This is a genomic window from Pseudomonas putida, from assembly GCF_002741075.1.
GTDB classification, from domain to species: Bacteria; Pseudomonadota; Gammaproteobacteria; order Pseudomonadales; family Pseudomonadaceae; genus Aquipseudomonas; species Aquipseudomonas putida_T.
Window position 1 is genome coordinate 3087129 of record NZ_CP016634.1, and the last position, 40372, is coordinate 3127500.

40 protein-coding genes, 6 tRNA genes and 2 rRNA genes (1 of these 48 running past the window's edge) are annotated in these 40372 nt (G+C 59.5%); 11 read left to right on the forward strand and 37 right to left on the reverse strand.

Annotated features, from left to right (window positions below; translation table 11 throughout):
• The 9 genes from tnpC to IEC33019_RS14540 form a co-directional block, all read right to left on the reverse strand.
• Positions 1-427, reverse strand: partial view of an IS66 family transposase gene (gene tnpC / locus IEC33019_RS14495; RefSeq protein WP_250169573.1) — the beginning only. Its footprint begins 1121 nt before the window's first position; 427 of the gene's 1548 nt are visible here — the first part of the coding sequence; the start codon lies at positions 425-427; its stop codon lies beyond the left edge, outside the window.
• Between the two features lie 49 nt (positions 428-476).
• On the reverse strand, positions 477-812 hold the full coding sequence (gene tnpB, locus IEC33019_RS27850; protein WP_009405710.1) for an IS66 family insertion sequence element accessory protein TnpB: 336 nt from the start codon (positions 810-812) through the stop codon (positions 477-479).
• Positions 809-1126, reverse strand: a complete 318-nt coding sequence (gene tnpA, locus IEC33019_RS14505; protein WP_009405708.1) for an IS66-like element accessory protein TnpA — start codon at positions 1124-1126, stop codon at positions 809-811. The genes tnpB and tnpA overlap by 4 nt, the downstream gene beginning before the upstream one ends.
• Before the next feature lie 820 nt (positions 1127-1946).
• The gene (gene trfA / locus IEC33019_RS14515; protein WP_099593717.1) at positions 1947-2858 is read right to left on the reverse strand and encodes a plasmid replication initiator TrfA; all 912 of its coding nucleotides are present in this window, start codon (positions 2856-2858) and stop codon (positions 1947-1949) included.
• A gap of 2 nt (positions 2859-2860) precedes the next feature.
• Positions 2861-3064, reverse strand: coding sequence for a helix-turn-helix transcriptional regulator (locus tag IEC33019_RS14520; protein ID WP_099593719.1), 204 nt, complete (start codon positions 3062-3064; stop codon positions 2861-2863).
• A 115-nt stretch (positions 3065-3179) separates the two neighbouring features.
• On the reverse strand, positions 3180-3929 hold the full coding sequence (locus tag IEC33019_RS14525) for a hypothetical protein (RefSeq protein WP_157765891.1): 750 nt from the start codon (positions 3927-3929) through the stop codon (positions 3180-3182).
• 29 nt (positions 3930-3958) lie between these two features.
• Positions 3959-5143, reverse strand: coding sequence for a tyrosine-type recombinase/integrase (locus IEC33019_RS14530; protein WP_099593723.1), 1185 nt, complete (start codon positions 5141-5143; stop codon positions 3959-3961).
• Positions 5144-5308: 165 nt separating this feature from the next.
• Positions 5309-5384: transfer RNA gene (locus IEC33019_RS14535), tRNA-Thr, on the reverse strand.
• Positions 5385-5466: 82 nt separating this feature from the next.
• Complete coding sequence (locus tag IEC33019_RS14540) at positions 5467-5877, reverse strand: pilin (RefSeq protein ID WP_070093353.1); 411 nt, start codon at positions 5875-5877, stop codon at positions 5467-5469.
• A 218-nt stretch (positions 5878-6095) separates the two neighbouring features.
• Between IEC33019_RS14540 and IEC33019_RS14545 the strand changes: the two genes are divergently transcribed.
• Genes IEC33019_RS14545 through yacG form a run of 4 tightly spaced genes read left to right on the forward strand, consistent with a single transcriptional unit; the run spans position 6096 to position 8992 of the window.
• Positions 6096-7304, forward strand: coding sequence for a type II secretion system F family protein (locus tag IEC33019_RS14545; RefSeq protein WP_070093354.1), 1209 nt, complete (start codon positions 6096-6098; stop codon positions 7302-7304).
• 1 nt (position 7305) lies between these two features.
• Positions 7306-8172: a prepilin peptidase gene (locus tag IEC33019_RS14550; RefSeq protein ID WP_070093355.1), complete on the forward strand. Its 867-nt coding sequence runs from the start codon at positions 7306-7308 to the stop codon at positions 8170-8172.
• The gene (coaE, locus tag IEC33019_RS14555) at positions 8172-8795 is read left to right on the forward strand and encodes a dephospho-CoA kinase (RefSeq protein WP_070093356.1); all 624 of its coding nucleotides are present in this window, start codon (positions 8172-8174) and stop codon (positions 8793-8795) included. The genes IEC33019_RS14550 and coaE overlap by 1 nt, the downstream gene beginning before the upstream one ends.
• Positions 8792-8992 (forward strand): DNA gyrase inhibitor YacG, encoded by a 201-nt coding sequence (gene yacG / locus IEC33019_RS14560; RefSeq protein ID WP_070093357.1) that lies wholly within the window; start codon positions 8792-8794, stop codon positions 8990-8992. Before coaE ends, yacG begins: the two co-directional genes overlap by 4 nt.
• Before the next feature lie 89 nt (positions 8993-9081).
• Here yacG and IEC33019_RS14565 read toward each other — a convergent pair whose 3' ends face one another.
• The 4 genes from IEC33019_RS14565 to IEC33019_RS14580 all read right to left on the reverse strand — a co-directional run bounded on the left by IEC33019_RS14565 (position 9082) and on the right by IEC33019_RS14580 (position 11934).
• Positions 9082-9453 carry a hypothetical protein gene (locus IEC33019_RS14565; protein WP_157765892.1) on the reverse strand — a complete coding sequence of 124 codons (372 nt, stop codon included), beginning with the start codon at positions 9451-9453 and terminating at the stop codon, positions 9082-9084.
• Positions 9454-9458: 5 nt separating this feature from the next.
• Positions 9459-10436: a hypothetical protein gene (locus tag IEC33019_RS14570; protein WP_070093358.1), complete on the reverse strand. Its 978-nt coding sequence runs from the start codon at positions 10434-10436 to the stop codon at positions 9459-9461.
• A gap of 9 nt (positions 10437-10445) precedes the next feature.
• On the reverse strand, positions 10446-10934 hold the full coding sequence (locus IEC33019_RS14575; RefSeq protein ID WP_070093359.1) for an Hcp family type VI secretion system effector: 489 nt from the start codon (positions 10932-10934) through the stop codon (positions 10446-10448).
• A gap of 256 nt (positions 10935-11190) precedes the next feature.
• Positions 11191-11934 (reverse strand): energy-coupling factor ABC transporter permease, encoded by a 744-nt coding sequence (locus IEC33019_RS14580; RefSeq protein ID WP_070093360.1) that lies wholly within the window; start codon positions 11932-11934, stop codon positions 11191-11193.
• 70 nt (positions 11935-12004) lie between these two features.
• On the opposite strand from IEC33019_RS14580, the gene IEC33019_RS14585 reads away from it, so the two are divergent.
• The 3 genes from IEC33019_RS14585 (at position 12005) to IEC33019_RS14595 (ending at position 14321) form a co-directional block, all read left to right on the forward strand.
• Positions 12005-12634: a DUF1780 domain-containing protein gene (locus tag IEC33019_RS14585; protein ID WP_043209644.1), complete on the forward strand. Its 630-nt coding sequence runs from the start codon at positions 12005-12007 to the stop codon at positions 12632-12634.
• A 133-nt stretch (positions 12635-12767) separates the two neighbouring features.
• Positions 12768-12941, forward strand: coding sequence for a DUF3094 family protein (locus IEC33019_RS14590; protein ID WP_043209647.1), 174 nt, complete (start codon positions 12768-12770; stop codon positions 12939-12941).
• Between the two features lie 84 nt (positions 12942-13025).
• Positions 13026-14321, forward strand: a complete 1296-nt coding sequence (locus tag IEC33019_RS14595; RefSeq protein ID WP_070093361.1) for an NAD(P)/FAD-dependent oxidoreductase — start codon at positions 13026-13028, stop codon at positions 14319-14321.
• A 327-nt stretch (positions 14322-14648) separates the two neighbouring features.
• On the opposite strand, the gene IEC33019_RS14600 is transcribed toward IEC33019_RS14595, so the two are convergent.
• From IEC33019_RS14600 to rluD, 6 genes are all read right to left on the reverse strand, one after another.
• Positions 14649-14724, reverse strand: a tRNA-Lys gene (locus tag IEC33019_RS14600).
• Between the two features lie 6 nt (positions 14725-14730).
• Positions 14731-14807 (reverse strand) — tRNA-Pro (locus tag IEC33019_RS14605).
• 4 nt (positions 14808-14811) lie between these two features.
• A tRNA-Asn gene (locus tag IEC33019_RS14610) sits at positions 14812-14887 on the reverse strand.
• Between the two features lie 369 nt (positions 14888-15256).
• Complete coding sequence (clpB, locus tag IEC33019_RS14615; RefSeq protein ID WP_070093362.1) at positions 15257-17821, reverse strand: ATP-dependent chaperone ClpB; 2565 nt, start codon at positions 17819-17821, stop codon at positions 15257-15259.
• Positions 17822-18118: 297 nt separating this feature from the next.
• Positions 18119-18856, reverse strand: a complete 738-nt coding sequence (gene pgeF / locus IEC33019_RS14620) for a peptidoglycan editing factor PgeF (RefSeq protein WP_070093363.1) — start codon at positions 18854-18856, stop codon at positions 18119-18121.
• Positions 18853-19815: a 23S rRNA pseudouridine(1911/1915/1917) synthase RluD gene (gene rluD / locus IEC33019_RS14625; protein ID WP_099593725.1), complete on the reverse strand. Its 963-nt coding sequence runs from the start codon at positions 19813-19815 to the stop codon at positions 18853-18855. The genes pgeF and rluD overlap by 4 nt, the downstream gene beginning before the upstream one ends.
• 148 nt (positions 19816-19963) lie before the next feature.
• On the opposite strand from rluD, the gene IEC33019_RS14630 reads away from it, so the two are divergent.
• A complete protein-coding gene (locus tag IEC33019_RS14630; protein WP_043209657.1) occupies positions 19964-20983 on the forward strand; it encodes an outer membrane protein assembly factor BamD in 1020 nt (339 codons plus the stop codon).
• Between the two features lie 93 nt (positions 20984-21076).
• A complete protein-coding gene (locus IEC33019_RS14635; RefSeq protein ID WP_043209659.1) occupies positions 21077-21307 on the forward strand; it encodes a PP0621 family protein in 231 nt (76 codons plus the stop codon).
• A gap of 115 nt (positions 21308-21422) precedes the next feature.
• Here IEC33019_RS14635 and thiO read toward each other — a convergent pair whose 3' ends face one another.
• Genes thiO through IEC33019_RS28210 form a run of 5 tightly spaced genes read right to left on the reverse strand, consistent with a single transcriptional unit; the run spans position 21423 to position 24449 of the window.
• The gene (gene thiO, locus IEC33019_RS14640; protein ID WP_070093365.1) at positions 21423-22520 is read right to left on the reverse strand and encodes a glycine oxidase ThiO; all 1098 of its coding nucleotides are present in this window, start codon (positions 22518-22520) and stop codon (positions 21423-21425) included.
• 34 nt (positions 22521-22554) lie between these two features.
• A complete protein-coding gene (locus IEC33019_RS14645) occupies positions 22555-22953 on the reverse strand; it encodes a type IV pilin protein (protein WP_070093366.1) in 399 nt (132 codons plus the stop codon).
• 1 nt (position 22954) lies between these two features.
• Positions 22955-23440 carry a hypothetical protein gene (locus tag IEC33019_RS14650; RefSeq protein WP_070093367.1) on the reverse strand — a complete coding sequence of 162 codons (486 nt, stop codon included), beginning with the start codon at positions 23438-23440 and terminating at the stop codon, positions 22955-22957.
• Positions 23437-24105 carry a PilW family protein gene (locus IEC33019_RS14655; RefSeq protein ID WP_070093368.1) on the reverse strand — a complete coding sequence of 223 codons (669 nt, stop codon included), beginning with the start codon at positions 24103-24105 and terminating at the stop codon, positions 23437-23439. Before IEC33019_RS14655 ends, IEC33019_RS14650 begins: the two co-directional genes overlap by 4 nt.
• Positions 24102-24449: a type IV pilus modification PilV family protein gene (locus IEC33019_RS28210; protein WP_070093369.1), complete on the reverse strand. Its 348-nt coding sequence runs from the start codon at positions 24447-24449 to the stop codon at positions 24102-24104. The genes IEC33019_RS14655 and IEC33019_RS28210 overlap by 4 nt, the downstream gene beginning before the upstream one ends.
• A 108-nt stretch (positions 24450-24557) precedes the next feature.
• Here IEC33019_RS28210 and IEC33019_RS14665 point away from each other — a divergent pair, with 108 nt between their 5' ends.
• Positions 24558-25049: a GspH/FimT family pseudopilin gene (locus IEC33019_RS14665; RefSeq protein ID WP_070093370.1), complete on the forward strand. Its 492-nt coding sequence runs from the start codon at positions 24558-24560 to the stop codon at positions 25047-25049.
• Here IEC33019_RS14665 and ispH read toward each other — a convergent pair whose 3' ends face one another.
• The 6 genes from ispH to murJ all read right to left on the reverse strand — a co-directional run bounded on the left by ispH (position 25050) and on the right by murJ (position 32385).
• Positions 25050-25997: a 4-hydroxy-3-methylbut-2-enyl diphosphate reductase gene (gene ispH, locus IEC33019_RS14670; RefSeq protein ID WP_070093371.1), complete on the reverse strand. Its 948-nt coding sequence runs from the start codon at positions 25995-25997 to the stop codon at positions 25050-25052.
• Between the two features lie 14 nt (positions 25998-26011).
• Positions 26012-26449: an FKBP-type peptidyl-prolyl cis-trans isomerase gene (gene fkpB, locus IEC33019_RS14675; RefSeq protein WP_070093372.1), complete on the reverse strand. Its 438-nt coding sequence runs from the start codon at positions 26447-26449 to the stop codon at positions 26012-26014.
• The gene (gene lspA / locus IEC33019_RS14680) at positions 26442-26957 is read right to left on the reverse strand and encodes a signal peptidase II (RefSeq protein WP_070093373.1); all 516 of its coding nucleotides are present in this window, start codon (positions 26955-26957) and stop codon (positions 26442-26444) included. The genes fkpB and lspA overlap by 8 nt, the downstream gene beginning before the upstream one ends.
• A complete protein-coding gene (gene ileS / locus IEC33019_RS14685; protein WP_070093374.1) occupies positions 26950-29781 on the reverse strand; it encodes an isoleucine--tRNA ligase in 2832 nt (943 codons plus the stop codon). Before ileS ends, lspA begins: the two co-directional genes overlap by 8 nt.
• Positions 29778-30728 (reverse strand): bifunctional riboflavin kinase/FAD synthetase, encoded by a 951-nt coding sequence (gene ribF / locus IEC33019_RS14690; protein WP_070093375.1) that lies wholly within the window; start codon positions 30726-30728, stop codon positions 29778-29780. The genes ileS and ribF overlap by 4 nt, the downstream gene beginning before the upstream one ends.
• Positions 30729-30846: 118 nt before the next feature.
• Complete coding sequence (murJ, locus tag IEC33019_RS14695; protein ID WP_070093376.1) at positions 30847-32385, reverse strand: murein biosynthesis integral membrane protein MurJ; 1539 nt, start codon at positions 32383-32385, stop codon at positions 30847-30849.
• Between the two features lie 250 nt (positions 32386-32635).
• Between murJ and rpsT the strand changes: the two genes are divergently transcribed.
• Entirely contained in the window at positions 32636-32914 is a 279-nt protein-coding gene (gene rpsT, locus IEC33019_RS14700) for a 30S ribosomal protein S20 (protein ID WP_010220592.1), read from the forward strand.
• A 151-nt stretch (positions 32915-33065) separates the two neighbouring features.
• Here rpsT and IEC33019_RS14705 read toward each other — a convergent pair whose 3' ends face one another.
• The 7 genes from IEC33019_RS14705 to IEC33019_RS14735 all read right to left on the reverse strand — a co-directional run bounded on the left by IEC33019_RS14705 (position 33066) and on the right by IEC33019_RS14735 (position 40353).
• Positions 33066-35369 (reverse strand): PqiB family protein, encoded by a 2304-nt coding sequence (locus IEC33019_RS14705; RefSeq protein ID WP_070093377.1) that lies wholly within the window; start codon positions 35367-35369, stop codon positions 33066-33068.
• Positions 35362-35985 carry a paraquat-inducible protein A gene (locus IEC33019_RS14710; protein WP_070093381.1) on the reverse strand — a complete coding sequence of 208 codons (624 nt, stop codon included), beginning with the start codon at positions 35983-35985 and terminating at the stop codon, positions 35362-35364. The genes IEC33019_RS14705 and IEC33019_RS14710 overlap by 8 nt, the downstream gene beginning before the upstream one ends.
• Complete coding sequence (locus IEC33019_RS14715) at positions 35972-36631, reverse strand: paraquat-inducible protein A (RefSeq protein WP_070093378.1); 660 nt, start codon at positions 36629-36631, stop codon at positions 35972-35974. Before IEC33019_RS14715 ends, IEC33019_RS14710 begins: the two co-directional genes overlap by 14 nt.
• Positions 36632-36809: 178 nt before the next feature.
• A 5S ribosomal RNA gene (gene rrf / locus IEC33019_RS14720) occupies positions 36810-36925 on the reverse strand.
• A gap of 128 nt (positions 36926-37053) precedes the next feature.
• A 23S ribosomal RNA gene (locus tag IEC33019_RS14725) occupies positions 37054-39944 on the reverse strand.
• 234 nt (positions 39945-40178) lie between these two features.
• Positions 40179-40254: transfer RNA gene (locus IEC33019_RS14730), tRNA-Ala, on the reverse strand.
• Between the two features lie 22 nt (positions 40255-40276).
• Positions 40277-40353, reverse strand: a tRNA-Ile gene (locus IEC33019_RS14735).
• Positions 40354-40372: the final 19 nt, after the last annotated feature.

Below are 40372 nucleotides of genomic sequence, written 5' to 3' on the forward strand. Positions count from 1 at the left end.
AATCCAGCTTCTCGCTAACGTCTTCGCCGATGCGCTGAAGCTGGCACCCGCAGACACACTGGGTGTTCTCTGGCTCGTGACGAATGACGGTACGTGGGAACTGCGGCGGTAGCGGCGCGCGCTTGGGCTTTTGGCGGGGTTCGTCCGACGTTGGGGCGGGACGAAGCGCGTTCAGTTCTGCCTCGATAGCCTCAAGGTCGGTGTTGAGCAAGTCATCCAGCAAGCTGCCTTGCGCTGGGCTGATCTGCTCGCTGCGCTTGGCGAACTTGTGGCGCTTGAGGATGGCAATCTCGTGAGAGAGCTGCTCGATGATCGTCTCGTCACGATGGATTTTTCGCGCCATGGTGTCGACCTTCGACAGCAACTGCGCAGCGAGTGCGCGCAGTTGTTCGGGTGTCATTTGGGCGAGATTGGGCGAGGAAGTCATGCCGTGGATTTTACCAAAGCGATCCACCTGCCACAGCTGAAAAGCAAGGCTAAATCACTGTGATTGCGCCGTTAGCGCCAACTCGCTGCCATGGCAAACCGAGCACCAGCGCTTGAAGTTGTTCAGCGTCGAGCCCAACTTCCAAGCCGCGATGAGTGCCAGGCCAGTGAAACTTGCCTTGGTTCAAACGCCTCGCGGCAAGCCAGATGCCCACGCCATCGTGCACCAGCACCTTCATCCGGTTGGCCCGGCGGTTGGCGAACAGATAAGCGCAGTGCGGCTTCGCCGCACCGAACACAGCGACCACGCGGGCCAACGCAGTTTCGGTGCCGGCGCGCATGTCCATGGGCTCGGTGGCTAGCCAGATGGCGTCGATGCGCATCATTGCGAGAGGCTGCGGATAAAACGTGCGCAGCCGTCCGGGTCGGAGATGGGCCATTTTACCGTGATGGATTTGTCGCCCAGCGACAGTGCGATGACCACGGCTTCATCAGCTTGCCGTTTAGGAATCGGTTGCAGCGGTACAAACGCGGGAAGTGGCGCGACGGGTTTATCACGGTAAATCGGCAGCCACTTGCGAATCACGTTGGCATTGATGCCGTGGCTGATGGCGACGCTGGAAACTGAGGCACCGGGTTTCAGGCATTCCTGCACGACCTGGGCCTTAAAGGGTTTGGGATAGGAGCTTCGTTGGCGCATGGAAATCCTAGCGATAAGGGTGATCGCGTCCGCTTAAAATAGGCGGACACCATCGCCCTTGTTTCCGGATTTCTGAAGGTGTGTTCTCTGGCCGCTTACTTAGCTGCAACTGCAACGCATCATCGACATGAGGTAGCTAGCCTCATGCAGATTCTCGGTATCGCTGACCAAGAACGAGACGCCGCGATCAAGGCCGCCTCTGACGATCAGAGACAGGTCAAGTTGATGCACGACCGCATCGCTTACCTAAACGTGCTCATGGAGACATGGGCTACTGGCGACGATGCGACGGCAGCAGTCGTGAAACAAGCCCTCCAGAGGGATCGTAATCTCTTCTCATAGTCAGTTATTAGCACCCAACTGCAAGCAGCGATTAGATTTGATTAGTAAGAGATTAGCAGCCTCCCGTGCTACGGCCGACACCCTATTCCTACTGGGCTGGAGCGCGATTTTTCAAATCGTCCAAGGGGTGCTGGAACGGTAATGATGGGGGTATCAGAACGGCATTCTAAGGGTGCTAGAACGGTATTCAGGGGTGCTAGAACGGCATCGGTAGGAGTGCTGGAACGGTATCGACAGGGGTGCGGGAACGGCATCGGTAGGAGTGCTGGAACGGTATCGACAGGGGTGCTGGAACGGTATCGACAGGGGTCGGGAACGGTATCGGTAGGGGTGCTGGAACGGTATCGACAGGGGGGCTGGAACGGCATCGGTAGGAGTACTGGAGCGGTATCGACAGGGGTGCTGGAACGGTATAAGTTGAAGGCTGGTACGTTACGAGCAGGAATGCTGAAACGGTACCAGCGGGACTGAGACGCTATCAACGCTTCTTATCTAAGTGCCGCTTTTGAGAGGCGCTAGGAGTCGTCTTAACTTGGATCAAATGAGCGTCAACAAGATAGCTAAACGGTCTACCAACATTTGCACTTGCTTGCTTTACTGCTTCAAGAGACTTCAGCAAGTCCTTTTTAAAATCAATCAAGGAGCTTGCTTGACTTCTGCACAGCCTATGCAAAGTTTCGATCTTAAGATCATATGGCCGTGCGTGACTGGAATAGAATCCATGTATCCACTTTGCAAGCGGCTTACCGCGCAGAGCATACCTTATTGACAAATCTACATCGGTGAATTGGTCTTCACGAAAAAACGCCCCGAGCTTCGGATTCAATCGTATGACATAAATTCGTTCACTTCGCTCATGATGATCACGATAAACCTCATGAATCAAGCTGCCTTCATATGCGTACCGACCAACCTTTACCTGCAAAGCCGTGGCTTTCAAGCGGCTGATGCTCAGGTCCAAGACACGACGATTTTTACCCGTGTCGGTTTTCCCCAAAACCTTCAAAAGGCGGTAGGCAGTAATTCTGCACTCCTCTCCCAACTCTTGCATTCGCGCCAAATGTAGAACTGCTGCCCAAACGTCCAAATCACCTTGATCAAGGAGAGCGCCTGTATAGAGGATACTGACACCACCTAGCGCGCTGACCTCCATTTGTTCAACATAAGGATGCGCCCCCTTCCTCATGGTTCCAAACAACGCCGATCTAAGAGCTACATTAGGTATACGCCTAACTGAGTCGGACCAGCTTGGTAGTGATTCACGCTTGGCTTCAACCTCGACCTCAACGTGCTTATCTTTCTCTTTTTCCTTACGCCTAGCAATAGAGCTCTTTCTAAGCTCCTCTATCTTGATATTGACGCGTGGTGGAAATGGCGGATTTGTAGCCATCGTCAACGAACAGCCGAACTGATTTTATCCGCTACCCAAGCTTGTACCTGCTCCGCCGGCCATGCCACAGAATTCGCTCCGAGAGAGATTCCGGGAGGAAAATCCCCAGCTCGAATCAAGCGGTAGATCTGAGACTTACTCAGCCCTACAAGGGCGCAGACTCCCGGCAGACGAAGCAACAAAGGTGATACAGACTGATTAGCCATCTATGGGACCTCCTGGGGCCGGTTTGGATGGCTATGAATTCAATGGCACCGCGATAGAGGAGTCATGGGGAACCCCAAACTCTCAGAGGGTTCCCCAAGATTTTCTACGGATAGCTCACACCTTTTTGCCGTTTTTAGGCCCAATCCCCATGTACTTCCGAAAAGTCTTATGACATGAGAGCATATCAACTTCCGCCTCCTGCGCAAGAAGTATCAAGTGAGAGCAAACATCAAATCCATCACGCGGCGGATTATTAAACAGATTGGCCAAGTTCTTAATCTTCTGAGCACGCTTTTCACCATGATAGTCCTTAGGTGGTTCACGATGAGCCTTGTCAACTGCCTTTATTACCTCAAGCAAACCCTTCATAACCTTAACGATGCTCCCTAACTCCTGCCGGCTAAACTCATCACCGCCCCCGACTTTATTTCCCTTCCCAGCCAATTTGTCACTTATCATAAAATCAGGAGACTCGAAACCTGCATTCAAAATCCACTCAGACAGGGCGGATTTTGAGAAATATACTACGCTAGCAGGGACACTTATTGACTGCTGGGCATCCTCACAATAACAATCCAAGTTATCTTTATCACTTTGTTGTGACGAGCAAAAAATATCGTAAAAGTACCTGCTCAACCCCTGAAAATAAATCACATGAGTTCTAGCTGAACGTTTATAGCCTCCAACAGACCCAACCCAGAAAATATCATTAACCGAGTCCGGACTAAATCGGTTCACACCGTACTCAATATATAATCTTTCAATCAATTCATACAATGCATATGCAGCTTCTTGAGGGCTAACCTTGTAGAATCGGGCGTACATCGGCGCCAGATCAGACAGGCGCATAGCGTCATCACTCACTGGGAACTCCATATTTATTCAATTGAAATCTAGGCAGCACCGCACGACAAAGCGTCTAAACGGTTGGCATACCACTGAAGCATTTCACGACGCCCTTCAAGGTATTGAGCGTGATTATAGGTACCGCGAATGCTGTTCTTATCCACATGCGCCAGCTGGGTCTCGACCCACTCACTACGATATCCCTGCTCATGCAGAGTGGTGGACATCGTGTGGCGGAATCCATGACCTGTCGCCTTACCGTCGTAACCAGAGCGTTTAAGCAACTGATTTATCGCAGCCTCGCTCATCGGCTTCGCGGGGTCATTACGACCAGGAAACGCAAGCGTATAACCACCTGTGATGCCTTCTAGTTCACGCAACGCAGTCACCGCTTGCGTCGACAAAGGGACTAGATGGGCTCGGCGCATTTTCATCCGCTGGGCTGGAATCGTCCAAAGTCCATTGTCGAGGTCAAACTCGGACCACGGCGCCCCTCTGAGCTCGGCAGTCCGTACACCCGTGAGAATTAGCAAACGGGTAGCAATTTTCACCACGTCATGCCCTGGGCACGCCTGGAAGCCTCGAATCAGATCTGGGATTTCCGCGATAGGAAGGAAGGGGTAGTGCCGGGAGGTAGGCGTTTGAAGTGCCCCTCCGATATCTGCAATGGGGTTGTACTCGACCCTGCCGGTGGCAATCGCAAAGCGGTACACCTCTTGGCAGCGCTGTCGAACCTTGCGTAGCTTTTCCAAAGCCCCACGCGACTCTATGCGGCGGAAGACCTGTAACCACTGCATAGGCTTGATCTCAGACAGAGGCAAGCTTCCAACCTGCGGAAAGATGTCCAGCTCAAAAGCCTCGATGACGTCAGTCGCATACCCTTCTGACCAGCGTGCAGACTTATGCTGATGCCACTCCAATGCGAGACTTTTGAAGGTATTGGCACGAGAAATTGCCGCCTGAGCCCGAGCGACCTTTCTCTCAAGGCCTGGATGCCGTCCCTGTGAAACCAGCTGGCGTGCATCAAACGCAAGCTGGCGAGCCTGCGCCAACGTAACGTTGTCGATAGTGCCCAAAGAAATGTGTGATTGCTTACCGTCCAGCCTGAAACGGAAGCGCCAAGACTTGCCGCCGGCGGCTCGAATCCAGAGGAATAAGCCACCTCCGTCAGCAAGGCCAAAGTCCTTTTCGCGGGGTGCGGCGTTCTTCACTTGCAGCACTGTCAAAGGCATGCGAGTACCTATAGATTATTGAACAGCACAAAGGTACTCGCAGGGGTACTCAGATAGCAAGCGCTGGGATGGGATCGGATGGCACCGCATGAAACAGAAAGCCCGCACTAGGCGGGCTTCTGAGGGGTTTCATGCGACTGCTTGGCACTGCATGAATCTATTGACTGGTGCCGGAGACAGGAATCGAACCTGCGACCTTCGCGTTACGAGTGCGCTGCTCTACCGACTGAGCTACACCGGCGTGAGCGCAACGCTACCACTGCCGTGGCGGTTACGCAAACGCCTGTTTCGCCTCGCTTATTCCCACTCCCCCGGCACCTGGCTCAGGAGGTCTTGCACCCGGTTGGGGCGAGGTCTTCTTCCACGTTGGTGGTGCACGTCCAGCCGGTGCTGGAGCGGGTGAGCGTGAGGGTTTTGCCGAGCACGTTGGCGGGGGCGTCGGCGAGGGTGCAGGTGATGCTGGCTGTGCCATCGGCGGCGGTGCCGCGGGCGGAGATGGCGCAGTGGGTGGTGGTGGGCTGGCCGCCAAGGGCGGCGACGTCGGTGACGTCCTTGCCTTCGTTCAGGCGCAGCTCCATTGCGGTCTTGAGTGCGGAGATTTCCGCAAGGCCGGCGCCGGCTTTGGCGCGGGCTTGCTGGTTGGTGTACATGGGTATGGCGATGGTCGCCACGATGCCGATGATCGCCACGACAATCATCAGCTCGATCAGGGTGATGCCCCGTTGCCCTTTCATGAACGTTTTTCCTTGTTGATACGGCTATGCCTGGGTTGCAGTCTCGGCCCCCGGGCAGACAGGCGCGCAGTAGAGCCGAACCGACACCTTTTGTCACCCCTGCCCGTCAGGTGGCCGGGCTCGCTGGACTACTCTAGTGAGCAACAGGGAAACCCGCCCGGTCAGGGACGCGACAAGCTGTTACGGGGCTTGTCGGGACGGCAATTAAGGACGTTTGCATGAGCCATTCGACACGCATGTACGCCTGGGAAGGCACTACCACCAACGGCAACAAAATCAACGGCCGCACCGAGGGGCGCAGCCAGGCGTTCGTGCGGGCCGAGTTGCTGCGCCAGGGCATCCGCGCTGCCCGCGTGCGGCCGGCGAGCCGGGTGCAATGGCGCTGGCCCGCTGGGCGCGGCAAGGCGGATGCGGCGGGCTTCAGCCGGCAACTGGCGACCTTGCTCAAGGCCGGGGTGCCGCTGCTGCAGGCATTCGAGGTGATGGGGCGCAGTGGTGGGGATGAACACCTGGGGCGGCTGCTGACGCAATTGCAACAGGATGTGGGCGCGGGGCTGGGGCTGGCCGATGCGCTGCAGCGCCACCCGGGCTGGTTCGACCGGTTGTACTGCAACCTGGTGCGGGTGGGTGAGCAGTCCGGCACGCTGGATCGGCAGCTGGAGCAGCTCGCCAACCTGCTGGAGCGGCGTCGGGCGGTGCAGCGGCGGGTGCGCAAGGCGATGCTGTATCCGCTGCTGCTGTTGCTGACGGGCTTGGGGGTGTCGGCGTTGTTGCTGTTGGAGGTGGTGCCGCGGTTTCAGGGGTTGTTCGCCAGTTTCGATTCGGCGCTGCCGCCGTTCACACAGTGGGTGATCGACTTATCCACAGCGCTGGGGCGGCATGCGCCGTGGTTGCTGGGCGTGCTCGCAATCTTGGGTGTATCGCTGCGCCAGCTGTATCAGCGCCATGCCCCTGCCCGCCTGTGGATATCTCGGCAGGTGTTGCGTTTACCGGTACTGGGCACGCTCCTGGCCGAGGCGGCGTTGGCGCGATTTTCCCGCAGCCTGGGCACGGCCTACGGGGCTGGGGTGCCGCTGCTCGATGCGCTGGGCACGGTGGCGGCGGTGAGCGGTGGGCCGGTGCATGAGCAGGCGATTGGGCGGTTGCGCCAGGGCATGGGCAATGGCCAGGGGCTGCATCAGGCGATGGGAGCGGATGCGTTGTTTCCGCCGATGCTGGTGCAGTTGGTGGCGATCGGTGAGTCCAGTGGCACGCTGGACCAGATGCTCAACAAGGCCGCGACCCACTACGAGGAACAAGTCAACCAGGCACTCGACCAGTTGACCGGCCTGTTGGAGCCGGCCATCGTGCTGGTTCTTGGTGTCGTGGTAGGTGGCCTGGTGGTGGCCATGTATTTGCCGATCTTCCAGTTGGGTAACTTGGTCTGACATGAATCTTTGGACTGTTTTCGCCGATCAGCCGGTGCTGTTTCTGGCCTTTGCCGGGTTGCTGGGGCTGTTGGTCGGCAGCTTCATCAATGTGCTGGCGTACCGCCTGCCGATCATGCTCGAGCGCCAGTGGCAGCGTGAGGCGCAGGAGGTGCTGGGGCTGCCGGTGGTGGCGCATGAGCGCTTCGACCTGTGCCTGCCGGCCTCGCGCTGCTCCCATTGCGGCCATCGCATTCGCGCTTGGGAGAACATCCCGGTACTGAGCTATCTATGGCTGCGCGGGCGCTGCTCGGCGTGCAAGGCTGCCATTGGTGTGCGGTATCCGTTGGTGGAGCTGGGCTGCGCAGTGCTTTCGGTGGTGCTGGCCTGGCAGCTTGGGCCGTCGCTGCAAGCGTTGTTCGCGCTGTTGTTGACCTGGTGCCTGCTGGGCCTGAGCTTGATCGATGCAGACCACCAACTGCTGCCCGATGTGCTGGTGATGCCCACGCTCTGGCTGGGCCTGTTGTGCAATGCCTTTGGCCTGTTCACGCCCTTGCCCGATGCGCTCTGGGGCGCAGCCATCGGCTATTTGAGCCTTTGGGCGGTGTATTGGGTGTTCAAGCTGCTCACCGGCAAGGAAGGGCTCGGCTATGGCGACTTCAAGCTGCTGGCCTTGATCGGCGCCTGGGGCGGCTGGCAGGTGCTGCCGTTAACGCTGGTGTTGTCGTCGGTAGTGGGGGCGGTAATGGGCCTGTGCCTGCTGGGTTTGCGCAGGGCGTCCATAGGCTCGGCCATGCCGTTTGGGCCGTATCTGGCCATTGCGGGCTGGATCGCAGTGCTCTGGGGTGATGAAATATACCTCTCCTACATGCAACTGTTTGGACACTGATGACCACTGCGGCATTTACCCCCTGGATTCTCGGGCTCACCGGCGGCATCGGCAGCGGCAAGAGCGCTGCAGCCGAGCGATTCGTCGAGCTGGGTGTACATCTGGTCGATGCCGACCAGGCGGCACGTTGGGTCGTGGAGCCTGGCCGGCCGGCGCTGGCGAGCATCGTCGAGCGCTTCGGCACGGGCGTATTACAGGAGGACGGCCAACTCGACCGCGCCGCCCTGCGCAAACTGATCTTTGCAGACCCCGCCCAACGCCAGTGGCTGGAGGCGTTGCTGCATCCGCTGATCGGCCAGGAGATCTTCAGCTACCTGGCCAAGGCGGAGTCGCCTTATGCGATCTATGTATCGCCGCTGCTGGTGGAGTCTGGCCAGATCGCGAAGACCCAGCGCGTGCTGGTGATCGATGCGCCACAGCAGTTGCAGATCCAACGCACCCTGGCCCGCGACAACACCAGCCCCGAACAAGTGCAGGCGATTCTCAAGGCCCAGGCCGCCCGAGAAGAGCGGCTGCGCCATGCCGATGACGTGGTGGTCAACGACCGGGACCTGGGCTGGTTGCATGAGCAGATCGACCGTCTGCATCACTTTTACCTGACTTTACGAGGAGGCCAGCCATGAGCCAGCCACTGACCGTTGACTGCCCGACCTGCGGGGCACCTGTGGAATGGAGCGAGAAGAGCCCGTTTCGGCCGTTTTGTTCTGATCGTTGCAAACTGATCGACTTGGGCGCCTGGGCGGCTGAGGAGCACAAGATTCCGGCTTCGGAAGAGTCGGAGGATGAGTTGTATACCGGGGATTTGGAGCCGCGGCATTGATCACAGTGCCGCGCTGAATGCTGATCTGCGAAGGGCGCTTTGCGCCCCATCGCGATCGCGGCTCGCAGTCACCATAAAAGCCAAGAAATTTAATCATCAAAAAGCATATATATCTGACTATTTATAAAAAGCACACCAAGTATTAAAAACACAATTAGACACCACAAACCCACAAGCACACGTCTGAAACCAATAGGAAAGCGGTCAACCTCCTCCATTTTCAAAAAATTCCTACGCACACAAAAATTTGGAACACTCAGCATCAATGCGATCAAACAGACACGCACCATTTTTCCAAGCAGCCCTGCGTGAACGAAATTTTTTTTATTCACATCTACCAAAGCACTACCTGGCAACAGCGCTTCAAAGTACTCAACATAACGATGCGCAAGGTAAATCAAAGTAAAACTGGCAAATACCGTCAAGATAAAAAAAACCATTTTTATCCAAATAATATCCACTATATTCACCCGCCTACCTTTTCATACAAAAACTGCCCAAGCTCCCCTCCAATATCACCTAATGTCTCACCCATAACTACAGCACCAGCGGCTCCACCCACAACGGCACAGACAAAAGCACCTGTACCCGCAGTGGGAATACCAAATACCACACTACACAAAAAAGTCCCTGCAGCAGCACCAGCACCGCCTCCAATAGCGCCTCCTCCCACATTACCGATCAACGAACCTCCTTCGATATACTTGGCCTCCCTACACTGATCTTCACGACCTAAAGTACAAGCCTTATAGATCGACAACCCCGTTGCCGTCACGTCCAGCGAAATACCAATCGGCGTGCCCATCCTGAGCAGTTTGCTGGCTTTTGCCACACCCGAAATCTTTTCAGCATATCCCGCGATCTCTCCCGTATGCAGATAGCTTTTAGTTGAAATATGCAGCATTCTTTTGACCGAGCCTTCGCGGCGCAATCTGGAGCCATAAGCAGCCATATTATCCAGCTGCGCTTCCAGCTTCATGAACAAAGCGGTGCGTCTGGCATAGAACTCATTGCGAGCCTTGAGGGTACCGCTGCTCAGAGACTCTTGGTACAGCTTTTCGATTTCCAGAAGCGTGGCTCTGATTCCATCAAGATGCTTACTCCAGGCGCTGCTGCTCGCGCCAATCCCCAATGAGGCATGGGCAAGCAAGCTTTTTACCAAATCAAGGTTGTCCAGAAGGAAATCGTCGCTGCCAGGGCCAGTGAGCAGCAAAGATGCATGCGTATCGGCCGCTTTTTTCATCAGGTATGCCTCTTGGCTGGTGCAAGAAGGCGTGGTTGGATCACCCATGATGACCACTTCACCTACCCCTACCACGTTATTTACAATATGCGCATTCAGGACATCAAACTTGGCACTCTCATATTTTGAAAAATCTAGAGTGGCCTTGAGCGAGTCATAGGTCTGTGTTTTAGGATTTATGAAATACCGGGCGTCAGACATGCGATTACCTTACGCATATTTTCTGTTAGCGATCCGGTCCCATCCGCCTGCCACATTTCCTCCACCACTGCCATCAATTCGCTTTTGCTGAGTATAGGTCGTCTTAATCCGGCCATAATTAAGCTGCACAATTTCCATGGGCACGCCAGCGCTAACCTCCTGCGCATAGTCAGCAATGATCACCTCTTCAAGAATGACCTCGAAGTACTTGAGTTTTTCACCACCCGCTCGGCAAAGCGCCAGTTTCACCTCCTTGAGGTGCTGACCGGCACAACTGGCCTCCATCAACTTACAGCTGGCACTGTCCAGATACTTGATAAACGTGAAATTGGTCAGGGTAGTACGCCCTGACGATGCGCCGCCCTCAGAACTCGCGGTGGCAGAGGTACTTTGGCTGACTCCAAACTTATACCCGGTGATTTCAATCCACTTATTGTACTTTTCGTCCAGTGCTTCACCAGCAATATCATCAATCTGGATAAACGCATCAACAGACATACTCACCTTCTCCTTGGCAATTTCCGAAACTGACAAAAGACTCATAATGGGTCGTGCTGAGCGAGACTAGGCTTTGGGGAAAGGCATCGCAATGGCGTCAAGGCGGCAAAAATAGCAAATCGGAAATGGACTACCGGTATTTCGGAAGAACATGTAGCGAAGAATTTCTAGACATTTTCGAGAAACAGGATGACGGATTTGGCAAGGGGCGCTTTGCGCCCCATCGCGACGCAAGGCCGCTCCTACAGCGGCCACGTCACTGGCGTTCGTCATCATTCCAAGGCGCTTGTAGATATCGGGTGCGATTGAACGTCTCCAACCATTCCGGGCAGAACACCACCAACGCGCTGATCACCGTGCCATTGATAAAGGCCTCGGGGAAGATGATCAGCCACAGGTAGCCGATGAAGTCCGACAGCCATTCCGGCATGGCGAAGCGCCCGTCCAGCCACAGCAGACCTAGCCCGGCCAGCACGCACAACAAGGCCGACAAGGCTGCGGCGAAGAACCCGGAGAAGATATAGACGAACAGGTTACGCGGCTGGGCGCGCTCGACCAGGATCGCGCACACTTCGGTGACCAGCACCGGCAGACCGATGATCAACAAGCCGTTGACGCCCAAGGCGGCCAGGTCCTGGCGCCCCAGCGCCAGCAATCCCAGCTGGGCGAGGAAACCGCCGAGGATCGCCAGCGGCCAGTCCAGCAGCAGGGTCACGGCGGTCATGCCGATGAAGTGGTAGGACACGCCCGTGTCGAAGTCGCGTCGCACCAACCACAGCACGAACAGGCCAAACACCGTGCCAAACAGCAGGTGCTGCCGGCGGCTGTCGCTGAACAGCTCGACCCAGCGCGTACGGCTCAAGGCCCAGATCAACAAGGGCACATAGCCGAGCCAGCCCAGGGTCAGGCTGGTGGTGGACAGGACCTGCGCACTGATCACCGATTCGCTCCTTCGGACGGTCGTGGATAGGCCGAGTCTACACCCGATTGCCGGGGCCATCGTTTGACCACCGGATTCCTACGCACAAACAGCATCTTACCGTCATGGATTAACGACTAAGCTTGTTCCCATGGATGACTCAGACTACCTGCGCCTGCTTACCATCCAGGCGGAACAAGCCAATGCCTTTCTCTCCAACGCCCGTAAATGGGAACGAGAGCGTTGGGTGTGCCAGCGCCTGTTGCAAGGGTTGAACATCGCCTACCGTAGCGAGGACTTCACTCCCGCAGGCCAGGAGCCGCCCGACGTGCTGTTTCGCGATGCGGCCTTCGAGGTGTTCTTCGTGCTCGATGAAGGGCGCCGGCTCAATGACGAATGGCGCGAAGAACTGCAGCGAAGGCGCAGTGCGTTTTCCCTGAGCCAACTGGTGCGTCGCGAGGCGCGGCCAAGGCGGATCAGTGCCCAGGAGCTGCTCGGGCGCCTGGCCCCGACCTTGCGCAAGAAGGCGCACAACTACCGGGAGCGCGGGCTGGACCTGAGCGAGCTGGACATCATCGCCTTCGCCAGCCTCAAGCGCGAGGTGCTGGACCTCAACAGCCACTTCCCGCCGCCCACCGAATACCTGCGCCAGGGCTGGCGCTCGCTGTCGCTGGTGGGGCCGACCTTCGCACGGGTACTGTTCGCTCACCCCGACGCGCCGGATTTCCTGCGCGGGAACCTGGGGCGCAGCATCGTCTTCGATGTCGGTATCAGTCTTTGATCCACTGCCGAGAGTCTTTGCGATGGCGTACACTCGGCGCCAGTGATAGAAAGCATTATCATTCGATATCAAGTGCTTGCGAGAACCCTGTGGTGTTTACGCAGTCACAAGCGTCTATCTGACGAGGCCCACCATGACCAGCCGCTTGAATCCAGAAGATCAGCGTCGTGTCGATGAATACCTGCAAGCCCCTCAGCATCGAGTCGAGCGCAAGCCATTCCGGCCATTGCTGCTCCTTGTGGTGGTGGTGGCAGTGACCATCGGCTTGGGCCTGCTTAGCCGCCTGTTGAGTGGACTGGTGCTATGAGCTGCCTTGCGCTCGCCCTCCCCTCGCCCCTGTCGCGGCCGGCCCTTGGGGCCAAGAATTCCTTAAACCTTATGAGATATCCCCATGACTCATCGCATCGTGATTGTCGGCGGCGGCGCCGGCGGCCTGGAACTGGCGACCCGCCTGGGTAAAAGCCTGGGCAAGCGCAAGCAGGCCGAGATCACCCTGGTCGACGCCAACCTCACGCACATCTGGAAGCCCCTGCTGCACGAAGTGGCCGCCGGCTCGCTGAACTCCTCGGAAGACGAACTGAACTACGTGGCCCAGGCCAAGTGGAATCACTTCAATTTTCAACTGGGGCGCATGAGCGGCCTGGAGCGTGAAACCAAGCAGATCCAACTGGCCGCGACCCTCGATGAAGAGGGTCGCGAACTGCTGCCTGCGCGCATCTTGGGCTATGACACCCTGGTCATCGCAGTGGGCAGCAATACCAACGACTTCGGCACACTGGGCGCGGCGCAGCACTGCCTGTTCCTGGATACCCGCAAGCAGGCCGAGCGCTTCCATCAGCAGTTGCTCAACCACTACCTGCGTGCCCATGCCGGCGATGTGGCCAGCGAAAAGATCAGCGTGGCCATCGTCGGTGCCGGCGCCACCGGTGTGGAACTGGCCGCCGAGCTGCACCACGCGGCCCACGAACTGGCGGCCTACGGCCTGGACCGCATCCAGCCCAAGGACATGCACATCACGCTGATCGAGGCTGGCCCTCGCGTGCTGCCCGCCCTGCCTGAGCGCATCAGTGTGCCGGTGCACAAGACCCTGGAAAAACTCGGGGTGAAAGTGATGACCAACGCGGCGGTCAGCGAAGTGACCGAGGATGGCTTGAAGACGGCCTCCGGCGAAGTGATCCAGGCCAGCCTGAAAGTATGGGCGGCAGGCATCCGTGCGCCGGGCTTCCTCAAGGACATCGATGGCCTGGAGACCAACCGCATCAACCAACTGGTGGTGCGCCCGACCCTGCAGACCACCCGCGACGACAACATCTTTGCTTTCGGCGATTGCGCCGCCTGCCCGCAACCAGGTAGCGACCGCAACGTACCGCCACGGGCCCAGGCCGCGCACCAGCAGGCTTCGATGCTTGCCCAAAGCCTGAAGGCTCGGTTGGAGAACAAGCCGCTGTCGACCTATGAATACAAGGACTACGGCTCGCTGGTTTCACTCTCGCGCTTCTCGGCGGTGGGCAACCTGATGGGTAACCTGATGGGCAGTGTGAAACTGGAAGGCTGGTTGGCGCGGATGTTCTATGTGTCGCTGTACCGGATGCACCAGATGGCGCTGTACGGATTCTTCCGCACGGCATTGATGATGCTGGGGAGCAAGATTGGCCGGGGTACCGAGCCGCGCCTGAAGCTGCACTGACAGGCCCTCACTTTGGGGAGTGGAGTTATCCGCGAGCACGATAGTGAATCGACTATCGCTTTCGCGGGTAAACCCACAGGGGCGGCGATAGACATCAAAGCACCGGAAGGTGCTTTTTTTGTGCGCCAACGCCGGGCAATGCTAGAAATATCATGAAGCGCCGCTGACAGGCGTTGTCGTGACGTATGGGAGCGGGTTTACCCGCGAATACGGGAGTGAATTCACTCGCTAGCGCGGGTGAATCCACTCCATAAGCTAGCGGTGTCACGCCTGGATAAATTCCAGGCAAAAGAAAAAGGGCATCTCATTCGAGATGCCCTTTTTACATGGTGGGTCGTGTAGGATTCGAACCTACGACCAATTGGTTAAAAGCCAACTGCTCTACCAACTGAGCTAACGACCCGGAAAATGGTCGGGGTGAGGGGATTCGAACTCCTGACATCCTGCTCCCAAAGCAGGCGCGCTACCGGACTGCGCTACACCCCGAAATTGGCTCCGCGACCTGGACTCGAACCAGGGACCCAATGATTAACAGTCATTTGCTCTACCGACTGAGCTATCGCGGAACTGAACTTCGTACAACTTCGAAGTCTGTGTTAGCTTCGAACTCTTCAGCGTTGTCGCTGCTGAGGCCGGCTATTCTACATTCTTCGTTTTGCTTGTCAACCCCCAATTTGCTTTCAAGTTACTGATTTGCAAATTGTTTTCAGATCCCTTGTACCGCCGGTGATCTGTGTAGTGCCTGACAGCGGGGCGTATATTAGGGGCACTCGATTTTCTGTGCAAGCATTTTTTTCAAAATATTCAGCAAGTTAGATAGGACCCAGAAAAATCAGGGGGTTGCGTTGTCTTCCCCCCACATCGACAGGCCTACCATCAGGACTCCAAAACGAAAAAGCCCCGCATATGCGGGGCTCTTTCTTACACTGCCGGGCTCAGGCAAAGACGATTTCGTCGCCTTCGACCTTGGCGGTGATCGCCGCGCCAGGCAGGAACTGCCCACCGAGGATCAACTGCGCCAGCGGGTTTTCGATCCAGCGCTGGATCGCACGCTTGAGCGGTCGTGCGCCATACACCGGGTCGTAACCGACCGCGATCAGCTTGTCCAAGGCCTCCGGACTCAGGCTCAGCGACAGCTCGCGCTCGGCCAGGCGGCTGCGCAGAAGGCCAAGCTGGATCTCGGTAATACCGGCGATCTGGTCCCGACCCAGCGGCTCGAACACCACCACTTCATCGATCCGGTTGATGAACTCCGGACGGAAGTGCGACCCCACCGCGTCCATCACCGCCGCACGTTGTGCCTCGCGGTCACCGGCCAGCTCCTGGATCTGCGCCGAGCCCAGGTTGGACGTCATCACGATCACCGTATTGCGGAAGTCCACGGTACGGCCATGGCTGTCGGTCAAGCGGCCATCCTCAAGTACCTGCAACAGCACGTTGAACACGTCCGGGTGAGCCTTCTCCACTTCATCGAGCAGCACCACCGAATACGGCTTGCGACGCACCGCCTCGGTCAGGTAGCCGCCCTCCTCGTAGCCGACATATCCGGGTGGCGCGCCGATCAGGCGAGCCACAGAGTGCTTCTCCATGAACTCGGACATGTCGATCCGCACCATCGCCTCCTCGGTGTCGAAGAGGAACTCGGCCAGCGCCTTGCACAACTCGGTCTTGCCTACGCCGGTCGGGCCGAGGAACAGGAACGAGCCGCTGGGCCGGTTCGGGTCGGCAAGACCGGCCCGGGAACGACGCACGGCGTTGGCCACGGCGGTCACAGCTTCGTTCTGGCCAATCACACGCTGGTGCAGCAACGCTTCCATCTTCAGCAGCTTCTCGCGCTCGCCTTCGAGCATCTTGGCCACCGGGATGCCGGTCCACTTGGAGACCACTTCGGCGATTTCTTCTTCGGTCACCTTGTTGCGCAGCAACTGGTTCTCGGTCTTGCCGTGCTGGTCGACCATCTGCAGGCTGCGCTCAAGATCAGGGATGATCCCGTATTGCAGCTCGGCCATGCGGCTCAGGTCACCCTTACGGCGGGCGGCTTCGAGCTCCTGACGGGCCTGCTCGATCTTTTGCTGGATCTGCGCAGAACCTTGCACCTCGGCTTTTTCCGAGGCCCAGATTTCTTCGAGGTCGGAATACTCGCGCTCCAGACGCTCGATTTCCTCGGTCAGCTTCTCGAGGCGTTTTTTCGCAGCCTCGTCTTCTTCTTTCTTGAGCGCCTGGGACTCCACCTTCAACTGGATCAGGCGACGGTCGAGGCGATCGAGCACTTCAGGCTTGGAGTCGATCTCCATGCGGATGCGGCTGGCCGCTTCGTCGATCAGGTCGATGGCCTTGTCTGGCAACTGCCGGTCGGTGATGTAGCGATGGCTCAGCTTGGCCGCGGCGATGATGGCACCGTCGGTGATGGCCACCTTGTGGTGCACCTCGTAGCGCTCCTTCAGGCCACGCAGGATGGCGATGGTGTCTTCCTCGCTCGGCTCCTCGACCAGCACCTTCTGGAAGCGACGCTCCAGCGCTGCGTCTTTTTCGATGAACTGGCGGTACTCGTTGAGCGTGGTGGCACCAACGCAGTGCAGCTCGCCACGGGCCAGAGCCGGCTTGAGCATGTTGCCGGCATCCATGGCGCCCTCGCCTTTGCCGGCGCCGACCATGGTGTGCAGTTCGTCGATGAACAGGATGATCTGGCCTTCCTGCTTGGACAGCTCATTGAGCAACGACTTGAGGCGCTCTTCGAACTCACCGCGGTACTTGGCGCCAGCGATCAGCGCGCCCATGTCCAGGGCGAGCAGGCGCTTGCCCTTGAGGCCATCTGGCACTTCGCCGTTGATGATGCGCTGGGCCAGGCCTTCGGCGATGGCGGTCTTGCCCACGCCAGGCTCACCGATGAGCACAGGGTTGTTCTTGGTACGACGCTGCAGGACCTGCACGGTACGACGGATCTCGTCGTCACGGCCGATCACCGGGTCGAGCTTACCTTCCTCGGCGCGCTTGGTCAGGTCAACAGTGTACTTGTCCAGGGCCTGGCGCGACTCCTCGGCATTGGGGTCGTTGACCGCCGCACCGCCGCGTAGGTTGTTGATGGCGTTCTCCAGAGCTTTCTTGCTCACGCCCTGGCTGAGCAGGAGTTTGCCAAGCTTGCTGTTCTCGTCCATGGCGGCGAGCAGCACCAGCTCGCTGGAAATGAACTGGTCGCCCTTCTGCTGGGCCAGGCGGTCAGCCTGGTTGAGCAGACGCGCCAGGTCCTGGGACATGTTCACGTCGCCCGTGGGATTCTGGACTTTCGGCAGCTGATCCAGCTCTTTCACCAAGGCCTGACGCAGGCCATTGATGTCAAAGCCGACCTGCATCAGCAGCGGCTTGATGGAACCACCTTGCTGGTCGATCAGCGCCTGCATCAAGTGCAGGGGCTCGATGGCCGGGTGGTCCATACCTACGGCCAGGGATTGGGAATCGGATAATGCCAGTTGCAGCTTGCTGGTCAGTCGGTCTATTCGCATGGGGGATACCTTCCTTTAAAGGGCAGGCGGAGCGATGGACAGCACCTGTAATGAAGAACCTGCCTGAGATGACCCAATAGATAAGGCTGATTCTGGTTTTTTCAAGCTTAGCGGGGTTGACATAGGTCAGCAGTGCAGATCTTGACCGGCAGCGCTCTGCGCGCCACTCGCAGATGTCGCCAGCGCCCACGAGGTTTCGCAGACTGCCCCACTGCAGTGAGATCTGTAGGATCTGGGGATACTTTAGGCAGGCGCTGGCGAAGCCTGCGATGGGTCGCGAAGCGCCCCCACAGGGCGTCAGCGCTGCAACCAGACCAACGAAGCGAAGCGCCCACCCTGCGGCGTGCGGCGATAGGAGAAGAGGCGCGGGTCATTGACCGTGCAGAAACCACCCCCATAGACAGCGGTCACCCCACGGGCCGCCAGGCGGATGCGGGCCAGCTGGTAGATATCGGCCATCAACTTGCCAGGCCGCTCACCTTCGGCGAAAGCTGCAGCAGACTCGGGGTGCACGGCAGTAAAGGCGTCGCGCACCTCCAGCCCCACCTCGAACGCCTGCGGCCCGATGGCCGGGCCCAGCCATACCAGCACCTCATCGGCGGGTACGCCGAGACGATCGAGCGTGGCCTCCAGCACACCGCCGGCCAACCCGCGCCAGCCCGCATGCGCAGCCGCCACGCGAATACCGGCGCGATCGCAGAACAGGGCCGGCAGGCAATCGGCGGTCATCACCGTGCAGGCGATGCCAGGCTGGTCGGTGAAGCTGGCGTCGGCCTCGACGACAACAGCCGGGTCGGCGTCGGCCACTACCAGGCCATGCACCTGCTTGAGCCACGCCGGGCGAATGCCAAAGGTATCACTGAGGCGACGGCGGTTCTCGGCGACCGCAACCGGGTCGTCGCCCACGTGGTCACCGAGGTTGAACGTCTCGTAGGGCGGCAGGCTGACGCCGCCCTCGCGGGTAGTGACGCAGGCGCGCACCGAGGCCGGGGCCGGCCAGTCGGGGATCAGCAGCGACTGCGTCAGGTCGTTCATCCGATAAAGCTCTCGCGGTCCTGGGCGAGCAGCGACAGCAGCCAGACGAAGTCGTCCGGCAGCGGTGAAGCCCACTCCATGCGTTCACCAGTGGTTGGATGGTCCAGCGCCAGGAAACGCGCATGCAGGGCCTGGCGCGGGAAGTACTTGACCGCCTCGACCATGGCCACGCTGGCAGCCGGTGGAATGCGGAAGCGCCCGCCGTAGGTCTGGTCGCCGACCAGCGGGAAGCCCACATGGGCCATGTGTACACGGATCTGGTGGGTACGACCGGTCTCGAGCTTGACCCGCACATGGGTGTGCGAGCGGAAGCGCTTGAGCACACGGTAGTGACTGACTGCGGGCTTGCCACCGTCGGTCACCGCCATGCGCTGACGCATGCCGCCATGACGGCCGATGGGCGCGTCGATCTTGCCACCGGCGGTGACGACACCGACCACGATGCACTCATAGATGCGGCTGACCGAGCGCTTTTGCAGTTGGTCGACCAGGTTGGTCTGCGCCTGCAGGGTCTTGGCCACCACCATCAGGCCGGTGGTGTCTTTGTCCAGACGGTGCACGATACCGGCACGCGGCACGTTGATGATGTCCGGCACATGGTGCAGCAAGGCGTTGAGCAGGGTGCCGTCGGCATGGCCCGCCGCCGGGTGTACCACCAGCCCGGCAGGCTTGTTGATCACCAGGATCTGGTCGTCTTCGTAGACGATATCCAGCTCGATGTCCTGGGCTACCCACTCACCCTGGGCCTCCTGCTCGGCTTCAAGGGCCAGGACGGAGCCACTGTGGACGATATCGCGCGGGCGCAGTACCGCGCCGTCGACTGTCAGGCGGCCGTCCTTGATCCACGAGGACAGGCGCGAGCGCGAGTACTCGGAGAAGAGTTGGGCGGCGACTTGGTCGAGGCGTTGGCCGCCCAGTTCGGACGGGACCTCTGCGCTAAGTTGAATGATCTCGGACATGCTCGATTCGGCGGGCGCACAGCCTTTGGTTTCAGCTGCACGCTTGTGGTTAAATACGGCTTCTTTTGCCCCGGGTTTGGCCGGGGGCGCTCATCATAACAGGACGGCACCGCCCAAGACAGCGGCCGTCAAAGGGACGCAAGCCGCCATGCAAGTGAAACACCTGCTGCTGATCGCCATTCTCGGGCTCACCGCTGCCTGTTCCTCCAACAAGGAAGTCGTCGACGAGAACCTCAGCGAGGCCGAGCTGTACCAGCAGGCGCAGGCCGACCTGGACAACCACAGCTATACCAGCGCCGTGAACAAGCTCAAGGCCCTGGAATCGCGCTACCCGTTCGGCCGCTACGCCGACCAGGCGCAGCTGGAACTGATCTACGCCAACTACAAGAATGCCGAGCCGGAGGCCGCCAAATCCGCCGCCGAGCGCTTCATCCGCCTGCACCCGCAGCACCCGAACGTCGATTACGCCTATTACCTCAAGGGCCTGACCTCGTTCGACCAGGACCGTGGCCTGCTGGCGCGCTTCCTGCCGCTGGACATGACCAAGCGTGACCCGGGCGCCGCCCGCGACTCCTACAACGAGTTCGCCCAGCTGACCAGCCGCTTCCCCAACAGCCGCTACTCGCCGGACGCCAAGCAGCGCATGATCTACCTGCGCAACCTGCTGGCCTCCTACGAGATCCACGTCGCCGACTACTACCTGAGCCGCCAGGCCTATGTGGCCGCCGCCAACCGTGGCCGCTACGTGGTCGAGAACTTCCAGGAAACCCCATCGGTCGGCGACGGCCTGGCCGTGATGGTCGAGGCCTACCAGCGCCTGCACCTGGACGAGCTGGCTGCCACCAGCCTGGAAACGCTCAAGCTCAACTACCCGGATCACCCGAGCCTGGTCGACGGTCAATTCCAGCCCAAGCAGGAAGAAGCCGACAACCGCTCCTGGCTGTCCAAGGCCACCCTGGGCCTGATCGAAACCGAGACCCCGCTGCCGCCGGGTGAAACCCGCGCCAACCAGGACGTGGTCAAGCAGTTCCAGGACGCACGCTCGGAGATGCCTGAAGAGCTGCTGCCGAAGGACGAAGACGGTAACCCGATCCTGCCGGAAGGCCCGAAAGAAGCCGAAAAAGACCGTTCGTGGTTCAGTTACATGACCTTTGGTCTGTTCGACTGATATCACGCACAACAGAAAGGGAGGCCCAAGGCCTCCCTTTTTTATTGGCTGCGCCCTAGACTGTCGCTCTTTCCTCTCGACAAACTGGACACCATGGTTCGTCTACTTTTCTGGATCGCCGTGATCGGCGCTGCGTTCTGGCTGTGGCGCAAATTCAACGCCAGCCAGCAGTCGTCTTCCGAGCCCAAGCTCGATGACCCGCTGAAGATGGTGCGCTGCGCCCACTGCGGCGTGCACCTGCCCAATGACCGTGCTCTGCGCCGGGGCAATGACTGGTATTGCAGCCAGGCCCACCTGGAGCAAGGACCCGGGCAGCAGCGCTGATATAGATCGTTCGCTGTAGGAGCGTCTGGCTTGTGTTGCCTGCGCCGGCCTATCCGCGGGTAAGCCAGCTCCCACAGGGTTCACAGTGATCCTGTGGGGGCAAAGCGCTGCGGAGTCAAATCAGACGCGCGCCTGGCGCATAGGGCGCCGGATCGATGATCGGCTCTGCGCCGGTCAACAGATCCGTGAACAGTTGGCATGATGCAGGCGCCAGCACCAGCCCATTGCGGTAATGCCCACAGTTCAGCCAAAGCCCTTCATGCCCGGACACCGGCCCGATGTAGGGAACCCCCTCCGGCGAGCCGGGCCGCAAGCCCGCCCAGTGGGCAACCACCTCAGCATCGGCCAGTGCCGGCAGCAGCTCCACCGCCGATGCCTTCAGGCTCTCCAGCGCCTCGTCGGTGGGAGTTTTGTCGTATCCGGCGTGCTCAAGGGTACTGCCCACCAGAATGTGCCCGTCACGGCGTGGAATGGCGTAACGCCCCTTGGCCAGGACCATGCTCGGCAGGAAGTCCTCGGCACACTTGAACAGGATCATCTGCCCCTTCACCGGCTCCACTGGCAGCGCCAGGCCCAGGGTTCGCAGCAGGTCGCCACTCCAGGCACCGGCACTGAGGACCACCTCGTCCGCCGCCAGCACGCCATCGGCCGTGTGCACGCCGGTAATTCGCCCATCCTCCTGACAGAACCCGCTGACCTGGCAGTGCTCGCGCAGAGTCACATTGGGCATTGCCAGCAAGGCGGCCTTGAGTGACTTCACCAAGCGTGGGTTACGCACGTTGGCCACCCCGGCCATGTAGATGGAACGCTTGAAGCCAGGGCCAAGCACCGGTACTGCATCGTATGCCGCCGAGATATCCACAGGGCTCAATGGGCGCTGCTCACGCTGGGCCCAGGCCAAGGCATCGGCTTCGTCGTCCAGATCCAGCCAGTACAGGCCGGTGGTGTGCACTTGCGGATCGATACCGGTTGAAGCGAACAGGCGCTCGCCCAGCTGTGGATAAAAGTCCTGCGACCAATGCGCCAGGGCAGTCACCGCCGGACTGTAGCGCCAGGGATACAGCGGCGAGACGATACCGCCGCCCGCCCAGGAGGACTCGCGCCCCACCGCGCCCTGATCACATACCACCACCTGGTCGACCTTCGGCGCCAGGTTGAACGCCGTCAGCAGCCCGATCACCCCACCGCCGACAATCACTACTTGCTTGCTCATCTGTCGATCCACTACCTGAATTAAAACCGGGCCTTCAACGTCCCCAGCAATCTTCGACCGGCATGCCAGCGCCTGGGTTGTCACGTACCCCAGCCTGGTCGAGCTGGAAGTCGCCACAACGGTCATCGGCCATCGTGCTCGCAGGCAGGCGCCTGGCGACCAGCACGAAGCTGTCGTCGTCACGCTGCGCCTGCAAGCGATAATGACGCGTGCCTGCAGGCAATGGCGGTACTTGAGGGTCAGGGTCGGCGTACCGGCCGGTGCGCACTCGATGGCGCTCCAGACGCAGGGCTGCGTCCTGCAGCAGGCCAACCACTTCGCTTCGCGCGGCGCGCCTGAGCTGGTCGCTGTAACTGGGGTAGGCAATGGCTGCCAGAATGCCGGTCACGGCCAGGACAATCAACAACTCGATCAGGCCAAGGCCTCGCTGCATGTCACTGCTCCCTCAACCGTTGACGCCACAGCAGGCGCTGGACGTTCGTCGCTTGCCCTGTCTCCACGGCGTAGACCGCCTCCAGCACATGCCGAGCCGTCGAGTGCTGGCTTACCGCCGTAACCCTGAACACACGCACAGCAACACCCTCGGGTACGTGCACCGCCTGGGTGGTTTCGCCCAGGTTCTGCAGCAGGAAGAACCCCTGCTCCGCCCGCTGCCACGACGCGCTACTACCTCGCACGTCATGCGCCTCGACGGGCGGCGCACAGGGTGGCGCGCAGGGCCCAGGCGGCGCCCGCAGCAAGCGGTCACGCCCCTCCAGCAAAGTTGCCTCGGCTTGCTCCAGTGCCTGGGCGCTGATCACCAGTTGAGCGGTCGAGCGCGCCAGCCGCAAGGCATCCTGCAGCGCCGATGCCGCCAGCAGCCCCACGAGCAGACTCAGCAGCAGCCCGGTCAAGAGGACGATGCCACGTTGACGCCTCATGATTCAGGCAACCGGTTGCGCAGTGCCACGCTCATTTCATGCCGCAGCTCGACCTGCTGCCTAGGATCGAACAACGTGAGCTGCACATCGACGCGGGCACCCTCCCCCGTCGACACCAGCGCGGCCCGCAGATCACGCACCTGGTCGATCAGCGTCTGGGACTGATTGCCACGTACCAACCGCAAGTCATTGCCCAGCAACTGGTAGGTGACACGCTGAATGGGCAAGCCCAGTGCGTCTTTGGTCGCTTGGGCATCACGCGCATTCCTGACCTGCGCCCAGCTCAAGCAGTCAGTCAGCAGTATCCAGTCCGGTTGCCTGCCTGTACCCGGCAGTTGCTCACCGACCAGGCTCAAGCTCTCCAGGCGTCCGTCGCCGGTTCGTGCGATGCGAACAGGCTGAGTAAATGCCTCGGCGGCCGCCGGGCTATCGAAGCTAATGGCTTCGTGACGCAGGCAGCCCAACATCCCGGCCGAGCGAATGTCCTGGGCCATGCGTTGCAATGCCAGCCGGGCGTCATCCTGCAGCCGCGCCGAAGCGGCCTGCGCTTGCCAAGCCTGGTACGTGGACACGAACACCTGGCTCGCCGCTCCCAGCAGCACCAGCCCGATCGCCAGCGCCAGCAGGGCTTCGAGCAATCCGAAGCCCGCCTGGGTACGGGTCATGGCGATACCCTGCCCTGCAAGCGAATGGGCGCCTGGCCAGACCTGTGAATCTCCAGAGACCAAGTCTCAGCGCTACCCGTCACCCGCCCCTGCGCCGAAGCCCCCAGCAGCCGGTGGATCTGCGCTTGCCAGTCAGCACGATCAGCCTCCTGCAAGACACCGACCGCCCTGCCCCGCTCCAGCAGCCCTTGCGCCAGATAGACCGCCTGACTGTCGCGTCGCGCCTCATCGCTCACTTGCAACCCGCGTAACTGCTGCGCGGCGGCGGCGAACAACCCCAGCGCCAGCACAGTCATCGTCAACAACACTTCCAACAGCGTTATGCCGCGCTCCCTCGCTTGCATCCTTCCCTCCTGGGAAATTTCCTGCCCTTGCTCTCCACACCTGCCGACTGGACGCTCTGCCCATCGACCTCGAAGCTACAGCGAAGCACGTCCATGGAGGAATGCACGGTGCAGCAACGTGGAGCAACACTGATACAAATGATGTGCGCCTTGGCGCTGGTCAGCCTTCTGGCACAGGTAGGGTTGCCGGCCTACGCCAATCTCAGCCACGACTTACACCAAGCCGCCGCAGCCCGCTATTTGGCGCAAGCATTGCGTAGCGCACGCAGCCACGCCGTGCTGCAGCAGCAAGCGGTGCAGGTACAAGCGCTGGAGGGTGATTGGGGATTGGGCTGGCGTACACACTTGGCGCACAACGGGCAATTGCTGCACGAGCAACGCCTCGTGCGCAGGCTCGAGATCGCCAGCAATGTGGACAACGAAGTGACGTTCAGCGGCCTGGGCGTTCCGCTGCGAGGGAATCGCGGATTTCTCGGGGCTACCTTGGAGATTTGCCCACGCCCGGAGCAAGCGGGTCAGTATTGGGTGGTGCTGGCACCCAGCGGCAGGGTCGACCTGCGCACCGGAACGAGGGGGTCGTCACGGTGCGCAGGCGCCTGATCAGATCAGCGAGCGAACCCGCAGTTCCTTGGGCATGGAGAAGGTGATGTTCTCTTCACGGCCATCGAGTTCTTCAGCGCCGGTGGCGCCCCAGGCACGCAGCTGTTCGATCACACCACGCACCAATACCTCGGGAGCAGAGGCTCCAGCGGTGATGCCAATGCGGGCCATGCCATCGAACCAGCCTTGTTGCAGGTCTTCGGCACCGTCGATGAGGTAGGCCGGGGTACCCATGCGTTCGGCCAGCTCGCGCAGACGGTTGGAGTTGGAACTGTTGGGGCTGCCGACCACCAGCACCACGTCACACTCATCGGCCAGTTGCTTGACGGCATCCTGGCGATTTTGCGTGGCGTAGCAAATATCGTCCTTGCGTGGGCCCCCGATATTCGGGAAGCGCGCACGCAGGGCATCGATCACACGGCTGGTGTCATCCATCGACAGGGTCGTCTGGGTCACGAAGGCCAGGTGCTCGGAGTCGCGAACCTGAAGGCTTGCGACATCGTCTTCATCCTCGACCAGATAGATCGCGCCGCCATTGCTGGCGTCGTACTGACCCATGGTGCCCTCGACTTCCGGATGCCCGGCATGGCCGATGAGGATGCACTCCTTGCCATCGCGGCTGTACTTGGCCACTTCGATATGGACCTTGGTCACCAGCGGGCAGGTGGCGTCGAACACTTTCAGTCCCCGGCCAGCAGCTTCCTGGCGCACGGCCTGGGAAACACCGTGGGCGCTGAAGATGACGATGACGTCGTCCGGCACCTGGTCGAGCTCTTCGACGAAGATGGCCCCGCGATTGCGCAGGTCCTCGACCACGAACTTGTTGTGCACCACTTCGTGACGCACGTAGATCGGCGGCCCAAAGACTTCCAGGGCGCGGTTGACGATCTCGATCGCCCGGTCGACCCCCGCGCAGAAGCCGCGAGGGTTGGCGAGTTTGATTTGCATGCTCGGCTCCAGGCTTACAGGGCCTTGACCTCGAGGATCTCTACCTCGAAGGTCAGGGTCTTGCCAGCCAGTGGGTGATTGAAATCGATGGTCACCTGGTCGTCATCGAACGCCTTGACCACGCCCGGCAGCTCGGCGTTGGCGGCATCGTTGAAGATAACCAGCAGGCCTTCGGACAATTCCATGTCAACGAACTGCGAGCGCGGCATGACCTGCACGTTCTGCGGATTCGGCTGGCCGAAGGCGTTCTCAGGGGCGATGGTCAGCGTACGCTTGTCGCCGGCCTTGAAGCCGAACAGCGCAGTCTCGAAGCCCGGCAGCAGGTTGCCGTCGCCTACCTTGAAGGTGGCAGGCGCCTTGTCGAACGTGCTGTCGACGGTGTCGCCGTTTTCCAGATGCAGCGCAAAGTGCAGGGTGACTTCAGTGTTCTGACCGATACGGGTCTCAGTCATGGACAGGTTCTCCGGACTTCTTGCTCTTGAACATATCCAGCGCCAGCATCACCGCACCAACAGTGATTGCGCTGTCGGCCAGATTGAAGGCCGGGAAATACCAACGGTTCTGCCAGTGCACCAGGATGAAATCCACCACATGGCCCAGCACGATGCGGTCGTACAGGTTACCCAGCGCACCACCCAGCACTAGCGCCAGGGCGACGGCCAGCCAAGTGTCGTTGCGGCCCAAGCGCTTGAGCCAGACCACCAGCACCGCGCTGACCACCACGGCAATCAAGGCGAACAGCCAGCGCTGCCAGCCTGAGCTATCAGCCAGGAAGCTGAATGCCGCGCCGGTGTTGTAAGCCAGGGTCCAGCTGAAGTAGTCAGGAATGACCACGATCTGCTGGTACAGCTTCAGGGCACCTTCGAAATAGACCTTGGTGGCCTGGTCCAGGACCAGGACCACCAGGCTCAGCCAGAGCCAGGCAAGGCGCCCGAAGCGCCCCGCTGCAGGATTAGGCATAGTGGCGCACCTCGCCGGAGCCGCTGAGGTTGTCTACGCAGCGACCGCAGATCTCCGGATGCTCCGGGTGGCTGCCGACGTCGGCGCGGAAGTGCCAGCAACGGCCGCACTTGGCATGGCCGGATTTGACGACTTTCAGCTTGAGGCCTTCGACTTCGGTTGTCACGGCATCGGCCGGTGCCTGGACGAACGGCACCACGCTGGCGGCGGAGGTGATCAGCACAAAGCGCAGTTCATCGCCCAGCTTGGCCAGGTCGGCGCTCAGGCCTTCCTCGGCGAACAGGGTGACTTCAGCCTGCAGGTTGCCGCCGATGGCCTTGGCCGCGCGCTGGTTCTCAAGCTCTTTGTTGACCGCTGCCTTGACCGCCATGACGCGGTCCCAGTAGGCGCGATCCAGCTCGAAGCCTTCCGGCAGCTCGGACAGCCCTTGGTACCAGGTGTTGAGCATGACCGACTCGTTGCGCTCGCCCGGCAGGTACTGCCAGATCTCGTCGGCGGTGAACGCCAGGATCGGGGCAATCCAGCGCACCAGGGCCTCGCTGATGTGGTACAGCGCGGTCTGGCAGGAGCGGCGGGCGACACTGTTGGCGCCGGTGGTGTACTGGCGGTCCTTGATGATGTCGAGGTAGAAGCCACCCAGCTCCTGGACACAGAAGTTGTGCACCTTGGAGTAGACGTTCCAGAAACGGTACTCGCTGTAGTGCTCTTCGAGCTCACGCTGCAGCAGCAGGGTGCGGTCGACGGCCCAGCGGTCCAACGCCAGCATGTCTTCGGCCGGCAGAAGGTCGCGGGCCGGGTCGAATCCGGACAGGTTGGAGAGCAGGAAGCGCGCGGTGTTGCGGATACGACGGTAGGCGTCGGCGCTGCGCTGCAGGATCTGCTCGGAGACCGCCATCTCGCCTGAATAATCGGTGGCCGAGACCCACAGACGCAGGATGTCGGCACCCAGGGTGTCGTTGACCTTCTGCGGCTCGATGGTGTTGCCCAGCGACTTGGACATCTTGCGGCCGCTTTCGTCGACGGTGAAGCCGTGGGTCAGCAGTTCGCGGTACGGCGCATGGTTGTCGATGGCGCAACCGGTCAGCAAAGACGAGTGGAACCAGCCACGATGCTGGTCCGAGCCTTCCAGGTACAGGTCGGCGCGCGGGCCGGTGGAGTGACCGATGTCGTGGGAGCCACGCAGCACGTGCCAGTGGGTGGTGCCGGAGTCGAACCAGACGTCCAGGGTGTCGGAGATCTTGTCGTACTGGCCGGCTTCATCACCGAGCAGCTCGGCAGCGTCCAGCTTGAACCACGCCTCGATGCCTTCCTTCTCGACGCGCTTGGCCACTTCTTCCATCAGCTCGACGGTGCGCGGGTGCAACTCGCCGGTTTGCTTGTCGAGGAAGAACGGAATCGGCACACCCCAGTTGCGCTGACGCGAGATGCACCAGTCCGGGCGATTGGCGATCATCGAGTGCAGACGGGCCTGGCCCCAGGATGGAACGAACTTGGTCTCTTCGATGGCCTTGAGGGCACGTTCACGCAGCGGCTCACCGGTGGTGGGCTGCTTGTCCATGCCGACGAACCACTGAGCAGTGGCGCGGTAGATCAGGGGGGTCTTGTGACGCCAGCAGTGCATGTAGCTGTGGCTGATGGTCTCGGTGTGCATCAGCGCGCCGACTTCGCTCAGCTTGTCGACGATGGCCGGGTTGGCCTTCCAGATGAACTGGCCGCCGAAGAACGGCAGCGACTCGACGTACACGCCGTTGCTTTGCACCGGGGTGAGGATGTCTTCATTGACCATGCCGTAGCGCTTGCAGGTGACGAAGTCGTCTTCACCGTAGGCGGGCGAGGAGTGAACCACGCCGGTACCGGCGCCCAGCTCGACGTAGTCGGCCAGGTAGATCGGCGACAGGCGGTCGTAGAAGGGGTGACGGAAGTTGATCAGCTCCAGTGCCGAACCCGGCGCGGTGGCGATCACCGAACCTTCCAGGCTATAGCGCTTGAGGCACGACTCGACCAGCTCCTCGGCCAGCACGAGCAGGCGCTCGCCGGTATCGACCAGGGCGTAGTTGAACTCCGGGTGGATGTTCAGCGCTTGGTTGGCCGGGATGGTCCACGGGGTAGTGGTCCAGATGACGATGGCAGCGGGCTTGGCGAGGCTTGCCAAGCCGAAGGCGGCTGCCAGCTTGTCGGCATCGGCGACCGGGAAGGCCACATCGATGGTCTGGGATTTCTTGTCGGCGTACTCGACTTCGGCTTCGGCCAGTGCCGAACCGCAATCGAAGCACCAGTTCACCGGCTTGAGGCCTTTGAACACGAAACCTTGCTTGACCATTTCGGCCAGGGCGCGGATTTCACCGGCCTCGTTGGCGAAGTTCATGGTCTTGTAGGGGTTGTCCCAGTCACCCAGCACGCCCAGGCGGATGAACTCGGTCCTCTGGCCTTCGATCTGCTCGGCGGCGTACTCGCGGCACAGCTCGCGGGTGCGGTCGGCGGTCAGGTGCTTGCCGTGGGTGACCTCGACCTTGTGCTCGATCGGCAGGCCGTGGCAGTCCCAGCCCGGTACGTAGGGCGCATCGAAGCCCGACAGGGTCTTGGAGCGGACGATCATGTCCTTGAGGATCTTGTTCAGCGCATGACCGATATGAATCTTGCCGTTGGCATAGGGCGGGCCGTCGTGCAGGACGAACTTCGGACGATCCTTGCCAATTTCGCGCAGCTTCTGGTACAGGCCAATGCTGTCCCAGCGCTGCAGGATCTGCGGTTCGCGCTGAGGCAGGCCGGCCTTCATCGGGAAGGCGGTGTCCGGAAGGTTAAGCGTGGCTTTGTAGTCGGTCATTTCAGGCTCTTCGTTAGCGGTTGAGCGTGCCAGTGGGCACGTGCGGCGGCGATGTCCGCGTCGATCGCCGACTTCAGCGCCTCCAGGGAGGCGAAACGCTGCTCCTCGCGCAGCTTCTGGTGGAACTCCACCGTCAGGCGCCGGCCATACAGATCGCCGGCGAAATCCAAAAGATGAATCTCCAGGTGGGGACGGCCATCACCGGCAACGGTAGGTCGAACCCCGATGTTGGCGACACCTGGCCAGACCTTGCCGTCGATTTCGGCACTGGTCAGGTAGACGCCGCTCAGCGGCACGCGGCGGCGCTTGAGCTGGATATTGGCGGTAGGTGTGCCGAGCTGGCGCGCCAGCTTCTGGCCGTGCAACACCCGGCCGGTGATACGGTAGGGGCGGCCCAGCAGGTGCGCGGCCAGCTCGAAATCGGCTTGGGCCAGCGCCTTACGCACTTCGGTACTGCTGACGCGCAGGCCATCCTGGATGACGGTGTTGGCCGCCTCCACACTGAAGCCATGCTGCTGCCCGGCCTCGACCAGGAAGGCGAAGTCACCGGCGCGATCGCAGCCGAAGCGGAAATCATCGCCGACCTCGAGGTGGCGCACACCCAGGCCATCGACCAGGATGGCCTTGACGAACGCGTGGGCGCTGAGCTGGCTCAGTCGGTGATTGAAGGCCAGGCACAGGACCCGGTCGATACCCTCGGCGGCCAGCAGTTCGACCTTGTCGCGCAGGCGAGCCAGGCGAGCGGGTGCGGTATCTGGGGCGAAGTATTCGCGAGGCTGGGGCTCGAAGATCACCACGCAGGTCGGCAGGCCAAGCGCCTGACCGCGCTCGCGCAGGCGCGCCAGGATTGCCTGGTGGCCACGGTGAACCCCGTCGAAGTTGCCAATGGTGGCGACACAGCCCCGGTGCTCGGGGCGCAGGTTGTGAAGACCTCGAACCAGCTGCATAACGCGCTTCTTGCTCATAAAGTGGCCGATTATAACCACACCCGGGCGCCGGTGACAGGCAGCAGCGCCAAGGGGTGGCGTGGAATGCGAAAAACCGACGCCTGACCCGCCGTCGGCCTCAGTGCAAGGCCTTGCGGGCAAAATGCCGAGGGCGGAACCCGCACAAGTACAGGCAACCGAAGTAGGTCACCACACCCGCGAGGATCAACGCCCCAAGACGCAGGAATCGTTCAGGCATGCCGCCCTGCTCCCAGGCAGGCATGTAGTGCATGCCCGCCAGCAACACACCGGACATCAGCCCCACCGCCAGCACCAATTTACACAGGAACATCGCCCAGCCCGGCTGCGGTTGGAACAGCTGCTGGCTGCGCAGCTTCCAGTACAGCAGGCCAGCATTCAGGCAAGCCCCCAGGCTGATGGCCAACGCAAGGCCCGCATGCTGCAACGGGCCGATCAAGGCCAGGTTGAGCAGCTGGGTGCAGACCAGGGTGAAGATCGCGATCTTCACAGGCGTACGGATATTCTGCTGTGCATAGAAGCCCGGGGCCAGCACCTTCACCAGAATGAGTGCCAGCAGGCCGACTGAATAGGCGATCAGGGCGCGCTGGGTCATGGCAGCATCGAACGCTGTGAACTTGCCATACTGGAACAGCGCCACTGTCAGCGGCTCGGCGAGAATGCCCAGCGCCAGGGTGCAAGGCAGCACCAGCAGGAAGCACAGGCGCAGCCCCCAATCGAGGATCCGCGAATACTCATGGCGATCACGGTTGGCGTAGGTCTTGGCCAGGGTCGGCAGCAAGATAGTGCCCAGGGCTACGCCCAGCACACCAGAAGGCAACTCCATGAGACGGTCGGCGTAGTACATCCAGGACACCGAACCCGCCACCAGGAAGGAGGCAAAGATGGTGTTGATGATCAACGAGATCTGGCTGACGGAGACCCCGAGGATCGCCGGCAGCATCTGCTTGAGCACACGCCAGACGCCAGTGTCGCGCAGGTTCAGCCGCGGCAGCACGAGCATGCCGATCTTCTTCAGAGCCGGCAGTTGATACAGCAACTGCGCCAGGCCGCCGGCCAGCACGCCCCAGGCCAGGGCCATGATGGGTGGGTCGAAGTAAGGGGTGAGCAGCACGGCGAATGCGATCATCGCGACGTTCAGCAGTGTCGGCGTGAAGGCCGGCACCGAGAAGCGGTTCCAGGTATTGAGAATCGCCCCGGCCAGCGAGGACAGCGAGATCAACAATATATAAGGGAATGTCACCCGCAGCAGAGCGGTGGTCAGTTCGTACTTCTCGACACTGTCGACAAAACCCGGCGCGGTCACCCAGACCACCCAGGGCGCGGCGAGGATCCCCAGGGCGGTGACCACAGCCAGTGCCAGGGTCAACAGGCCACTGATATAGGCGACGAAGGTGCGGGTGGCTTCCTCGCCCTGCTGAGTCTTGTACTCGGCCAGGATCGGCACGAACGCCTGCGAGAACGCGCCTTCGGCGAAGATCCGACGCAGCAGATTGGGCAACTTGAAGGCAATGAAGAAAGCATCGGTGGCGATACCGGCCCCGAAAATCCGCGCCAGGATAGTGTCGCGTATGAACCCGAGCACCCGGGAGATCATGGTGATGGAACTGACGGCGGCCAGGGATTTGAGCAGGTTCATGGAAAAATTTCACGCCAGGGACGGAGGGCGCTGCCAGAAAGCGCCCGAGTGTGCGATACTTCCGCGCCGTTGAAGGGGAAGCCAAAACTCCCGAGTTTACAGGTCGCTGCGCAGAAAGGAATCATTCCTTCACGCTCGCGAACCGCTCGGCGGAACCCTCAAGGTGGCCTTGACAACCGTTCGACTGATCGGCATGATTCGCGGCCTATTTTGTTTGCTATTTACCTAAAGTCTTTCGAGGAGCTCGACGGTGGCCAACTCACCTTCCGCCAAGAAACGTGCAAAACAGGCTGAGAAGCGTCGCAGCCACAACGCCAGCCTGCGTTCCATGGTCCGCACCTACATCAAGAATGTAGTCAAGGCCATCGACGCAAAAGACGCCGAAAAAGCGCAAGCCGCCTACACCCTGGCTGTGCCTGTTATCGACCGTATGGCCGACAAAGGCATCATCCACAAGAACAAGGCTGCTCGCCACAAAGGCCGTCTGAATGGCCACATCAAGGCGCTGAAAGAAGCTGCAGCTGCCTAAGCGATGCGCTTGTCGAAAAACCGACCCTAGGGTCGGTTTTTTATTGCCTGCAATTTGAGCACATAGAAAGGGCCGCAATGGGACCCCATCACCACGCAGCAACCTCCTGCGTTGCGATAGGGCCGCACAGCGGCCCTTTTGGCATGCCCTATTACTTGTTGCCGATCTGAATCTTCGGCGCCCACAGCAGCCATTCATCCTCAGGCTTGTCGAACAAGGCGAAGGTCTGTTGCGGCCGGGCCGGGCTGCCCATCTTGTCGCCATCGGGCGTTGCGAAGGCAATGCCGCCGTCGATGAGGGTCTCGAGGGACTCCGTCCGAACCGTGGCACCCTTGAACAGGCCCCAGTCGAAGCCAAAGCCGCTGCTGTTCCAGAACCGGCTACCACCGCGCACCAAGGCTGCGTAACGAGGCTCGATGAGAATGTGGATGAGTACGCGATCAGCTGTCTGCCCCAGCTCGAAGCCCGTCACCTTGCCCACCGCCACCTCACGATAGGTCACCGGCACGCCCGGCTTGATGGATCCCCGGCGTGGTGCACTGAGGGTCAGCGGCAAGCCGACCTCAGGCTCTGTCATCTCGGGGGCCTCGGGCAGGGCGATGAAGTCGCGCTGTGGCCCTTTGGATTTCAAGGCCGGTAGCACTTCCAGATAGAGCCCGCCCACCAAGGTGTCGAGGTTTTCGGTACGCACCAGGCCAAAGGCCGGTTTGACCACCCAGAAACGGGTACCGGCTCGGGCAATGCGATCTTGGGCACCGGTAATGCGTGCGCGCAGCAGCACAGCCTGCAGGTCGGACGTCAGGTCGACGCTCTCCACGCTGCCCACCTCCAGACCACGGAAACGGATCGGCGTACCCGGTTTGAGGCCATCGGCGCGATCCACACGAATGGTGATCAGGGTACCGGCGCGATCTGCAGCCTCCTGGTTGTCGTGCAGGCGGAACCGTGGAATGCGTCGCTTCAACGGCACATCGGCCTTCGGCGTATCGAACGCCACACCGCCAGCCATGAGCGTCTGCAGCGACTCGCTCTTGACCTTGATCCCTGAAAGGTCGCCGGACAAGGTGATGCCACTGGCATTCCAGAAGCGCGAAGAACCGTTGACGAGGTGGGCGTACTCCTTCTCGATATGCACACCAATCAGGATACGCTTGCTGTTGCGAGCAAACTGGTAACTCTGCACGCTACCGACCTTGACCTGGCGATACATCACCGGGCTGCCAACCTCCAGCGAGCCCAGGTTATCGGCAAACAGCACCATATGCAGGCCTGGTGCTTTCAGGTCCAAGGGTGGCGCCTTCGGCCGCGCCTCGAATTCACGCTGCGGCTTGGCGCCCTTCTCGCCTGGGCGTATGGCGATATAGTTGCCTTTGACCAATGCTTCCAGGCCGGTGATACCAGCCAGCGAAATGGAAGGCTTGACCACCCAGAACTGCGTCCCTTCGACCAAGTAGTCTTCGGCCAGCGGGTCAAGGGTCAATTCGGCGGTGGCGCTGGTCAGGTCGTCCGCGATTTTCATTGTCTTCAGCGATCCCACCTGAATGCCTTTGTACATGACTGGGGTGCGCCCAGCCTGCAGGCCTTCGTAGTCGGTCAGCTTGACCTTGATGCGGATACCCGCCTGGGCAGCATCGAAGTCCTCGTACAGGCGGAAAGGCAGACTGGGATCGGTGGGTGGGCTGTCCTTCCGGTACTCAGGGGTGGCGAAGGCAATCCCCCCAGCGACGATACTGGCAAGGGATTCGCTGCGCACTTTCACGCCCGACAGATCCGCATCGATGCTGATGCCACTGGCGTTCCAGAAGCGCGTGTGCTTACGCACCAGGTTAGCGTAGGCAGGCTCGATGAATACCTTGATCTCGACAGTGTCCTGGTCTTCCGAAAGGCGATAGCTCTTCACTCGGCCGACTTGGATCTGCTTGTAGAAAATGGGGCTGTCGCGATTGAGCGAGCCCAGGCGATCCGCCTTGAGGGTCAGGTGCAGGCCAGGTTCACTGTCGGACAATGGGGGCGCCTCGGAGAGGGCGGTAAAGCGCTTGGTCTTTTCCCCTCCCCCCGGACTGACGGCAATGTAGTTGCCTGAAACCAGGGTTTCCAGGCCTGTGATCCCTGCCAGGCTGACGCTTGGCTTGACTAACCAGAAACGTGTCCCCGTGGTCAGGTGAGGCTCGGCCTCCTTCCTCATCTCGATGGTGGCGATAACGCCCGTATTGCTTCCTTTGGCATCGAGCACCAACGTCTTCACCTTGCCGACGGACATGCCTTTGTAGATGACTTCGGTCTTGTTGGCGACGATGCCTTCACCGGACAGGAAACGAACCTGGATATCCACTCCTGAATCACGATAGGCCTGCCAAGCCAGCCAGCCGCCAATCAGTAGGGCAATCAGCGGCAAAATCCATATCGCCGACCAGTTCGAAGCTGGGCGGGTTTTAGCCGTAGGCATGTCACTCATGGTCGTTATCCGACTCCGTGTTATCCCAAATCAGTCGGGGATCGAAAGTTAAGGCTGCGAGCATCGTCAAAATCACCACTGAGGCAAAGGCGACGGCGCCCAGGTTGGCTTCGACGCTGGCAATACGGCCGAAATTCACCACCGCCACAAGGATGGCGATGACGAAAATATCCAGCATGGACCAGCGGCCAATGAATTCGATGAAGCGGTACATCAGGATCCGCTGACGCGCCGACAGCGGTTGGTGGCGTTGCACCGAGTACAGCAACAGCCCGATACCCACCAGCTTGAAGGTGGGCACCAGGATACTGGCAATGAACACCACGGCGGCGATCGGAAACATGCCGTGTTTGAGCAGGGTGATAACGCCAGACATGATAGTGTCCGGACTGCCCTGACCCAGCGCGCTTACCGTCATGATCGGCAGCACGTTGGCGGGCACATAGAGAATGGAAGCGGTGATCAGCAGCGCCCAAGTGCGCACGATGCTGTTGGGCCGCCGCGCATGCACGATGGCCCCACAACGAGTACAGGACTGCGTATCGCTGTCGACCACCTGCCGATTCAATTCATGACACTCATTGCAGACCAGGATGCCTGCATCAATCGCCCGCATGCTCATCCTCCCCCGACAGCGCACTCCAGATCTGATGTGGCGACATCACTACCTCCAGCCATACCTGGACCAATAACAGACTGATGAAACAGAACAGGCCCAGGCCTATGGTCAGTTCCGCGAGGTCGACCAGCTTGACGATGGCAACCAGGACGCCCATGAAGTAGACCTCCAGCATGCCCCAATCACGCAGGTGGTGATAAATACGATAGAAGAGCAATCCATAGCTTTGCCCGATATTCAGGCGAACGCTCAGCAGAACCAGTAACTGGCAGAACAGCTTGAGCAAGGGGATCGCCATGCTGCACAGGAATACGACGACGGCAACGCCGCGCATGTTCGAGTTGAATAGCCCCAGCACGCCACTCCAGACGGTGTCGTCCGAAGTCTGGCCGAGCAGGTGCAACTGCATGATGGGTAGAAAGTTGGCGGGCACGTAGAGCAGCAAGGCCGTCAATACCAATGCCAGGCTGCGATTGACCACGTTGTGGCGATGGGCATAAAGCTCATAGCCGCAGCGTGGGCAATGGGCCTTTTCGTCATTCTGCAACGCCGGCTTGCGCATCAGCAGGTCGCATTCGTGACAAGCCACAAGCTTATCCAGCGGCAAATGGGCCAGCGCTTCGGAGTCGACAGGATTAGGCATATCGAAAGTCTGAATAGATGAATGGACGCTATTCTAGTGCTCTGACTCAAATTGTGGGAGATGATGGCCATAGGGATGGCCCGGGATGCCTGACCGCCAGCTAGAGGAGCGTAGCGGTCGGAGACAGAAAAGACAAAACCCCTACCTGCTCACGCAGATAGGGGTTTTGCGAAATGAATCTTGACGATGACCTACTCTCACATGGGGAAGCCCCACACTACCATCGGCGATGCATCGTTTCACTGCTGAGTTCGGGATGGGATCAGGTGGTTCCAATGCTCTATGGTCGTCAAGAAATTCGGTTGCCGAAATGTCTCGTGAACACTCCAGCCAATTCGGATATGTGATCTTTGTGGTTGCGAACTTTCGGTTCTTTCGTCTTCACCACCGCAATCTGCAGAAGCAAATTGCTTGGGTGTTATATGGTCAAGCCTCACGGGCAATTAGTATCGGTTAGCTCAACGCCTCACAGCGCTTACACACCCGACCTATCAACGTCGTAGTCTTCGACGGCCCTTTAGGGGATTCAAGATCCCAGTGAGATCTCATCTTGAGGCAAGTTTCCCGCTTAGATGCTTTCAGCGGTTATCTCTTCCGAACATAGCTACCCGGCAATGCCACTGGCGTGACAACCGGAACACCAGAGGTTCGTCCACTCCGGTCCTCTCGTACTAGGAGCAGCCCCTCTCAAATCTCAAACGTCCACGGCAGATAGGGACCGAACTGTCTCACGACGTTCTAAACCCAGCTCGCGTACCACTTTAAATGGCGAACAGCCATACCCTTGGGACCGGCTTCAGCCCCAGGATGTGATGAGCCGACATCGAGGTGCCAAACACCGCCGTCGATATGAACTCTTGGGCGGTATCAGCCTGTTATCCCCGGAGTACCTTTTATCCGTTGAGCGATGGCCCTTCCATACAGAACCACCGGATCACTAAGACCTACTTTCGTACCTGCTCGACGTGTGGGTCTCGCAGTCAAGCGCGCTTTTGCCTTTATACTCTACGACCGATTTCCGACCGGTCTGAGCGCACCTTCGTACTCCTCCGTTACTCTTTGGGAGGAGACCGCCCCAGTCAAACTACCCACCATACACTGTCCTCGATCCGGATCACGGACCTGAGTTAGAACCTCAAGGTTGCCAGGGTGGTATTTCAAGGATGGCTCCATGAGAACTGGCGTCCCCACTTCAAAGCCTCCCACCTATCCTACACAAGCAAGCTCAAAGTCCAGTGCAAAGCTATAGTAAAGGTTCACGGGGTCTTTCCGTCTAGCCGCGGATACACTGCATCTTCACAGCGATTTCAATTTCACTGAGTCTCGGGTGGAGACAGCGCCGCCATCGTTACGCCATTCGTGCAGGTCGGAACTTACCCGACAAGGAATTTCGCTACCTTAGGACCGTTATAGTTACGGCCGCCGTTTACCGGGGCTTCGATCAAGAGCTTCGCTTGCGCTAACCCCATCAATTAACCTTCCGGCACCGGGCAGGCGTCACACCCTATACGTCCACTTTCGTGTTTGCAGAGTGCTGTGTTTTTAATAAACAGTCGCAGCGGCCTGGTATCTTCGACCGGCATGGGCTTACGGAGCAAGTCCTTCACCCTCGCCGGCGCACCTTCTCCCGAAGTTACGGTGCCATTTTGCCTAGTTCCTTCACCCGAGTTCTCTCAAGCGCCTTGGTATTCTCTACCCGACCACCTGTGTCGGTTTGGGGTACGGTTCCCAGTTATCTGAAGCTTAGGAGCTTTTCTTGGAAGCATGGCATCAACCACTTCGTCGCCTTAAGGCAACTCGTCATCAGCTCTCGGCCTTGAAATCCCGGATTTGCCTAAGATTTCAGCCTACCACCTTAAACTTGGACAACCAACGCCAAGCTGGCCTAGCCTTCTCCGTCCCTCCATCGCAATAACTGGAAGTACAGGAATATTAACCTGTTTTCCATCGACTACGCTTTTCAGCCTCGCCTTAGGGACCGACTAACCCTGCGTCGATTAACGTTGCGCAGGAAACCTTGGTCTTTCGGCGTGCGAGTTTTTCACTCGCATTGTCGTTACTCATGTCAGCATTCGCACTTCTGATACCTCCAGCAAGCTTCTCAACTCACCTTCACAGGCTTACAGAACGCTCCTCTACCGCATCACCTAAGTGATACCCGTAGCTTCGGTGCATGGTTTGAGCCCCGTTACATCTTCCGCGCAGGCCGACTCGACTAGTGAGCTATTACGCTTTCTTTAAAGGATGGCTGCTTCTAAGCCAACCTCCTAGCTGTCTAAGCCTTCCCACATCGTTTCCCACTTAACCATGACTTTGGGACCTTAGCTGACGGTCTGGGTTGTTTCCCTTTTCACGACGGACGTTAGCACCCGCCGTGTGTCTCCCATGCTCGGCACTTCCAGGTATTCGGAGTTTGCATCGGTTTGGTAAGTCGGGATGACCCCCTAGCCGAAACAGTGCTCTACCCCCTGGAGTGATACATGAGGCGCTACCTAAATAGCTTTCGAGGAGAACCAGCTATCTCCGAGCTTGATTAGCCTTTCACTCCGATCCACAGGTCATCCGCTAACTTTTCAACGGTAGTCGGTTCGGTCCTCCAGTCAGTGTTACCTAACCTTCAACCTGCCCATGGATAGATCGCCCGGTTTCGGGTCTATACCCAGCGACTAAACGCCCTATTAAGACTCGCTTTCGCTACGCCTCCCCTATTCGGTTAAGCTCGCCACTGAATATAAGTCGCTGACCCATTATACAAAAGGTACGCAGTCACCTAACAAAGTAGGCTCCCACTGCTTGTACGCATACGGTTTCAGGTTCTATTTCACTCCCCTCTCCGGGGTTCTTTTCGCCTTTCCCTCACGGTACTGGTTCACTATCGGTCAGTCAGTAGTATTTAGCCTTGGAGGATGGTCCCCCCATGTTCAGACAAAGTTTCTCGTGCTCCGTCCTACTCGATTTCATTGACAAGAGATTTTCGTGTACGGGGCTATCACCCACTATGGCCGCACTTTCCAGAGCGTTCCACTAATCTCAAACCAACTTAAGGGCTGGTCCCCGTTCGCTCGCCACTACTAAGGGAATCTCGGTTGATTTCTTTTCCTCAGGGTACTTAGATGTTTCAGTTCCCCTGGTTCGCCTCTTGCACCTATGTATTCAGTGCAAGATACCTAGGTTATCCTAGGTGGGTTCCCCCATTCAGAGATCTCTGGATCACAGTCTGTTTGCCGACTCCCCAAAGCTTATCGCAGGCTACCACGTCTTTCATCGCCTCTGACTGCCAAGGCATCCACCGTATGCGCTTCTTCACTTGACCATATAACCCCAAGCAATCTGGTTATACTGTGAAGACGACATTCGCCGAAAATTCGCATGTTGCTCAGTTACGAGCAGAACTCACAAATTTTACCTTAGCCTGATGGCCCACCAGTGAAAGTGGTCATCAGTCTATCTATCACATATCCGAATTTTTAAAGAACGATCTGACAAAAGTCAGAAATCAACATTCACACCGGAATGTTCATTTCTAAGTTCTGCAGGTAACGGCAAGTGGTGGAGCCAAGCGGGATCGAACCGCTGACCTCCTGCGTGCAAGGCAGGCGCTCTCCCAGCTGAGCTATGGCCCCGTAGTCATCTGCACCAAGCTAATGGTAGGTCTGGGCAGATTTGAACTGCCGACCTCACCCTTATCAGGGGTGCGCTCTAACCAACTGAGCTACAGACCTATAACAGGGTCGCGTTACA

Coding starts and splice junctions, on each gene's coding strand:
- murJ (WP_070093376.1), bottom strand. CDS start 32,385: ATGAACCTGCTCAAATCCCTGGCCGCCGTCAGTTCCATCACCATGATC.
- IEC33019_RS14585 (WP_043209644.1), top strand. CDS start 12,005: ATGGATGACTCAGACTACCTGCGCCTGCTTACCATCCAGGCGGAACAA.
- IEC33019_RS14550 (WP_070093355.1), top strand. CDS start 7,306: ATGAATCTTTGGACTGTTTTCGCCGATCAGCCGGTGCTGTTTCTGGCC.
- IEC33019_RS14655 (WP_070093368.1), bottom strand. CDS start 24,105: ATGACCCGTACCCAGGCGGGCTTCGGATTGCTCGAAGCCCTGCTGGCG.
- IEC33019_RS14570 (WP_070093358.1), bottom strand. CDS start 10,436: ATGTCTGACGCCCGGTATTTCATAAATCCTAAAACACAGACCTATGAC.
- lspA (WP_070093373.1), bottom strand. CDS start 26,957: ATGCCTAATCCTGCAGCGGGGCGCTTCGGGCGCCTTGCCTGGCTCTGG.
- tnpB (WP_009405710.1), bottom strand. CDS start 812: ATGATGCGCATCGACGCCATCTGGCTAGCCACCGAGCCCATGGACATG.
- coaE (WP_070093356.1), top strand. CDS start 8,172: ATGACCACTGCGGCATTTACCCCCTGGATTCTCGGGCTCACCGGCGGC.
- thiO (WP_070093365.1), bottom strand. CDS start 22,520: ATGAGCAAGCAAGTAGTGATTGTCGGCGGTGGGGTGATCGGGCTGCTG.
- IEC33019_RS14595 (WP_070093361.1), top strand. CDS start 13,026: ATGACTCATCGCATCGTGATTGTCGGCGGCGGCGCCGGCGGCCTGGAA.
- fkpB (WP_070093372.1), bottom strand. CDS start 26,449: ATGACTGAGACCCGTATCGGTCAGAACACTGAAGTCACCCTGCACTTT.
- IEC33019_RS14715 (WP_070093378.1), bottom strand. CDS start 36,631: ATGCCTAATCCTGTCGACTCCGAAGCGCTGGCCCATTTGCCGCTGGAT.
- IEC33019_RS14590 (WP_043209647.1), top strand. CDS start 12,768: ATGACCAGCCGCTTGAATCCAGAAGATCAGCGTCGTGTCGATGAATAC.
- IEC33019_RS14645 (WP_070093366.1), bottom strand. CDS start 22,953: ATGCAGCGAGGCCTTGGCCTGATCGAGTTGTTGATTGTCCTGGCCGTG.
- IEC33019_RS14705 (WP_070093377.1), bottom strand. CDS start 35,369: ATGAGTGACATGCCTACGGCTAAAACCCGCCCAGCTTCGAACTGGTCG.
- IEC33019_RS14575 (WP_070093359.1), bottom strand. CDS start 10,934: ATGTCTGTTGATGCGTTTATCCAGATTGATGATATTGCTGGTGAAGCA.
- clpB (WP_070093362.1), bottom strand. CDS start 17,821: ATGCGAATAGACCGACTGACCAGCAAGCTGCAACTGGCATTATCCGAT.
- rluD (WP_099593725.1), bottom strand. CDS start 19,815: ATGTCCGAGATCATTCAACTTAGCGCAGAGGTCCCGTCCGAACTGGGC.
- ileS (WP_070093374.1), bottom strand. CDS start 29,781: ATGACCGACTACAAAGCCACGCTTAACCTTCCGGACACCGCCTTCCCG.
- IEC33019_RS14540 (WP_070093353.1), bottom strand. CDS start 5,877: ATGAAAGGGCAACGGGGCATCACCCTGATCGAGCTGATGATTGTCGTG.
- ribF (WP_070093375.1), bottom strand. CDS start 30,728: ATGCAGCTGGTTCGAGGTCTTCACAACCTGCGCCCCGAGCACCGGGGC.
- ispH (WP_070093371.1), bottom strand. CDS start 25,997: ATGCAAATCAAACTCGCCAACCCTCGCGGCTTCTGCGCGGGGGTCGAC.
- IEC33019_RS14530 (WP_099593723.1), bottom strand. CDS start 5,143: ATGCCTTTGACAGTGCTGCAAGTGAAGAACGCCGCACCCCGCGAAAAG.
- IEC33019_RS14580 (WP_070093360.1), bottom strand. CDS start 11,934: ATGGCCCCGGCAATCGGGTGTAGACTCGGCCTATCCACGACCGTCCGA.
- IEC33019_RS14650 (WP_070093367.1), bottom strand. CDS start 23,440: ATGAGGCGTCAACGTGGCATCGTCCTCTTGACCGGGCTGCTGCTGAGT.
- IEC33019_RS14635 (WP_043209659.1), top strand. CDS start 21,077: ATGGTTCGTCTACTTTTCTGGATCGCCGTGATCGGCGCTGCGTTCTGG.
- IEC33019_RS14520 (WP_099593719.1), bottom strand. CDS start 3,064: ATGGCTAATCAGTCTGTATCACCTTTGTTGCTTCGTCTGCCGGGAGTC.
- yacG (WP_070093357.1), top strand. CDS start 8,792: ATGAGCCAGCCACTGACCGTTGACTGCCCGACCTGCGGGGCACCTGTG.
- IEC33019_RS14710 (WP_070093381.1), bottom strand. CDS start 35,985: ATGCGGGCGATTGATGCAGGCATCCTGGTCTGCAATGAGTGTCATGAA.
- tnpA (WP_009405708.1), bottom strand. CDS start 1,126: ATGCGCCAACGAAGCTCCTATCCCAAACCCTTTAAGGCCCAGGTCGTG.
- pgeF (WP_070093363.1), bottom strand. CDS start 18,856: ATGAACGACCTGACGCAGTCGCTGCTGATCCCCGACTGGCCGGCCCCG.
- IEC33019_RS14630 (WP_043209657.1), top strand. CDS start 19,964: ATGCAAGTGAAACACCTGCTGCTGATCGCCATTCTCGGGCTCACCGCT.
- IEC33019_RS14545 (WP_070093354.1), top strand. CDS start 6,096: ATGAGCCATTCGACACGCATGTACGCCTGGGAAGGCACTACCACCAAC.
- trfA (WP_099593717.1), bottom strand. CDS start 2,858: ATGGCTACAAATCCGCCATTTCCACCACGCGTCAATATCAAGATAGAG.
- IEC33019_RS28210 (WP_070093369.1), bottom strand. CDS start 24,449: ATGCAAGCGAGGGAGCGCGGCATAACGCTGTTGGAAGTGTTGTTGACG.